Consider the following 57,671-nt stretch of genomic DNA (forward strand, 5'->3'; position numbering starts at 1 on the left):
CGCCCCTGCTGCCCCCGGTCGCGCGCGACGACACCGTGCCCGTGGAGGACATCCTGGGCAAGACCGAGGTCACCGTCCCCGTCCTGGACAACGACGAGGACCCCGACGGCGCCGCGAGCGAGCTCACCGTCACCACCGACGCGACCACCGCGAGCGTCACCTCCGACGGCGAGCTCACCGTCACCCTCACCGAGGGCCGCCAGGTCATCACCTACACCGCGACCGACATCGACGGCCTCACCGCCAAGGCCTTCGTCAAGGTCCCCGGCCTCACCGACCAGGCCCCGACCCTCCGTCCCGGCATCACGCCCCTGGAGGTCGTGAGCGGCGAGCCGCTGCCCATCGACATCACGGACTACGTCCTGGTCGTCGAGGGCAAGACTCCCCGGCTCACCACGGAGGAGAAGGTCACCGCGCTCGAGGGCACGCGCGAGGTCCTCTCGACCACGGAGATCACCTACACGTCCGCGGCGGACTACGTCGGCCCCGCCGCCGTGACCTTCGAGGTCACCGACGGCTCCGGTCCCGACGACCCCGACGGCCACACCGCGCTGCTCACGCTGCCGATCAGCGTCGTGCCGCCGGAGAACCTGCCGCCGGAGCTGTCGACCCCGACGCTCGACGTCGCGGCGGGCGAGGAGGCCTCGATCGACCTCGCGCGCTTCGCGACCGACCCCGACGGCGACCCCCTGACGTTCAAGGCCACCGGCCAGGCGCAGGGCGTGACCGTGTCCGTCGAGGGCACCACGCTGCGCGCCCAGGCGACCCCGGACGTGCCCAAGGGCTCGGTCGTGCAGGTCCCGATCACCGTCACCGACGGCGAGCACCCCCCGGTCGAGGGCACCGCGACCCTGACCGTCGTGGCCTCGACCCGGCCCCTGGCCCGCGCCAACCCCGACACCGTCGACGACGCCCACCAGGGCAAGGCCACCACCGTGCCCGTCCTGGCCAACGACTCCAACCCCTTCCCCGACACCCCGCTGGAGATCGTCGGCGCGAGCGTCGAGACGGGCAGCGGCGACGTCTCGTACAGCGGGGGCGACGTCGTCGTGACGCCCGCCGACTCGTTCGTCGGCGTCATGGTGGTCGTCTACCGGATCCAGGACGCGACGAAGGACCCCGACCGCATGGTCGAGGGCCGCGTCCAGCTCAAGGTGCTGGGCAAGCCCGAGGCGCCCGCGACCCCGCAGGTCGTCGAGGTCCGCTCCAAGACCGTCGTGCTCACCTGGGACCCGCCGAACAACAACGGCGCCGACATCACCGGCTACACCGTGCGCTCCCAGAACGGCTACGAGAAGGCCTGCGGCACCACCACCTGCACCCTCGACGGCCTGACCAACAACGTCGAGTACACCTTCACCGTCTACGCGACCAACGCCGTCGGCGACGGACCCGCCTCCCCGGCCTCCGCCGTCGCCCGACCCGACGAGAAGCCCGACCCGCCCGCCGCACCCACCCTCGAGTTCGGCGACAAGTCGCTCACGGTCACCTGGACCAACAAGACCTACACCGACCGCTCGCCGATCGAGACGGTCGACCTCGAGATCTCCCCGGCGCCGAAGGGCGGCGCCGTCCAGGTCACGGCGCTCTCGGGCACCCAGTACGTGTGGAACGGGCTCGAGAACGGCACCGCGTACAGCGTCCGGGTCCGGGCGAACAACCTCGCCCCCGACCCCTCGGACTGGGGCGAGTACTCGGCCGAGGAGATCCCGGCGGGCCTGCCGGACGTCCCGGAGACGCCGAGCGCGGTCCGCGCCGCGGACTCGCCGCTCAACGGCGGCTCGATCGACGTGTCGTGGAAGGCGCCGTTCGAGAACGGCGACGCGATCAAGGGCTACACCCTGCAGCGGTACAAGAACGGCTCCCGCGACGGCGCCGCGCTCTCCCTCACCGCGACGAGCCACAAGGCGACGGGCCTCGACAACGAGTCGTCGTACACGTTCACGGTGACGGCCGAGAACAAGGCGGGCCGGACGGCGGAGAGCGCGGCGTCCGCGGCCGTGGTCCCCTACGGGCGCCCCGAGGCTCCGCCCCGGCCGAGCGTGCAGAACGTGGGCGGCGGGGGGCAGGACAGCGGCATCCCGCGCGTGTCCTGGGGCGCCGCCGACGCGAACGGCAGCCCGATCACGGGGTACACCGTCACCGCGTCGCCCGGGGGCGCGAAGAGGGACGTCGCCGGCACGTCCGTCGACTTCACGGGCCTCCCCGCCGGGAACTACACGTTCACCGTCACCGCGACGAACAAGGGCGGCACGTCCACGTCGAGCCCGGCGTCGGGGCAGATCAGCGCGTACGGCAAGCCCAGCGAACCGGGCGTGTCCGTGTCCCGACTGAGCGCGACCTCGGGCCGCTTCTCGATCTCCGCGCCCTCGTCGAACGGCGGCAACGGCGTCTCGCGCTACAACTGGCAGATCGAGGGCGGGTCCAGCGGCTCGGGGCAGACGGTCGACGTCGGGAACGACTACGACCAGACGTTCCGCCTCCGGGCGCAGGCGTGCAACGCCGCGGGCTGCGGAGCGTGGAGCGGGTGGGCGACGCACCGCACCGACCCGCGCCCGGTCCCGCCGACCGTCTGGGTGACGCGCGGTCCGCAGCGCAACACGCAGCCCGGCTTCGGCAACTGCACCGGCCACATGTGCACGGTCTTCCGGGTCAACGCGAACTCGACCTTCCCGTCCGGCACCTACACCTTCCGGTGCTACTACGACGGCAACCAGGTCGGGGGCTACTCCTGGACCGAGTACCTCGCGGCCGGCAGCTACGTCGACCTCGGGTGCATCCTCGGCAACCCGTACGGCACGCAGCGCACCGCGACGGTGACGGTGAGCATCTCGCCGGGGAACGGCGTGACCGTCGAACCGAAGCCCTGGCCCATCCTGTGACGCGGTCCTGAGACGGCAGATCTGCCGTCGGCGAATGAGCCGACGGCAGATCGGCCTCCTCGCGAGGCCCGGGCGGGCGCAGGGTGGTCGCATGACCACGCACCTGACCGGCCGACCCGCCGTCGGCGACCACCACCGGACCCCGCGCGCGGAGGCCGCCGCCCCGGCGGCCTCGTCGTTCGACGACCAGCTCACGACGCGCCTGCTCCACCAGCGCATCGTCGTCCTCGGCACGGCCGTGGACGACGCCGTCGCGAACCGCCTGTGCGCCCAGCTCCTCCTGCTCTCGGCAGAGGACCCGCGCGCGGACGTCGCGCTCTACGTCAACTCCCCCGGCGGCTCGGTGAGCGCCGGCCTCGCGATCTACGACACGATGCGGCTCATCCCCAACGACGTGTCGACCGTCGCGATGGGCTTCGCCGCGAGCATGGGCCAGTTCCTCCTGTGCGCGGGGACGCCGGGCAAGCGGTTCGCGCTGCCGCACGCGCGGATCATGATGCACCAGCCGTCGGCCGGGATCGGGGGCACCGCCGTCGACATCGCGATCCAGGCGGAGAACCTCGTGTACACCAAGGGGCTCATGCACCGGCTCCTCGCGGAGAGCACCGGGCAGTCCGTCGAGACCATCGCCGACGACTCCGACCGCGACCGCTGGTTCACCGCGCAGCAGGCGCTCGAGTACGGGATGGTCGACCGGATCGTCGAGAGCGTCGACGACGTCCGCCCCGCCCGCGCGGCCCGGAAGGTGGGTCTGTGATGGCGAGCTACACGATCCCGACCGTGGTCGAGCGCACGCCGCTGGGCGAGCGCGCGTTCGACGTCTTCTCCCGCCTGCTGTCCGAGCGCATCGTGTTCCTCGGCACCGAGATCGACGACGGCGTCGCGAACGTCGTCATGGCGCAGCTCCTGCACCTGGAGTCGGACGCCCCGGACCAGGAGATCGGGCTGTACATCAACTCCCCGGGCGGCTCCGCGACCGCGCTCATGGCGATCTACGACACGATGCAGTTCGTCCGCTGCGACGTCTCGACCATCTGCATGGGTCAGGCGGCCTCGGCCGCGGCCGTCCTGCTCGCGGCGGGCACGCCCGGCAAGCGGTTCGTGCTGGAGCACTCGCGCGTCCTGCTGCACCAGCCGTCGGGCGGCGGGGAGGGCACGATCTCGGACCTGTCGATCCAGGCCGAGGAGATCCTGCGGATCCGGTCCGAGACGGAGGAGGTGCTGGCGCGGCACACGGGCCAGACCGTGGAGCGCCTGCGCGCCGACACCGACCGCGACCTGGTGCTCACCGCGCGCCAGGCCGTGGAGTACGGCGTCGCGGACGCCGTCGTCACCTCGCGCAAGCTCGCCGCGGCGGCGTGACGCCCGACCGCGGGGGTGACCCGGGCGTCGTCAGCCGCGTCGTCGGAACCACGACCGGCGGCGCGGCTCGGGGGTCGTCTCCGCGGGCGACGGCTCGGGCACGGCCGGGTCCGGCGCCGCGGCCGCAGGCTCGGGCGCGGTCGGCTCCTCCGCCGGCGGCTCCGGGACGGTGAGCGCGGGCGCCGTCGGCGCCGAGGCGGCAGGGTCTGCCGAGGCCGGCTCCGACGCCGCGGCCTCGGGCTCCGCCGCTGCGGCCTCGGGCTCGGCGGCCAGGGGCGCGGCGGCCTCGGGCGCAGCGGCCTCGGGCGCGGCGGTCCGTCGGGACGACGCGGAGATGCCCGCGATCCGTCCGCGCTCGTCGAACCGCACGGTCACGGTGCCGTCGGGCACGTCCAGCACGACGGCGCCGGTCCCGTCCTCGACGGCCGGCAGGCCACGTGCGCTCGCGTAGGACGCGACGGCGCGCCGGTGGTCGACGACCGTGACGGACAGCAGCCCTTCGCTCAGCGTCCGCACGACGCGCGGCACGCTCGGTGCCGGCAGGGCGAGGTCGGCGTCGTCCAGGAGGAACCACGCCCGCGTGCCGCCGCCGACGGGGGCGCTGTAGTGGGCGAACGAGCCGGTCACGGCCTTGGCCGCGAGCGCGAGCCGGTGGGCGAGGTCGTCGGCCAGCGGGAGCTCCGGCTCGGCGGCCTCGCGCAGCCCGGTCCGGCGCGTGCTCTCGGCGGCGGTGAGCACGGCGTCGGGGAAGCCGTTGACGTTCTGCCACGCCCACATCCACGTGCCCGGCCCGGGCGCGGCCGTGCCGAGGAACTGGAGGCGGCACGTCGCGGTCCCGCCGTCGGGCGCGGTGAAGGTGAAGACCCCGGTGGTCAGGTCGGCGGCCCATGCGTCGTCGCCGTGGAGGTCCGTCAGGTGGAGCTGGTGCTCGTGGGAGAGGAACGCGGCGTCGTCGACGAGGTCCTGGAGGGCCGGGACGTCCTGGGCTGCCGTGCCGTGCGCGGTCTGCGGCTCCGTCATGGACCGACGGTAGCGGCGCGCACGGCGCCGGGCCCCCGCACGACACGCGGTGCGACGGGACCGCCGCTCAGGCCGCGAGGAGCAGGACGTCGCCGGCGCGCGCCGTCGGACGTCGGAGCGTCTCGGCGACGGGGAGGTCCCGCACGGGCTCGCCCACCGGGGCGACGTGCCGTGGCGCGGAGAGAGCACCGCGCTCTCGCGCGGAGGACAGCACGCGGACGGGCGCGAGCGGCCGGAGCTCCTCGCCCGTGCGGGCGACGAGGTCGACGAGCCGCAGGCCGAGGGCGCCGCACACGGCGGCGAGGACCTCGGACGACGCCTCCTTGCGCCCGCGCTCCACCTCGGACAGGTAGGCGGTGGAGACGCGCGCGGCGGCCGCGACGTCGACGAGCGTGCGCCCCTGCGCGAGCCGCGCCCGCCGCAGGATCCCCCCGATGACGTGGCGCAGGAGGGGCTCCGCCCGTCCGCCCGCCCGGGAGCGGGGGCTGGGCGTCACCCCGTCCGGCACCACGTCCGGCAGCGTGCCCGGCACCGCGCTCGTCGCGTCCATGCGTTCACGCTACCCGCGGCCCACCCGGGTGCCGAGGCACCCGGGTGGGTATCTGCTGCTGGCGTAAGGCCGGGCGCACGACGCGACGCCGGCCGCGCGCGCGGCCGGACGGGTCACCAGCGCTCGAGCGACCAGGCCATCTGCCAGAAGCGGATCTCGTGGCGGCAGCTCAGCTCGAACGCGCGCTCCATGCGCGCGCGCTCCGCCTCGCCCGCGTCCGCGGCGAGCGCGTCGAGGCGTGCGCGCAGGTCCGTGAGGACGTCCTCGGTACGCTCGGCCGCGTAGAACTGCCACCAGCCCGCGAGCGGGTGGTCGTCGCCGAGGGCGCCGGGCATCGTCTCGCGCTCGCCGAGCCAGAAGCGCCGCGCGGACCAGATGTAGGTCCACGGGCACGGCAGCAGCGCGGCGAGCAGCACGCCGAGCGAGTCGCGGCCGGCCGCCGTCATGTGGTCCACGTAGGCCTGCGCGCTCGGCGCGAGGCGGTGCGTCTGCGCCTCCTCGTACGTCACGCCGAGGAAGTCGCACATCGCGTGGTGCGCGTGCGACTCGTCGTCGAGGAGGAAGCCGGCCTTGTCGTGGAAGTAGGCCGCCCACGACCGGTCGGGCGCGAGGGCCATGCCGAGGCCGTAGCAGCGCAGGTAGGCCGTGAGGTACTGGTGGTCCTGGCCCACGTAGTGGCGGACCGCGGCGGGCTCGACGGAGCCGTCGCGCAGCCCGGCCAGGAAGGGGTGGTCGTAGAACGTCTCGAAGAGGTCCGCGTACCGGCGGGCGAGATCGGCGGTGAAGCCGGTCTCCTCCTGCCGGACGAGCGCGGTCGGGTCGTCCGCGAGGACAGGGTTCAGGGTGATGGCAGCAGGCGTCGTCATGCCCACGTTCCTCCGCTCGTGCTAGCGAGATCAGGTTCGACGGGTCCGGGCGGCCGTACCGCTCGTCTCAGTCCCTCGGCCCGGGCCGTGGCCCGGGCGGGACGCCCCGCGTGGTTCGCGCCGACCCTAGCAAGGACGGCGCCGGTGCGGGAGCCCTCGCCACGGTGTGGGAATATAGTTGTAGCGACAACAAGTTGGAGGAGACATGACCACGAGCACGCCGGGCGCGCCGACCGACCGCCTCCTGTCCCCGTCCACGAGCATGGACGCCGTCACGCTGCGCGTGGGCGACCTCGAGCTCATGACCTCGTACTACACGGGCGCGTTCGCCCTCGCCCCGCTCGAGGAGCGGTCGCGCGGCGCGGAGGTGCACCGTGTGCTGGGCCGCGGCCGCACACCCATGCTGCGCCTCGTGCACACGCCCGGGCTGCCGCCCGTCGACCCGCGCCAGGCCGGCCTGTTCCACACGGCCTTCCTGTTCGACGACGGCCCGAGCCTCGCCGCGACCGTCTACCGCGCCGCGCAGGACCGCCGCGGCACCTTCGTCGGGTCGAGCGACCACCTCGTCAGCGAGGCGTTCTACTTCACCGACCCCGAGGGCAACGGCGTCGAGCTCTACACCGACCGCCCCCGCGAGACGTGGGTGCGCGAGCACGGCCAGATCCTCATGACGACGACGTTCCTCGACCCGAACGCCTACCTGCGCACGCACCTCGACCAGGAGACGTTCGACGCCGGCCCCTCGCTCGCGGGCCGCGTCGGCCACGTGCACCTCCAGGTGGGCGACGTCGCGACCGCCCACGCCTTCTACGTCGACGCCGTCGGCTTCGAGGCGACGCTCACCGGGTACAGCGGGGCGCTCTTCGCGTCCGCGGGCGGGTACCACCACCACGTCGCGATGAACGTGTGGAACAGCGCGGGCGCCGGGCCCCGCGCCGCGAGCCTCGGGCTCGGCGACGTCGCCGTCACGGTGCCGGGCCGCGAGGACCTCGACGCGCTCGTCGCGCGCCTCCGCGCCCGCGGGCTGGAGCACGCGGACGACGGCCGCTCCGTCGTCGTGCACGACCCGTGGGGCACGCGCGTGACGCTGTCCGTCCCGGGTACCACGACCGAGGAGCTGCTCGCGCGCTGAGGCGCGGCGCCCCGGGCACGGAGCGCGCGCCCGGGGCACGAGGCGCACGATGGGAGGACCCGCCGAGCGCACCGAGGAGCGACCGTGTTCCGCAGCCTCTTCCCCGTCCTCACCGTGGCCGACCTCGACCGGTCCCTCGGCTTCTACCGCGACCTGCTGCGCGGGACGGTCGAGTACGCGTTCCCCGACGACGGCCCGCCCGTCTACGTGAGCGTGCGCGTGGGCCGGTCGCCGCTCGGGCTCGGGCAGGGCGACCCGCCTCCGGCGGACACCCGCGTCGTGCTGTGGGTGTACGTCGACGACTGCGACCGCGCCGTCGAGCACCTCGCGGCCGCGGGCGTGCCCGTCCTGGAGCCGCCCGCGGACCAGCCGTGGGGCGAGCGCGTCGCGCGCGTACAGGACCCGGACGGCACCGTCGTGATCCTCGGCCAGGAGGCCGCTCCCCCGGCCGAGCCGGAGGGCCCGACGGGGCTGTCCTAGCCCGGGGAGGCCTGGCGCCTCGGAGCCGACCGCCCGTCGGCATGGTGCCCCCACCGGGACTCGAACCCGGAACACGCCGGGTTTAAGCCGGCCGCCTCTGCCAGTTGGGCCATGGGGGCGCGGGCCGAATCTACCGCGCGCGCGGGGCTCCCCGGGCCCGTCGGCACGACGGCCGCCCGCTCGGGACCCGGACGCGACGAGGGGCGAGCCGCACGCGCGGCTCGCCCCTCGTCGTCGGGCACGACGGCCGGGCCGGGGCCCGGCCGCGACCTCAGGAGGCCTTCGCCGCCGGCGTCCGGTCGTCGGCGTCGACGGTGCCCGCACCGGACTCCGCCGCGGCCGCCGAGCCCTGCGCGGTCTGCTTGACCGGGTCGCCGTCCTTCTTGGGCGGGACGGACGCGGCGCGGAACTCCGCGCGCGGGTCGTGCAGCGAGCCGAGCGACACGAGCTCGCGGCCCATGAGGAACTGGCCGATCCAGCCGATGAAGATGCGGATCTTGCGGTTCCCCGTCGGCATCGCCATGACGTGGTAGCTGCGGTGCATGAGCCACGCGAGCGTCCCGCGGAGCTTGAACACGCCGAACAGCTCCGCGACGCCCTTGTACAGGCCGAGCGACGCGACCGTACCGACGCTCTTGTGGCGGTACTCGACCGGCGGCTCGCTGTGCAGCTCGAGCGCGAGGTTGTCGGCGAGGCGCGTGGCCTCGCGGATGGCGTGCTGCGCGTTCGGCGGGCAGAACTTGCCCGGGTTCAGCACGTCCGGGACGGCGGCGCAGTCGCCCGCGGCCCACGCGTTCGGCACGACGTTGCCGTCGGCGTCCGCGACCTGGAGCGTCGGCAGCACCGTGATGCGGCCCAGCTTGTCGACCGGGAGGTCGGACGACTCCTTGAGGACCGGGTTCGCCTTGACGCCCGCGGTCCACACGATCGTGTCGGAGTCGAACTCGACCCCGGTCGACGTGACGACGTGGCCGTCCACGCACGACGACAGGAACGTGCTGAGGTGGAACTCGATGCCGCGCTTCTTCAGCTCGTCGAGCGCGTACTGCGCCATGGGCTCGCTGAGCTCGGGCAGGATGCGGCCCGCGCCCTCGATCATGACGAAGCGGAGGTCCTTCTCCTCGATCGTCGCGTAGTTGCGCGTCGCGTAGCGGGCCATGTCCTCGATCTCGGCCAGCGCCTCGATGCCCGCGAACCCGCCGCCGACGAACGTGAACGTCAGCATGCGGCGACGCAGCTTCTCGTCCCACGTGGACGACGCGACGTCCATGCGGTTGAGCACGTGGTTGCGGACCGCGATGGCCTCCTCCACGTTCTTGAAGCCGATCGCGTTCTCCGCCAGGCCCGGGATGGGCAGCGTGCGCGACACCGAGCCGAGGCCGACGATCAGGTGGTCGTACGTGACCGAGTAGTCGTCGCCCTCCTCCGGGTGGATCGTCACGCGGCGGTCCGTGTGGTCGATCGCGACGACCTTGCCCTGGAGCACGTCGACGCCCTTGAGCGCACGGCGGTGCGGCGCGACGACGTCGCGGCCGTCGATCGAGCCCGCGGCCGCCTCGGGGAGGAACGGCGCGTACGTCATGTACGGGCGCGGGTCGACGACGACGATCGCCGCCTCGCGGCGACCGAGCTTCTTGCGCAGCCGGCGGGCGGCGTACAGACCCACGGAGCCGCCGCCGAGGACGACGACGCGGGGCACCTTGCGGGGCCGCGGCGAAGCGGTCTGGGCACGGCTGACCGAGGTCAGGTCATTCTGAGGCATGGTTCCAGAGTATTACCGGTTGCGGCACAGGCGAGCCGGAGCGTCCGCCTGACGGGCGTGACGCGCCCCACGCCGCGCGGACGGACGGGGGCAGAGGCGGGCACACGCGGGCAGAGGCGACATTCCGCAGGGCCCGGGACCGGGGTGGTGCGCCGCCGTCCGCCGTCGGCGCACCACCCCGGGCCTGCCGGTCAGCCGATCGCGCCGACGACGGGCGTCGGGCCGGTCGGTGCGGGCGGCACCCCGCCCGCGGGCGGGGTCGCGGGGGCCTCCTGCGACGGCGCCGGGTCACCCTCGGCCGGCGCGTCGCTCGCCCCGCCCGTGCCCGACGACGTCTCCCCCGTCCCCACGCTCGACGGCACCGCGGTCGGTGCCTGGAGGAACGGCCACGGCATGTCGCGCGTGCGCGTCCCCGTCGCCGGGACGGGGCGGCCGTCGCCCTCGGGGTACTCGACGTCCTCCTCGGCGACCGCGCGCAGCGGGTAGACGTTCCATCGCTCGCGCCCGTCCGTCGCCAGGGCGGGCTGGAAGTACCACGTGCCCTCGACGTCGGGCACCGCCCACGCCCCGGAGGCACCCTCCTCGGTGATCGTGCGGACCTGGCGGCCGCGGTCGTCGAAGACCTGGACGTCGCGGAGCGGCTCGCCCGCCGCGTCGTAGACGAAGAGGTTGGACACCTGCGCGCCGTCGACCCACACGCCCGCCGTGCCCGGGGAGTCCCCGCTCCCGAACGACACGCTGCTCACGAGGCCGCTGCTCGCGTCGCTGCGGCCCTGCTCGTAGCCGCGGTCCCACGCGTACGGGCTCGACGCGCTCGCCGAGGCGGCGACGAGGACGGCGGGCACGGCCGCGACGGCCGCGGCGACCGACAGCGGACGGCCGACCTTCCGCAGCCCGCGGGTGGGCAGCCACCGGCCCCGGCCCCACTGCACGCTCACGACGACCGCGATCAGCACGACGACGCGCGCGGACAGGTCCGGCGGGAGCACGGCCACCTGGTATCCCGCGACCAGGGCGAGCAGGAGCGTCGCCACGACCCAGCCGCGCAGGACCCACCACGCGGGCGTGAGGGCGCGCAGGAACTCGGCCGTCGAGGCCCACTGCGGCGACGAGGTGACGGGCTGCCACCCCGCGCGCCAGTCCGCCGCGAGCATCTCGCCGAGCCCGGCCAGCCGACGGCGCAGCCCGGGGCGCGGGCCCCGCGCGGCGCCCGGGGCGACGGGAGGCAGGCCGGCCGCGGTGCGCAGCTCGGCGGCGTACTCGGCGGGCGGACCGAAGAACGCGACGAGGTCGAGGCCGGTGTCGTCGAGCGCCCCCGCGCCATCCGTGCCGTCCGTGCCGGCCGGAGCGCCGTCGGACGACGCCGAAGCGGGGGCTCGGCGCGGGAGCGCGCCGGGCGCGTCGACGACCGCCTCGGCGAGGTCGGCCTCGAGCCCGTCGGCGAGCTCCTCGACCTGGTCGGGGCGCAGGTCGGCGAGGTGCGCGCGCACCTGCTGGGCGTAGGCGTGGACGTGCCCGTAGAAGGCCCGTCCGACGGGCGCGCCGGCGGGCGGCTGCGCGGGGGTCGTCGTGCTCATCAGGCGGCCACCTCTCCGGTCCGCAGCAGCGCGGACACGGTGCCCGCGAACGTCTGCCACTCCTTGCGGTGCAGGTCGAGCATGGCCCGGCCCTGCGGGTTGATCCCGTAGTACTTGCGGTGCGGCCCGGCGTCGGACGGCACGACGTAGGTGGTCAGCGCCCCGCCCGCGTACAGGCGCCGCAGCGTCCCGTACACGGACGCGTCCCCCACGTCCTCGAGCCCCGCCGCGCGCAGGCGCCGCACGACGTCGTACCCGTACCCGTCCTCGGCCTCGACCGCGGCGAGCACCGCCGCGTCGAGCACCCCCTTGAGCAGCTGCGTGGTGTCCATCCGTCCCTCCGTCGGGCGTGGCCCCGGTCCGTCCCGGTGCTCGGCCACCGGGATCACGGGATGCACACTACCGCGCGATGCGCAGTACCGTGCACACGACACGCCCCTCGCGCGGACACGCCGGAGCCCGGGCCGCGGGCACCGGCGTGTCCGGTGCCGCGACGCCGGGCTCGGCGGTCGGGCAGGAAGGGCCGTCGGGGCGGCCCCGGGTCAGGCGAGCGACCAGGCGATGCCGTCGAGGATGTCGTGCTCACTCGTCACGACCTCGGTGAGCGACCCGCCCGCGGCGGCGACGTCGTCGCGCACGCGGCGCACGACCTCCGACCACACGAGCGCGCCCGCGCCGATGACGTCGACCCGCCCGGGGTGCATGAACCCCAGGGCGGTGCGCTCGGCGCGCGTGCGGTGCAGCAGGTCGTCGCAGGCCGCGAGCACGGTGTCGACCGGCAGCACGGACCCGTTGATCCGGTCGCGGTCGTACCGGGCGAGGCCGAGCGCGTGGGCCGTGACCGTCGTGACGGACCCGGCGAGCCCGACGAGCGTCGCCGCCTGCCCGAGCGGCACCACGCGGGCCGCGTCGTCGAGCGCGGCCCGCGCGTCCGCACGGGCCGCCTCCTCCTCCGCGGGGGTCGGCGGGTCGGAGCGCAGGTGCCGCTCCGTCATGCGCACGCACCCCACGTCCATCGAGTACGCGGCGTCGGGCGTCGTCGTGCCGAGCACGAGCTCCGTCGAGCCGCCGCCGAGGTCCACCACGACGTAGGGGCCGGGGCGCACGGCCGCGACGGTCGACGTCGCCCCGCGGAACGACAGCGCCGCCTCCTCCTCGCCCGAGACGACCTCGGGCTCGACGCCGAGCGCGTCGAGGACGCCCGCGACGAACTCGTCGCGGTTCTCGGCGTCCCGCGTGGCCGACGTCGCGACGAAGCGCGTCCGCGTCGCGCCCAGGTCGGCGATCACCTGCGCGTAGCGACGCGCGGCGTCGAGCGTGCGCGCGAGCGCCTCGGGGGCGAGGCGGCCCGTGCGGTCGACGCCCTGGCCGAGCCGGACGACCTCCATGCGGCGGTCCAGGTCGACGAGCGTCCCGGCCTGCGGGTCGACGTCGGCGACGAGGAGGCGGATCGAGTTGGTGCCGCAGTCGATCGCCGCCACGCGCGAGGCGCCGGGCGGGACGGGGGCGGGCGAGGTGGCCGGCGCGGTGGTCGCGCCCGGGTCCCGGGTGAGCGGAGAGGTGGAGCCAGAGGTCATGCGTCCAAGCGTGCCACGCGGTCAGCAGGTGCAGCGGTCGGGGCGCCACACGTCGCGCACGCGCTCGAGCGCCTCGTCGCCCAGCGGGTTGACGCCCGGGCCGGCCGCGAGCGCGTGGCCCACGAGGACGTGCAGGCACTTCACGCGCGTGGGCATCCCGCCCGCCGAGATGCCGTCGATCTCCTCGACGTGGCCGAGCGCCTCGCGCTGCGCGAGGTAGTGCTCGTGCGCGCGCCGGTAGGCGGCGGCGAGCTCCTCGTCCTCGGTGAGCCGCTCCGACATCTCCTTCATGACGCCGTTCGCCTCGAGCGTCGACGCGGCCGCGACCGCGCCCGGGCTCGTGAGGTAGAAGGTCGTGGGGAACGGCGTGCCGTTCTCGAGCCGCGGCGCCGTGCGGACGACGAGCGGACGCCCGCACACGCACCGCGCGGCGATGCCGACGACACCGCGCGGCGTGCGCCCGAGCTGTTCCGCGAGCGTCTCGAGGTCGCGCTCGGAGACGACGGCGTCCGGGTCGTCGGCAGGGATGGCCAGGCGGGCGTCGGGCACGGGACTTCCTTCGGGTCGGTCGGCGGCGTCGGGACGACGCCTCACCCATTCTCCCCGCTCGGCGGAGCGTCCTCGTCGCCGGCCGGTTCCTCGCCCGCGGGCGCGGTCCCGTCGGGCGTTCCCGCGTCGTCGCCCGCGGACGCGCGCGGACCGCCCGCGACCTGCACCGACTCCCAGATGGCCTCGTACCAGGGCGTGCCCTCCTCGTACCCCCGGACGGGTCCGTGCCTGATCGTCCGCCCGGTCTGCGGGTCGGTGTCGTCGACCACCGTCTCCGGGTCGAGCACGCGCCACGGCCGCTCCCCCGGCATGACGAAGTTGAGCCGGTCCCGCGCCTCGCGCTCGACGTACGCCTGGTCGTCCCAGCGGGCGAGCTCGGCCTCGAGCTCGGTGTGCTCCGCCTGCGCCTGCTCGAGGCCGGCGCGCAGCTCGCGCAGCTCCCCCGTCTGGTTGACGTACGCGCGCAGCGTCGGCAGCAGGAGCACCGCGGCGAGGAGCACGACGACGGACAGGACCAGGGTCCGGACGGTCACCACCTCGGGCAGGAGGAAGCCGTAGCGGCTCCGACGCCGGTCCTCGGGCGCCGGGCCGGCGGCACGTCGCGTCGACGTCGCGCTGCTCGGTCGGGCGGCGGGGCGGCGCGCTCCGGACGACGACGGGGTCCGGGCGGTCGAGCCGCCGCCCGGGGACTTCGCCGAGGAGCCCGACGCCGTCCGCGGGGCGCCCGTGGACGCCGGGCGCGGGCTCGCGGACCCCGACGACGCGGAGCGCTTCGTGGGCTTCGTCCCGGACGTGCCGCGCGCGGGCCCGGAGCCCGGCCGCGCGGGGGCACCGGGGCGCGGGGGACGACGCGAGGACGGCATGCCCCGATTGTGCTGCCGCGAGAGGCGGCGCGCCGGGAGCACGCGCGGTGCGCCCGCGAACGTGAGGCGATCGACACGACTTCTTCACCCGCCCGGACGCGCCGGAGCCCGGCGAGCCGACGAGCGGCCCTCCGGGCTCCGGGTGCCGGGTCACCCCGGCGGGGTCGTGCGCGACCGACGGTCAGCCGCAGGTCAGCCCTGCACCGTCCAGCGCGGGAACGCGCCACGGCCGGCGTAGCGGGCGGCGTCGTCCAGCGCCTCCTCGATGCGCAGGAGCTGGTTGTACTTGTTGATGCGCTCGCCGCGGGCGGGGGCGCCCGTCTTGATCTGGCCGGCGTTCGTCGCGACGGACAGGTCCGCGATCGTCGTGTCCTCGGTCTCGCCCGAGCGGTGCGACACCATCGCGGTGAAGCCGTTGCGCTGCGCGAGCTCGACGGCGTCGAGCGTCTCGGTGAGCGTGCCGATCTGGTTGAGCTTCACGAGGAGCGAGTTCGCCGCCTTGAGCTCGATGCCCTTCGCGAGACGCTCCGGGTTGGTGACGAACAGGTCGTCGCCGACGATCTGCACCCGGTCGCCGACCTCGGCGACGAGCTGCGACCAGCTGTCCCACTCGTCCTCGGACAGCGGGTCCTCGATGGAGACCAGCGGGTAGTCGCGCACGAGCTGCTCGTAGTAGGCGATCATCTCGGCCGGCGTCTTCGCGCCGCCCTCGAACTGGTACGCGCCGTCCTTGAAGAACTCGGTCGACGCGACGTCGAGCGCGAGCGTCACGTCGGTGCCCGGCGCGAAGCCGGCCTTCTCGATCGCGACGAGGATGAGATCGAGCGCCTCGCGGTTGCTCGCGAGGTTCGGCGCGAAGCCGCCCTCGTCGCCGAGGCCGGTGGCCAGGCCCTTCTCCTTGAGCACGGACTTCAGCGCGTGGTAGACCTCGGCGCCGGTGCGCAGCGCCTCGCGGAACGAGGACGCGCCGATCGGGGCGACCATGAACTCCTGGATGTCCACGTTCGAGTCCGCGTGCGACCCGCCGTTGAGGATGTTCATCATCGGCACGGGAAGGACGTGCGCGTTCGGGCCGCCGACGTAGCGGTACAGGTCGAGGCCCGCGCTCTTCGCGGCGGCCTTCGCGACGGCGAGCGAGACGCCGAGGATGGCGTTCGCGCCGAGCTTGCCCTTGTTCGGGGTGCCGTCGAGGTCGATGAGGGCGGCGTCGATGAGGCGCTGGTCCTCGGCCTCGAAGCCGATGAGCTCCGGGGCGATGTCGTCGATCACGGAGTTCACCGCGCCCTCGACACCCTTGCCCAGGTAGCGGGACTTGTCGCCGTCACGACGCTCGACGGCCTCGAACGCACCGGTCGACGCGCCCGAGGGCACTCCGGCGCGGGCGAACGTCCCGTCGTCCAGGACGACCTCGACCTCGACGGTCGGGTTTCCGCGGGAGTCGAGGATCTCGCGCGCTCCAACGGCTTCGATGCTGGCCACAGGTGCTCCTTCGGGGCAGGGCTGCGGGCGCTTCGAACGGTGGTGGCGGACCCGGGCAGGGAAACCCGGGACGCCGCGTGCGCGCCCGCGACGATGGTGGGTTTACGACCACAGCCTAGTGCCCGGTTGTGACCTGCGCCGCTGCGTCCGGTCCGTGGGCCCCGGGTCGGGGACCTGCGCGTCGACGATCGGGACGAACGTCCCGCCTCAGCCCTGCACCGCCGGGCCGGGCTCCGTGGGCGCCCCTGCCGACGTCTCGGCCGCGACGATCCGCGCTTCGACACGCCGCAGCTCGCCCCGCAGCGCGGCCTCCGCGTCGAGCCCGTCGGCCTCCGCGCGGGCCACGAGCGCGAGCAGCTCGCGCCCGAGCCGCTCGTCCGACGTCGGGCCGGCGCCGTCCGCGCCGGCCGCACCCGGCTCGGTGCCCGACGGCGCCGCGAGCGCCGCGCCGACGACGTCGCCGAGGCCGCCGCGCCCGGCCCGGGACAGGACCTTCTGCGCGCGGGCGAGCGCCCCCTGCGTGTGCGAGATGCCCTCGAGCACCGACGAGCGCTGCTTCTCCGCCTTCTTGATCGCGTCCCACTGCCCGTGCAGGTCGGTCGCGTCGGCGTCCGCGAACACGTGCGGGTGGCGCCGCACGAGCTTCGCCGCGAGGTCGGCGGCGACGTCGTCGACGGTGAACGGGTCCGGCTCCTCGCTCGCGATGCGCGCGTGGAACAGCACCTGCAGGAGCAGGTCGCCGAGCTCCTCGCGCATCCCGGCGCGGTCGTCGGTCTCGATGGCGTCCGCGAGCTCGTGCGCCTCCTCGAGGAGGTACCGCACGAGCGAGACGTGCGTCTGCTCGCGGTCCCACGGGCACCCGCCCGGGGAGTAGAGGCGGTCCATGACGGCGACGACGTCGCGCAGCGGGTCGGTCGCGGTGCCGGGCGCGCGGTCGTGCGTCGGCTCGTGCGGGTCCGGGGCTGCCGAGGGCTCGGGGGCGGTCACCGCCTCATCGTAGGTTCGCCGGGCACGCGGTCGCCGTCGGTCGAGCGTGCCGTCGCTGCCTGGCCCCAGCACGCGGTCGTGGCCCGGGCTGGGCCACGACCGCGTGGTGGGGATGGCGGCAGCGCTACGACCGCCAGGTGTCCGACAGCGTCACGGAGCCGTCGGCGCCGACCGTCGCCGTGCGGTTGCTTCCGCTCTCCCAGACGACGTTCCCGCCGCCGTCGCGCTTGACGTACTTGTACTGGAAGGTCGTGCCGGCCGGGAGGTCGACGCGCGCGGTCCACACCGGGTAGGCCGACGACGACAGCGGGACGCCGTTCGCGGGCGCCCAGGAGCCGAGCGCCGGGATGCTGCCGACGACGTGGACCGTCTGGCCCCACGTGGTGGTGGCGGTGACGGAGAACGACGCGTCGCCCTGCCCCTCGACCGGCCCGCCCGGCGACCCGCCGCCGTCGCACGGGTCGCCCGCCGTGACCGTCCCGCCGGAGACGGCGACCGCGGCGCCGGACAGGGAGTAGTCCTTGCCGCCGTTGCTGTCCCAGGCGCCCGAGCCGTTCGTGAAGGCGGCGGTGACGGTCGCGGCCGCGCCCGTCGCCCCGCTGGGCAGGCTGATCTGCCGCGAGACCCAGCCCGTGCAGGCCGCCGTCATCGGGACCCCGGGGACGGCGGTCCAGGCGCCCGTGCCGACCTTGTAGTGGACGTTGTACGCGTTCCAGCCCTTGTCGGTCGCGTAGTAGACGGTCGTGGTGCCGGCCGGGTCGACGGGCCCGGGGCCCCCGGTGCCGCCGTCGCCGCGCGCCCCGACGTGGAGCGCGAGCGCCCCGTACGCGGGCACCGTCGCCGTGAAGGTGCCCGAGCCGGAGACGGAGACGGTCTTCGAGCAGTCCTTCGACGACACGACGTCGCAGTACGTCCCGGCGGGGAGCGAGGTCTGGTAGGTGCGCGTCACGGCGTTCGCGGAGTTGTTGATCGTCACGTAGCCCTTGGCGCCTCGCCCGTAGGCGATGTGGTTGTTCCCGTCGTCCCACCAGCCCGTCACCGGGGTCCCGGCGACCGCGTTGTGGAAGCCGACCATGCCCGCGATCTCGGTCCAGCGCTGCGTGCAGACCCAGGCGCTGTCGGCACAGCTCGCGTCGGGCACGGAGGTGGCCGAGGCGCCGGGCGCACCCGCGTCCTTGTCGCTCCACGTGTAGCCCGAGTAGACGCTCGGTGCGCCGTAGGGCCACGAGAGCATGAACGCGTTGGCGAGCCGGTACTTGGCGCCCCACTTGTAGTTCATCGTCTCGCCGTTGCGCTCGGTGTCGTGGTTGTCGACGAAGACGCCCGCGCGGTCGGAGGGGAGCTTGTTGTCGCCGATGGTGCGCAGGTCCTTGATCTGGCCGTCGAACCGGGACTTGAGCTCGCGCGCGTAGAAGAACTCGTGCGAGTCGCCGGAACCGAGGTACTCCGAGGGCTGGATCGGCTCGCCGCTCGCGCCGATGACCTCGTGCACCCAGAAGACGTTCGGGTTCGTGAGCCGCGCCTTGATCGCCGCGAGGTCAGCGGCCGGGATGTGCTTCGCGGCGTCGATGCGGAAGCCCGAGACGCCGAGCGACAGGAGGTCGTTGAGGTAGCCCGCGATCTTGCCGCGCACGTAGTCGGAGCCCGTCCGCAGGTCCTGGAGCGAGACGAGGCGGCAGTTCTGGACGTTGTACCGGTCGCCGTAGTTGCTGATGTTCGACCGGCAGTCGTTGAAGTCGTTCGGCCCGTACGGGACGCCGGGGAAGCTGTCCACGGAGTAGCTCGTCCCGCCGGTCCCGGTGCCGGACCCGGTGTCGGCGCCCGCCGTGTGGTTGACGACCGCGTCGACGATCACGCCCACGCCCGCCGCCTTGCAGGCGCTCACCATGCGCTGGAACTCGGCGCGGGTGCCGAGCTTGGACTCGAGCTTGTAGCTGACGGGCTGGTAGGAGGTCCACCAGGCCGTGCCCTGGATGTGCTCCTGCGGCGGCGAGACCTGGACGTAGCCGAACCCGGCCGGGCCGATGGTGCTGGTGCACTCGGCCGCCACGGAGTCCCACGTCCACTGGAAGAGGTTGAGGATCACGTCGCCCCGTCCGTTCGGGGAGTCGACGACGGGCGTCGGCACGGGCGGCGCGGCCGCGGCGGGTGCGGCGACCGGGACCGCGGCCAGCGCCGCGGTCAGCGCGAGGGCCGCCGAGGCGCCCGCCGCGAGGACGCGGCGCAGGCGGCCGCCGCGCGGGCGGGCGGGGCGTCCTGCGGGGACGGGGATGGGCGCCGGGGGTCCGGCGAGGTCGGTGGTGCGCGTCATTGCAGCTCCTTCGAGGATGCGGCCGCCCCTCGCTCGGCGTCGAGCACGGACGGGCCACGCGGTGATGACGAGCGCCCCGGGGTGGCGGGCGCGACCGGCACCTGCGGCTTTGCAGGATGTTTCCGGATGTTGCTGCAACCTTACAGAGGCAGGCGCGGGCTGTCACGACCTGTGTCGACGGGTCGTGCGGACGGGTCGTGCCGGTGCGGCGGCGGCCCGGACGGCATAGCGTCGGAGGACGAACCGAGAGGAGACGCCATGGGAACCAAGCGCCGGTGGAAGGACCTGACGAAGGGTCAGCGGATCGCCGTCGGGGTCGTGGGAGCCGCCCAGGTCACGCTCACCGCCGCGGCGTACCGGGACCTCGTGCGTCGGCCGGCGGAGCAGGTGAACGGGACCAAGCTCGCGTGGGGCCTCGCGCTCCTCGTCAACTGGGTCGGGCCCATCGCCTACTTCCTCGACGGCCGCAAGAGCTGACCGCGGGAGGGCTCAGCCCTCGACCGTGAGCCCGGCCGTCGGCTCCAGCAGCGTCAGCGCGCGCCGCAGCGCCGTGCTCGACGTGTGCACCGTGTAGGGGAAGTAGACGACCTCGACGCCCACCTCGGCGAAGCGACGCTCCAGCTCCGCGCCCTTCGGGGTGCCGCGCCAGTCGTCGCCCTTGAAGAAGACGTCGAACGGGCGCTGGCGCCAGGTCTCGAGCTTGTCGGGCTGGGTCTCGACGAACACCTCGTCGACGAACCGGACGTGGCGGACGATCTCCGCGCGCTCCGTGACGGGGACGACCGGGCGCCGGCCCTTGGCGAGCTCGAGCATGTCGTCGTCCACGACACCCGCGACGAGGTAGTCGCACTCGCTGCGGGCGTGCCGGAGGACGTTGAGGTGCCCGACGTGGAACAGGTCCCACGCACCGGGGGCGTACCCGACCTTCATGCCCGTCCTCCCGTCCTCGGCCGCGCGCCCCGCACGGCGAGGGGGCCGCGTCCAGGCTAGGACCGGGAGGAGGCCCGCAACCACGCCCTGCGAGGGTGAAGAAGGCGGCCCACCGGGTGAATTGTGGGCACGACGAGCGCGTGGGAGCGCACCCGCCCGCCCGCCCGGCAGGGGCCCGATCGCTGCGTGCTACCTTCGGTCGGTCGCCTTTCCGGACGACGTCCCCGCGCACCGGAGGGAGTGCCGACCTCAGTCATGCCGTCCCAGGTCCTCACCGTGTGCACCGGGAACGTCTGCCGCTCCCCCACCGCCGAGAGGCTGCTGAGCATCCGCAGCGACACGAGCGTCACGGTGTCGAGCGCCGGGACGCACGCGCTCGAGGGGGCACCGCTCGACGAGCCGATGGCGCGGCTGCTCGCGGCACGCGGCCTGGAGGCGGCGACGCACACCGGGCGGCAGCTCACGGCGGCGATGATCGAGCAGGCGGACCTCGTCCTCACGATGTCCCGGGCCCAGCGGGCCGCCGTCGTCACCCTCGTCCCGCAGGCCGTCCGACGCACCTACACGCTCCTGGAGCTCGCCGCGCTGCTCTCGGCGATCGACCTGCCCGTCGACCCGGACGAGAGCGACGCCGACCGCATCGCCCGCCTCCCGGAGATCGCGAGCGCCCAGCGCGTCCGGACGATCACCCCCCGCACGCCACTCGACATCCCGGACCCGCACGGCCGCTCCGAGCGGGCCTACCGGCAGGCGTTCACGACGATCGACACCGCGGTCGCGGCGGTCGCCCGCGTCGTGCACCCGCCCGCCGCCCGGCGCCTCGAGTGGTCCCCCACCCTCACCGAGCGGGGCGCGCACACGCCGCCGTTCCCCGGCGGCGGCGACGGCACCGACCCCACCGGACGCGGCGGCAGCAGCTCCCCCCGGCACGGCGGCCGGCGGAGCTGGCGCCTGCGCTGACCGCGCGTCAGCGGGCCGACAACGTCCCCACCGTCGCGGCCGCGCTCACCTCGCCGAGCACCACGGCGTCGATGAGCTGGCGCGCCCACCCGAGGACCTCCGCACCACGCAGCGGGCGGCCGCCGATGCGGGCCGTCGTCGGGTACGGCACGAGGATCGCCCGGATCGCGGGCTTGAGCAGCGTGCCCGGGTAGAGGCGCTTGAGCCGCAGCTGCGCCGACTCGGGGAGGTCGACCGGCGCGAACCGGATGAACTTGCCCTGCGCGGTGACGTCCGTGAGCCCCGCCCGGCGGGCGTGGTTGCGGAAGTCGGCGACGTCGAACAGCGCGGACGCGACGTCCGGGAGGGCGCCGTAGCGGTCGACGAGCTCGGCCCGCACCTCGGCGAGCTCCGGCGCGTCGGCCGCGGCGGCGATCTTCTTGTACGCCTCGAGCCGCAGGCGCTCGGTCGCGATGTAGGACTCCGGCAGGTGCGCGTCGACCGGGAGCTCGATCGAGACCTCCGGCTGCTCCTCGGGCCCGTCGCCGCGGTAGTTGGCGACGGCCTCCCCCACCATGCGCACGTACAGGTCGAACCCGACGCCCGCGATGTGGCCGGACTGCTCCCCGCCGAGCAGGTTGCCCGCGCCGCGGATCTCGAGGTCCTTCATCGCGACCTGCATGCCCGCGCCGAGGTCGGTGTGGGCCGCGATCGTGGCCAGGCGGTCGTGCGCGGTCTCGGTGAGGGGTCGCTCGGGCGGGTACAGGAAGTACGCGTACGCGCGCTCGCGCCCGCGGCCCACGCGGCCGCGGAGCTGGTGGAGCTGGGACAGGCCGAGCATGTCCGCGCGCTCGAGGATGAGCGTGTTGGCGTTGGAGATGTCGAGGCCCGTCTCGATGATCGTCGTGCAGACGAGGACGTCGAGCTCCTTCTCCCAGAACGCCCGGATCACCTGGTCGAGCTGGTGCTCGTTCATCTTGCCGTGCGCGACGCCCACGCGGGCCTCGGGGACGAGCTCGCGCAGCCGCGACGCGGTGCGCTCGATCGTCTCGACCTTGTTGTGCACGTAGAACACCTGGCCCTCGCGCAGCAGCTCGCGGCGCAGCGCCGCGGCGATCTGCTTCTCCTCGTACGCCCCGACGTACGTGAGGACGGGGTGGCGCTCCTCCGGCGGGGTCGCGAGCGTCGACATCTCGCGGATGCCCGTGACGGCCATCTCGAGCGTGCGCGGGATCGGGGTCGCGGACATGGCGAGCACGTCCACGTTGGTCCGCAGCTGCTTGAGCGTCTCCTTGTGCTCGACGCCGAACCGCTGCTCCTCGTCGATGATGACGAGGCCCAGGTCCTTGAACCGCACGCTGCCCGTGATGAGGCGGTGGGTGCCGATGACGACGTCCACCGTCCCCTGGGCCAGCCCGTCCACGACCTCCTCGGACTCCTTGGGGGTCTGGAAGCGCGACAGCGCCTTGACCGTCACGGGGAAGCCCGCGTACCGCTCGGAGAACGTCTCGAGGTGCTGCTGCACGAGCAGCGTCGTGGGCACCAGCACCGCGACCTGCTTGCCGTCCTGGACCGCCTTGAACGCCGCGCGGATCGCGATCTCCGTCTTGCCGTAGCCGACGTCGCCGCACACGAGCCGGTCCATCGGGACCGTCTTCTCCATGTCGGCCTTGACCTCGTCGATCGTCGCAAGCTGGTCGGGCGTCTCGACGTACGCGAACGCGTCCTCCAGCTCGCGCTGCCACGGCGTGTCCGGGCCGAACGCGTGGCCCTGCGTGGCCATGCGCGCCGAGTACAGGCGGATGAGCTCGCCCGCGATCTCCTTGACGTGCTTGCGCGCGCGGGACTTCGTCTTGGCCCAGTCCGACCCGCCCATCTTGTTGAGGCTCGGCGCCTCGCCGCCCGTGTACTTCGTGACCTGGTCGAGCTGGTCCATGGGCACGAAGAGGCGGTCGCCCGGCTGGCCGCGCTTGCTCGACGCGTACTCGATCACGAGGTACTCGCGCGTCGCGGCGTTGCCGCCCGTGCCGAGCGTCCGCTGGACGAGCTCGACGAAGCGGCCCACGCCGTGCTGCTCGTGCACCACGAAGTCGCCCGCCTTGAGCTGGAGCGGGTCGACGACGTTGCGCCGCCGGCTGGGCATCTTGCGCATGTCGCGCGTGCTCGTCCCCGCCCGGCCCGTGAGGTCGGCCTCGGAGAAGACGGCGAGCCGCAGCCCCGGCGCGACGAAGCCCTTGCCGACCATCGCCGGCGTGACGAGGACGATGCCGCCCTCGGGCTCGTCGTCGAGCCGCGGCACGAGCCGCGCGGGCGTGTCGGCCGCGCCGAGCTGCTCGACCATGCGCTTGGCCGGCCCGTGGCCCTCCGTCGTGAGCACGAGCCGCCAGCCCGCGTGCTGCAGCCCGCGCACGTCGTCGAGCGCGCGCGCCACGTCGCCGCGGTAGGACTCGACGTCGCGCGCGCCGAGCGTGAAGGTCGGCACGCCGTCGGCGCTCTCGCCGACGTGGGCGGCCGTCGTGCCCGCGCCGCCGCTCGACGTGGCGGCGTCCGCAGCGGCGCTCCCGCCGGCGTCCGGCGGGACGTCGAGGTCGGGGTTGTCGAGCGCGAACGACGACAGGGTCCACCAGCCCAGGCCGCGGCGCTGCGCGACCGCGCGCACCTCGGAGAACGTCTCGAACGACGCCGCGGACAGGTCGACCGGCGCCTTGCCGCCCGCCACCGCGCCCGTCCAGGCCGCGGCGAGGAACTCCTCCGTGGTCGCCACCAGGTCGTGCGCGCGACGGCGCACGCGCTCGGCGTCGTCGACGACGAGGAGCGCGTCGTCGGGCACGAGCTCGAGCACCGGGACCATGCGGTCCACGAGCACCGGCGCGAGGGACTCCATGCCCTCGACCGCGACGCCCGCCGCGAGCCGGTCGAGCATCTCGGTCGCGCCCGGCAGGTCCTCCACCAGCGCGGCGGCGCGCGCCCGCACCGAGTCCGTGAGCAGGATCTCGCGGCACGGCGGCGCCCACAGCCCGTGCTCGGCGATCTCCAGGCTGCGCTGGTCGGCGACCGCGAACCAGCGGATCTCCGACACCTCGTCGCCCCAGAACTCCACGCGCAGCGGGTGGTCCTCCGTGGGCGGGAAGATGTCGAGGATGCCGCCGCGGACCGCGAACTCGCCGCGCCGCTCGACCATGTCCACGCGCGTGTACGCCGCCGCGACGAGCCGCTCCGCGACGTCCGTGAGGTCCGCCGTCGTGCCCGCGTGCAGCTCGACCGGCTCGAGGTCCCCCAGCCCGTCCACGACGGGCTGCAGGAGCGCCCGGACCGGCATGACGAGCACCCGGACGGGACCGGACGGGCCGACCTCCGGGTCCGGGTGCGCGAGGCGCCGGAACACCGCGATGCGCTTGGCGACCGTGTCCGCGCGCGGGCTCAGGCGCTCGTGCGGCAGCGTCTCCCAGCTCGGCAGCACCGCGACGACGTCGCCGAGCTCGTCCGGCAGGTAGGCGCGCACGCTCGCGGCCAGCTCGTCCGCGTCGCGCCCCGTCGCGGTGACCACGACGAGCGGGCGCGAGCCCGCGGCCCACGCCGGGCCACCCCCGCCGCCCGACGCCGGGGCGTCGCCGTCCGGCACCGGCCCCGTCGCGCGCGCCCCCGCCATCGCCGCGAGGAGCGGCGGGCGGACGCCGGCCGGGCCGACGACGTCGGCCTCGCCGCGGGCGCGCACGTGCTCGACCGCGGCCGCCGCGGCCTGGTCGGCGAGCAGCGCGGGCAGGATGCCGGTGAGGTTCATGGAGGTCCTTCGAGGAGAGGGCACGACGACGGTCCCGACCGGGGCGGGCGATCGGGTCCGGCGTCCACACTACGCGCGTGGACCCACATCGTTCCGCGCGCGGGCGTGCGTCAGGCCCCCGCCACCGGGGCTTCCTCCGAGCGCCCCGCCGCCGCGGCCCGCCGTCGGGCGCGCAGGTCCCGGGCGACCCAGATCGAGTTCGGCACCACCTGGAAGACGAGGATCGCGACCGCCGACCCGACGACCGGCCCGGCCGCGCCCAGCGGCTCGATGAGCACCCAGGAGAGCGCCACGTTGCTCACGGTCATGAGCAGGACGGGGACGACCTGGAACCGCAGGCCGCGCTCGTCGGTCATGTACATGCCGGGCGGGTAGTTGAGCGCCTGGACCGCGACGAGCGCGCAGTAGCCCAGGACCAGCGCGAGCGGCACGGTGATCTTGCCGTCGGCGACCACGTCCTGGAGGAGCGGCAGGCACAGCGCGAGCACCGTCGACAGCAGCACGCCCCCGGCGAGGAACGCGAGGGAGATCCGGAACGGGCTCATCACCTCGTCGCGCGCCCGCGCCTGCGCGAAGTAGGGCCACATGCTGACGCCCGCCGCGATGATCGCCTGCATGACGAGCCCGAAGAGCTGGGTCGCGAACGTGTACTGCGCGAGCGCCTGCGTCGTGGACAGGTGGGACAGGAGCAGCCGGTCGCTCTGCATCGCGACCGGCATCGCGACGGACTGCACGAGCATCGGCACCGCGACCGCGGCCACCGGCACCCCGGGCACCGCCCGGCGCCGCGGGACGTCGCGGAACGCCCGGCCGACCTGGGGCGCGAGCAGGCGCGCCGCGACGCTCACCGTGATCGCCGACGCGAGCCCGGCCGCGACGTAGGAGACGAGGGCGACGTAGTCGCCGCCCTGCCCCTTGCCGACGAGGACGAGCACGACGACGCCGACGAAGAAGAGCGGCGACACGATGCCCTGGAGGAACGTCTGGAGCACGTTCTGCTTGAGCCCGATGAGGACCCGGATGCCGATCCCCAGCGGGAGCGACAGCCCGAACACGACGAGGCACAGCGTCGCGACGACGTCCCCGCCCGCGACGAGGCCGTCGCCCAGCAGGAGGGGCCACCACCCGAGGAGCTGGATCGCCACGCACACGGCGGCGATGGTCAGGCCCGAGACGGTGAGGACGCGCAGCGCCGTCGTCAGCGTCCGGTGGACCCGCTCCGACTCGCGCGGGGACGACGCCTCCGCGATGGCGTTGATGACGACCGCGCCGATGCCCAGGTCGGCGAACGGCAGGAGGTTGCGCAGCCCGTTGAGCAGCCCGTACTGGGCGTAGGACGCGACGCCGAAGTGCTCGATGATCAGGCGGCTGGTGACGATCCCGAGGAGCCCCGCCAGGCCCATCACGGCGACCTTGGCGCCGGCCGTCCCGGTCACCGAACGCCAGAGGCCCACTCGTCCTCCTCGTGCTCCCGGTGCGTCGCCCGCAGGCCCGAGCGCCGGTCCGCTGCCCGGAATTCACGATCTTAGGACCTTCTCCACGAGATCCGACCGTCGCGGGAGGGTGAATCCCGCCCGACCTGCGGCGACCGTCCGGTGCGCCCGACTACGGTGGACGGCAGGGCCCGTCGCCGACGGTGCCGACCGGCCGCGGAGGGCGAGAGATGACGCTGCGCGAGTACGTGACCGCGGTGCTGCGCCACTGGGTCGTGGTCGCCGTGTGCGCCGTCCTGGGGGCGGTCGCCGGGTTCGGCTACGCGCGCTCGGAACCGAAGGTGTACCAGTCGTCGGCGTCCGTGATGGTCGTCCCCGAGCAGGGCGAGAACGCCGCCGAGCTCGTGCAGGGCTCGAACTACGTGCAGAACCTCGTCGCGTCGTACGCGGTGCTCGCGCAGTCGCCGTACGTGCTCGAGCCCGTGATCGAGGACCTGGGCCTCGACACCACGCCCGCCCGCCTGGCCCGCAGCGTCAGCGTGAACACGCCGCTCAACACCGTCGTCATCGAGATCGCGGTGAGCGACACCTCGCCGGACCGCGCGCGCGAGATCGCCGACGGGATCAGCGACCAGCTCGCGCTGGCCGTCCCCGAGCTGTCGCCGCAGCTGGCCGACCGCTCGTCGGCCGTGCGGATCACGACGATCGCCCCCGCGCGCCAGCCCGTGAACCCCATCGCGCCCAACACGCGCATGCTCATGATGGTCGGCCTCGCCGCGGGGCTCGCCGTCGGCGTGACGTACGCCGTCCTGCGCGAGCTGCTCGCGCGCCGCGTCGTCAGCTCGTCGTCGATCCAGTCGATGCTCGGGGTGCCGTTCCTCGGCGAGGTGGTCAAGGTGCCGTCGCGCACGTCGCTGCCCGCCGTCGTCGCCGCCGGTCCGGGGAGCCGCCCGTCCGAGAGCGTGCGCACGCTCGTCGCCAACGTGCGCTTCGCCGACGTCGACCACGGCCGCCGCGTGCTCATGGTCTCCTCCGGCGACGCGGGCGAGGGGAAGAGCTCGATCGCGATCAGCCTCGCGCTCTCGCTCGCCGAGGACGGGAGCAGCGTGCTCCTCGTCGACGCCGACCTGCGCCGGCCCTCGATCGCGCGCGTCACCGGGCTGGAGGGGTCGGTCGGCCTGACGAACCTGCTCGTCGGCGACGTGGCCCAGGAGGACATCGTGCTCCCCTGGACGCGCCCCAACCTCTTCGTGCTGCCGAGCGGCGTCCTGCCCGCGAACCCCGGCGTGCTGCTGTCCTCCGAGCGGCTCGTCGCCGTGATCGGCGACCTGCGGACGCACTACGACTACGTCGTGATCGACACCGCGCCGATCCTCCCGCTGAGCGACCCGCTCTGGCTCTCACGCGCCGTGGACGGCGTGCTCGTCGTCGCCCGGGCCCGCAAGACCCGCATCTCGCGGCTGCGCCAGACGGTCGACAAGTTCGAGCGGGGCGAGGCGGACGTCATCGGCATCGTGCTCAACGACGTCAAGCCGCGCGGGCGCAGCGCCTACTACGTCAACGACTCCCGGGTCGGCGTCCCCGGCGCGTTCTCGCGCGAGGCCGGGTCCCCCGACGTCAGCCCCGCCGCGACGGCCGACGACGCGGCGGCGCCGCGCGCCGTCGAGGACGCGGACCGCCGCACGACGCCGTGACGACCGGGTGACGACGCGATGACGGCGCGCGCCGGGGCCGAGCCCGGGACCGGGCCTTCGACGACCGTCCCGACGGCGGAGCCCCTCCCGGGGGTGTCCGACGTCGCGACGCGCATCGCGGCCGGCGCGGCCGCCCTCGCGTGCGGCGCCTGGATCCCGATCGTCGCGGGGATCACCCCGGCGATCGTCGTCGGGCTCGTGCTGCTCCCCGTGTGGCTCCCCGTCGTGCGCCGGTCCCGGCCCGGCCGGTGGTTCGTGGGGCTCGGCGTCCTCGCCCTGCTGAGCGGCGTCCTGCTCACCGAGCTCTCCGCCCCGGACCGCGTGCTGTCGTCGCTGGCCCTGCGCGACGGTCTCACCACGCTCTCAGCGCTCGTCCTCGGCGCCGGGGTGCTCCTGTGGTGCCGCGCCGTCCTCGAGACGTCCACCGTCGCCGTCCTCTTCGGGGTCGGCGCGCTCGTCGCGGCCGCCCTGCGCACCGGCGGCGCCGACAACCCCTGGAAGTACACGTACGGCATGCCCGTGACCGTGCTCGTGCTCGCGCTGTGCCTCAGCACGCGGTCCCGCGGGCTGCAGGTCGTCGCCGCCCTCGCGCTCGCCGGGGTCTCCGCGGTCAACGACTCGCGCTCGGCCGCGACGACGATGCTCATGGTCGCTCTCCTCGTCGCCTGGCAGGCGATGCGCACCGGCCTGCGCGTGCGGTCCGGCGGGGTGCGCGTCGCGACGCAGCTCGGCGTGCTCGCGCTCGTCGTCTTCCTCGGGATGCAGACGCTCGTGCTCGACGGCTACCTCGGCGCGGACGCGCAGCAGCGCACGGAGATGCAGATCCAGACGTCGGGCTCCGTCTTCACGGGTGGACGGCCCGAGATGGGCGCTGCGACCGCGCTCGTCGCGGCCCGGCCCTGGGGGTACGGCGCGGGGGCCGTGCCCAACCTCCAGGACCTGCTCACCGCGAAGACCGGGATGGCACGTCTCAACTACGACCCCAACAACGGCTACGTGGAGAAGTACCTCTTCGGGTCGGGCTTCGAGGTGCACTCCGTGCTCGGCGACCAGTGGATCCGGTTCGGGCTCGTCGGCATGCTGTTCGCCGTCGCGTGCGTCGTCGTCGTCTGGCGCGGCACGCTGGCCGACCTCGGCCGCAACGCGGCGTCGGCGCTCCTGCTCTACCTCGCGCTCTCGTGCGCGTGGGACCTGCTCTTCAGCCCGTTCTACTCGGTGTCCGCCACCGTCCTCATGCTCGGCGTGGCGATCGCGACGCCGTACACGCTGCCCGACCGCGGCAGCACCACCCCGCTCGGTCGGCCCTGAACACCCCCTGAAGACTCCCCTGGACGCGCCGGTGCCCCCGGGTCGAGGACCCGGGGGCACCGGCGGACGTGCGGGGCGGCGGGCCTACGGCTCGCGCACCACCTTGACGTCGTCGAACGACACGCGCGTGGTCGGGTTGGTGGACGCCGAGCTCACCGCCACCTTGATGCTCACCGTGCCGGGCGCCTGGAGCGCCGCCGTCGTGTCGGTCGCCTCGAGGTGCCACGCCTGCGCCGGTCCGGCCGCCGTGGGCCAGACCTTGGCGGAGAGCGTCGTCGGGGACGTCCCGACCGCCGAGATCGACACCGTGTACCGCGCGCCGGGTGCGTACGTCGCGGGGAGCAGCTGGTTCCCGAGGAGCGTCTCGTCCCGGAGCAGGTACAGCCGCATGAGGCCGTTGGGCTCGAGACGGACGCGCGCGGAGTACGTGCTCGTCCCGACCTGCCGGCCGATGAGCGTGACCGACGTCGTCCCGCCCACCGACGCGACGTCCGACCAGAACGTCGTCTCGGTGCGGGCCCGCGACTCCGAGACCCCCGCCAGGCGCGCCTCGCGCGTCCAGGAGGGCGACATCGCCAGCGTGCCGGCCGAGTCCGCGACCGAGAAGGCCGCGGCCCCGCCGAGCGCGGACCACGCCGCGCCCGACGTCGTCGTGCCCCAGCCGGAGGTCACCGCGCGGTCGAACGTGTCGCGCACGACGACGTTCTCCGCCGGCGCGGTCGCCACGACGTCGTGCGACACGGAGGACGTGCCCCCGCGGTCGTCCGTCACCGTGAGCGTCACCGTGTACGTCCCGGCCTGCGCGTAGGTGTGCGAGGCCGTGGCGCCCTCCGCGGTCGCGTCGTCCCCGAAGCTCCACGCGTACGACGCGATCGTGCCGTCCGGGTCGCTCGACGACGAGCCGTCCACCGCGACGGTGAGGTCCGTCGCGGAGGCCGTGAACGCCGCCTGCGGCGTCACGTTCGGCGCGAGCACCTGCACCGAGGTCGTCGCCGTGGCCGTCGCCCCGCGGTCGTCGGTCACGTCGAGCGTGATCGTGTACGTCCCCGGCGCGTCGTAGGTGTGGGTCGCCGTCGCCCCGGTGCCGGTCTCGCCGTCACCGAAGTCCCACGCGTACCCGGTCAGGGTGCCGTCCGGGTCGCTCGAGCCCGACCCGTCGACCGACACCGTGAGGCCGTCGGCCTGCGCCGTCACGACAGCCTGCGGCGGGACGTTCGGCGTGGTGCCGGAGCCCAGCTGGAAGTGCTGCTTCACCTGGGCCGGCGTGAGCGCGACCGGGTAGACGGCCGCCTCGTCGAGGTAGCCCTTCCAGTAGGTGTCGCCCTCCCAGCCGTTGTCGCCGCCGAGCCGCCAGTAGCCGGTGTTGTTCTCCGGCACCGCCTTGTCGTTCGACCCGACGAGCTCGCCGTCGAGGTAGAGCCGCATGCCCGCGCTCGACTGCGTCGCCACGACGTGGTGCCAGGCGTTGTCCCGGTACGACCCGGTGGTGCTGAGCACCTGCTGCGCGCCGTCGTACGTGCCGAACTTCACCTTGCCGTCCGGCGACATGTACACGTGGCGGTCGTAGTTGGAACTCGTGCCCGTCCGGCTGCTGCCGAACCCGATGAGCTTCCCGCCGGTCGTGGTGTCGGTCTTGAACCACGTCTCGACCGAGTACACCGTCGGGTTGGCGTAGCTGCGCTGGCTCGCGACGAGCCCGCCGTTCCAGGTGCCGAAGATGTTCTTCGTCGGCTGGAAGCGCACCGCCTTGTCCGTCACGCCCGTGAGCGCGCCGGTCTGCGACTTCGTCACGGGGCCGGAGTACGAGCCGTCGGACGCGTCGGGGCCGGAGTCCTTCGCGACCGAGCCCGAGGACTCGCCGAGCCGCCAGTAGAGCGTCGGCTCGAGCGAGTAGACCGCCTGGCCGTACGCGTCCTGCGGTGCGGCAGCCCCGGCCGCGGGACGGCCGCTCGCCGTCCAGTGGTCGGAGACCTCGCCGCGGGTGAGCGCACGGTCGTACACGGCGACGTCGGAGATGGTGCCGTTGAAGAAGTTCGAGCTCCCGCTGTTCGGCCAGCCCGACTGGCTGTCCCCACCGACGCGCCAGTAGCCCGAGTAGGACTGCGCCGACGTCGTGTCGCTGCGCTGACCCGCCTTGACGCCGTCGACCCAGAAGGTCATGCCGGAGCCGTCGAGCGTGCCGACCACGTGGTGCCACGCGCCGTCGTTGTACGAGCCGGCGGTCGTGATCTCGCGGACCATCCCCGGGTGGACGCCGAACGTCAGGCGACCCGAGTTGTTCATGTAGATGTGCCGGTCGTAGCTCGACGACGTGCCGGTCTTGGCGTTGCCGAAGCCGACGATCTTGCCGCCCGACGTCGAGGTCGTGCGGAACCAGGCCTCGACGGAGAACCGCTGCGGTCCGGTGGTCGCGGTCGGGGTGCTCCCGGAGACGCCGTTGGCGCCCGAGAAGCGCGTCGCCTTCGCCGTCGGCGGGACGTCCTTGCCGTCGACGCCGCGGGTCGTGCCGTTCGTGAGCGCGAGGTCGGACAGCGAGGCCCAGTCGGTCGCGCTGCTCCCGCTCGCCTCGTTCATCGGCCAGTAGCTCACCGGCGAGTCGCCGAGCACCGAGTCGTTGTAGGCCGTGCTCGACCCCTGCGCCGCGATCGTGACCGGCGTCCAGTTCGAGACCGTGGAGTTGCCGTCGCCGTCGATCACCTTGACGCGGTACTCGACCGTGCTGCCCGGCGCGAGGCCCGAGTCGGTGTAGCCCATGGTCGGGCGCACCCAGAACGTGGACGACGCCTTCTGCGTGGAGATCGGGGCGGTCGTGCCGCGGCGGTACAGCTCGTACGTCAGCTCGGCGTTGTCCTGGTCGATGTTCGCCGGCCAGGAGACGCGGGCGCTCCCGCTGACGAGCGACCGGGTCGAGATGGTGTACTGCCCGCCCTGGATCGTCGGGCCGATCTTCGTCGGGGCGACGTCGCGCCGCGCGAACCGCACCAGCCCTTGCTGCCGGGCCCCGGCGACGCGCGTGAACTCGCCGCCGTACACGACGTACTTGTCGTTGGCCGTGATGTCCCACCCGGCCTGCGAGATCCCGGACGCGCTGCCCGTGCTCCACGTCGGGTACCAGTGCAGCAGCTTGCCCGCCGTCTGGCCCGTGAAGCTGCGGTAGCCCCAGATGTCCGGCGTGATCTTGCGGTCCGACGGCTCCTTGGCGAAGGCCAGCGAGTGGTTCACCGTCCAGGGGTCCGTCTGCGGGAACTCGCCGATGTTGCCGCAGTAGTGCGCGTGGGTCGCGACGTAGACGGAGTCGCCGGCCGGGTACACGGAGTAGGTGTCGCCGTGGCAGTCCTCCATCCAGACGAGCGACCCGTCGGACCAGCTCGCACGGAACGAGCCCTCGAAGTCGTCCTCCGTCTTGCTGCCGCCGTAGTCGTAGCCCGACCCGTAGACGCTGTCGCCGTCGGACGCGAGCGAGTAGATCGCGGCGTTGTCGCCGCCGTTGCGGATCACGGAGTTGACGGCCCACGGGAGCACGGTGCCCGTCGTCGCGTCGAGGGCCGCCATGCCGCGGCCGGGGTTCGTCGACCCGTTGGTGCTCGTGAAGGAGCCCGCGACGACCACCTTGGCGCCGTCGGGCGAGATCTCGATCGCGCGGCCGCCGTACCCGCCGGCGAGCTCCGGCGCGAAGCCGAGCAGCGCGCCCGTGGACGCGTCCAGCGCGGCGATGCGGGCGCGCGCGGTGTTGTTGACGTTGGAGAACTCGCCGGTGATGTAGACCGTGGAGTTCGTCGCCTTGATGTCGTAGACCGTGGAGTTGGTGCCCGGGTTCCAGCTCGAGACGAGCGCGCCGGTCGCGGTGTCGAACGCCGCGAGGCGGTACCGCGTCTGGCCGGCGATCTCGGTGAACGCGCCCGCGACGTAGAGCCGCTTGCCGTCCGGCGACGACGAGATCGCGAGGACGCGACCGTTCGTGCCCGGGTTCCAGGACGCGTCGAGCACGCCGGTCTCGACGTCGTACCGCAGGATGTTCGCGCGCGGGGTCTCCCCCGTCCCGGCCGCCGCACCCGCGGGGCGTGCCGAGGTGAACTGGCCGCCGGCGTACGCGCGGCCGCCGACGATGGTCTGCGCCCAGACGATCCCGTCGATCTGGGTCGTGGGCAGGGGGTCGGCCGTGACCGGGACGGTCGCGTCGGCCGGGGTGGCGGCCGCGGCGACCGGCGCGTCGGGCGCGACGGCGGCAGGGGCCGCGGCGGGCGCCGCGCTCTCGACCGCGCCGGCCGCCGGGGCGACGAGGGCCGTCGCGACGAGGGCGGCGACGGTCAGCCCGGCGACGCGGCCGACGACGCGTCGCCGTCCCGGCGGCGCGCCCCGAAGAGAGCCCTGGACGACCGTCCGACTCACATCATTGTTTTTCATGGGTCACTCTCTTCGTCGCGGACCCGCGGAAATGCCGGTCCATCAGCCGGACGTTGTGACTGTAGCGCCGGCGAACCGGCCGCAGAACGGCGCGAGCGGGCGAAATTTACCGCCCCTTCCCGCGCGGGTCAGGACAGATCGCCGCGAAATACCACGGTCGACGTGCCCGGCGCGTACTCCACCGCGACGGTGACGTCGTCGCGGTCGGCGTCGGGGATGGAGAACAGGACGACGCCCGTCCCGCTCTCGCCCGGGGCGAGCTCGCCCTCGAAGGGCCGGCCGCCGGGCTGCACGAGGCGCCCGGCCGGCGCGCGGTCCTCGCCCGTGTAGGCGTTGACCACGGCGTAGGAGAGGTCGAGCGGGGCGTCGGTCCCGTTCGTGACCTCGACGGTGAGGCGGACGGCCGGACCCGAGGTCTCGCCCGCGGCCACGGCCTCGCCCTCGACGTGCTCGACCTGCGCGAGCCGCACGGTGACGCCGTCGGGCGCCTGGACCGTCTGGTCGGGCGCGGCCGGCTCGAGCTCGGGGGCCACGGGCACGACGGCGGGGTCCGCCCCGTCGGTCTCGCCCGTCCCGGCGGCCGCGTCGCCGTCCGCCGCGGCGGCGCCGTCCCCGTCGCCCGCGTCGTCCGCGGTCGCGTCCGCCGAGGCGTCGCCGCTCTCCTCCGGGGAGGCGACCGGCGCGGGCGTGACCGTCCCGCCCGGGGACTCGTCGCCGTCGGACCGCCACGGCTGCAGCACGACGAGGGTGACGGCGACCGCGAGCGCGACCGCCGCCCCGATCACCGCGACGGCACGGCGGGAGGGCCGCCGCGTCGGGGTGGCGCCCTCGGGGGCGCCGTCGTTCTCCGCGTTCATCGTCCGCCTCCGGTCGTGCTCCGTGCCGGCTCGCGCCGGTCCGCCGTCGCGGCGCCCTGCCGGGCCGCCCGCCGGCCGTCGCGCAGCCCGCGCCAGGCCGCCCGCAGCGGGACGACCGGCCGCAGGAACTGGCGCCGGCCGCCGCGCCGCAGGACCGCGCGGGCGTTGCCCGGCGCGCTGCGCCGCCAGCGCCGCACGGACACCTCGTCGAGGTGCTGCGCGGCGAACAGCATCCGGTTGCGGATGTTGTAGTAGTAGTACGTCTCCGACTTGGCCTCCGGCCGCTGCCGGCCGTCGCGGTGGGTCCCGCCCTCGTCGTGGACCGCGACGGCGTCCTCGACGACGGCGACCCGGCCGCCCGCGCGCTGCAAGCGGTAGGACAGGTCGACGTCCTCCCAGTAGAGGAAGTAGGCGTCGTCGAACCCGCCCGTGCGCTCCCAGACCTCCCGGGTGACGAGCAGGCACGCGCCGCTGAGCCACTCCACGCGCGCGGCGCCCGGGTGCTCGTCGCGGCGCGACGGCGCGCGGAACGTGCCGTCGTCGAGGTAGACGTCGAGGCCCCCGAACCAGCGGCGCCCGGCGGGCGTGAGGACGACCGGGGACACGAGGAGCAGGCGGTCGTCCTGGACGGCCGCCCGCAGGGTCCGGACGTCGGCCGCGGCGATCGTCGCGTCGGGGTTGAGCAGCAGCACCTCGTCCGCTCCGGCGTCGAAAGCCGCGCGCATCCCCAGGTTGGCGCCGCCGCCGAAGCCCAGGTTCTCCGCCGGGGCGAGCAGGTCCCAGCCGCGCTCGTCCGCCAGGCGGGACACCCGCTCGCGCTCCGGCGTCGTCGACCTGTTGTCGACGACGAGCACGCGCGCCTCCCCGACCGCGCCGCGCGCGCCGAGGTTGCGCTCGAGGAGCGCGGCGGAGCCGTAGCTCACGACCACGATCGCGAGGTCGCCGGAGGCGTCCGAGACGTCGTCCACGGTCGTCACCTCCAGGTCCTGGCACGTCGGCCGTCGCGGCGATCCTAAGCCCGCCGTCGGGCCGTGACGCCGGAATTCACCCGGGCGAGATACAACCTCACCCGCTGTTCACCCGCGCCCGCCTGGATACGATTCTCGGCACGGTCGGGGGCGGGCAGACAATCCGTCGCCGCCGCTTCCCAGAAGCTCCCCCCGTCTCTTTCGCGAGGTGCCCATGTCCGAGTTCGGCGCGGCGATGACGCGACTGCACGACGCGCAGAAGTCGTCGAGCGGCGCGGCCGCGTACTCGCGCTTCGTCAACCGCCCCCTCGGCCGCCCGCTCGCCGCGGGCGCGTACGTGCTCGGCCTGACGCCCGACGCGGTGACGCTCGTCAGCGCGGCCACCACGCTCGCCGGGATCGCGACGATCGCGCTCGCCGAGCCGACGCTCGGGTCGTCGCTCGCGGCCGTCGTGCTCCTCGTCCTCGGGTACGCCCTCGACTCCGCGGACGGCCAGCTCGCGCGGCTCTCGCGGTCGGGGAGCGCGGCGGGCGAGTGGCTCGACCACTTCTTCGACGCCTTCAAGACGGTGGCCCTGCACCTCGCGGTGCTCGTCTGCTGGTTCCGGTACTACGACGTCGACGCCGGCTGGCTCGTCGTGCCGCTCGCGTTCTGCGTCGTGAGCAGCACGTTCTTCTTCGGGATCGTCGCGGTCGACCTGGTGCGCCGCGCCAAGGGCTCGCCGGGCGGGGCCGCGCACGGGACCGGGGGCCGGCTCCGCGAGCACCCGCTCTACACGCTCGCGGTGCTCCCGACCGACTACGGCTTCCTGTGCCTCTCGTTCGCGCTGCTGTGGCTCCCCTCCGCGTTCCTCGTCGTGTACACCGCGCTGGCCGTCGTGAACGCGCTCGTCCTGCCCCTCGCGGCCGTGCGGTGGTACCGGTCGCTCCAGGCCCTGGAACGCGGCGCGGCGACGACGGCGGGAGTCCCCTCGTGAGGCCCGTGCGGGTGATGCAGTCGTTCCGCGCACCGCGGTCGACGACGAACCCGTACATCACCCAGCTCGACGCGGCCCTCGCGGCGGAGCCGACCGTGGAGCACCTGCGCTTCGACTGGCGCACGGCGATCGTGGGCCGCTACGACGTCTTCCACTGGCACTGGCCCGAGGGCAAGCTCGAGGGCACCACGTGGTGGAAGGCCGCCGCGAAGCACGCGCTCGTCGCCGCGATCCTCGTGCGGCACCGCCTGAGCCGCGTGGTCGTCGTGCGGACGGTCCACAACGTCGAGCTGCCCGACGTCCCTCGCGTCTCGCGCTGGCTCCTGGTCCGCGTCGACCGCTCGACGGACCACCGCATCGTCCTCAACGAGACGACCGAGCTGCCCCCGGAGCAGCCGCGCACCACGATCCTCCACGGCCACTACCGCGACTGGTTCGCCCGGTACGCCCGGGACGAGCGGGTCCCGGGACGGGCGGGCTACTTCGGCGGCGTGCGGCGCTACAAGAGCGTGGGCGACCTCGTGCGCGCCTACCGCGAGGCGCGCGCCCTGCGCGACGACCTGAGCCTGGAGATCGGTGGGCGCCCGTCGTCGGCCGAGCTCGAGACCTCGCTGCGCGCGGAGACCGCGGACCTGCCCGGCGTCGAGCTGACCCTGCGCTTCCTCCAGGACGACGAGCTCGTCGCCCTCGCCTCGCGCTCCCAGCTCGTGGTGCTGGCCTACCGGTTCATGCACAACTCCGGGAGCGTGCTCGCCGCCCTGTCGCTCGACCGCCCGGTCCTCGTGCCGCGCAACGCGGTGAACGAGGCTCTCGCGAAGGAGGTGGGCGACGAGTGGGTGCTCATGTTCGACGACCGGCTCACGGGCGAGCGCCTCGTCGGGGCGCTCGCCGAGGCGGCCGCGATCCCGGAGGGCGCGCGTCCGGACCTGTCGCGCCGCGAGTGGACGGACGCGGGGGCGGCGCACGCCCGCGCCTACCGCACCGCGCTCGCAGGCCGCCGGTCGCGCCGCCGCGCCGGGCGGGAGGGGGCCGCGTGATCGCCGAGGCGGCGTTCCGCGCCAAGACCGCCGTCGTGGGCCGGGACAGCACGGCCCAGCTCGACGCGTTCGTGCGGCACGACGCCCTCCCGGCGGCGGCGCTGGAGCAGCTCTCGCGCGAGCGCGCCCTGCGGCACGCCCGGTTCGCGTCCGAGCACAGCCCGTTCTACCGGGACCTCTACCGCGACGCCGGGATCACCGCGGCCGACCTCCGGGACGACGCGGTGCTCGACGCGCTCCCGCTGGTCGACAAGCCCGCCCTGCGCGAGCACTTCGACACGATCCGCACGGACGAGGCGACGGACCGCACGTCGGCGACGTCGCGCACGGGCGGCAGCACGGGCCTCCCCCTGCACGTGCTGCGCGACCTGCGCTTCCCGGCGCGCGCGCTCGAGTGGCGGCTGTTCCGGTGGTGGGGCGTCGAGCCGTGGGAGGACCGCGGGATCATCACCCGGCACATGCTGGAGGGCCTCGCGCGCGTCCGCCACGACCTGCAGTGGCTCCCGAGCCGCCGCGTGCAGCTCGACGCGTTCCGCATCACCGACGAGACGGTCACCGAGTTCGCGCGCCGCTGGAACCGGCTCCGGCCGCCCTTCCTGCTGGGCTACGGCGGGGGCGTGCTCGAGCTGGTCCGGCGCACGGGACGGCTCGGCATCGAGCTCGCGCCGCCGCGCGCGGTCGCGGTCACGGCCGCGCCGCTCGCGCCGGGCGTCCGCGCGGAGATCGCGACGGCGCTCCGAGCGCCCGTCTACGACCACTACCGCAGCGCCGAGGTGCCGTGGATCGCCGGCGAGTGCGCCGAGCAGTCCGGGATGCACGTGTTCTGGGACGTGCGCCGCGTCGAGATCCTCGACGACGACGACCGCCCCGTCCCCGACGGGCAGGAGGGCAACGTGGTCGTCACCGACCTGACGAACCGCGTCTTCCCCGTGGTGCGGTACCGCCTTGGCGACGTGAGCAGCATCCACCGCGAGACGTGCGTGTGCGGGCGCTCCCTGCCCCGGCTCGGCGCGGTCTCGGGGCGGGCCTCCGACGCCGTCCGGCTCCCGGACGGGACGACCATCGCCGGGGCGCTCGGCCACATCTTCGACCACGCGCCGCTCTCGGTGCGGCAGTTCGAGATCGTGCAGGGCCGCGACTACGCCGTGACGCTGCGCTGCATCCCGGCGAGCGACGAGCGCGCCGACATCGAGCGGGCCCTCGCGACGCTGCGCCGCGCGACGCGCGGCCTCGTGCCGGTGACGCTCGAGCTCGTCGACCACATCCCGCAGGTGGGCGGGAAGATGAGGTTCATCCGCAGTGACGCCCCCTCCTGAGCTCCGGCTGGTCGTCGCGGTCCCGACGTTCCGGCGCCCCGCGACGCTCGCCGGGCTGCTCGCGCGTCTGCCCGAGCGGCTGGCCGAGGTGGAGGGTGCCCGGGTGGAGGTGCTCGTCCTGGACAACGACCCCGCCGGGTCGGCGCGGCAGGTCGTGCGGGACGCCCCGCTGCCCGTGCGCTACGTCGTCGAGCCGCACCCGGGCATCGCCGCCGTACGCGACCGCGCGCTCGACGAGACGGCCGACGCCGACCTGCTCGCGTTCCTCGACGACGACGAGCGCCCGCGCGAGCGGTGGCTCGCGGCCCTCGTGGACACGTGGCGCGAGACGGGTCGCCCGGCGGCCGTCATGGGCCGCGTGATCTCCGTGTTCGCGCACGAGCCCGACCCGTGGCTGCTCGCGACGGGCGTGTTCCGCCGTCGACCGCGCCCGACCGGGATCGAGATCCCCGTCGCGGCGAGCGGGAACCTCCTGCTGGACCTGCGGCAGGTGCGGTCGCTCGGGACCCGGTTCGACGTCACGCTGGGCCTCGCCGGGGGCGAGGACACGCTCTTCTCGCGCGCGCTCGTCGACGCGGGCGGCCGGATCGTGTGGTGCAACGAGTCCGAGGCGGAGGACCTCGTCCCGGCCGAGCGCATGACCCGGGCGTGGGCCATGCGGCGCGCGTTCAACGGCGGCAACGGCGCCGTGCAGGTCGAGCTCCGCCTCGCCCGGGGCCCCGCGCGCCGGGCGCTCGTACGGGCGCGCGCGCTCGTCGGGGGCACGGGCCGCACCGTCGCGGGCGCGGCCCGGCACGTCTGGGGCCGGTGGACGGGCGACCTGGAGAGCGACGCGCGCGGCCTGCGCACGAGCCACCGGGGCCGGGGCATGGTCGCCGGCGCGTTCGGGCACCTGCACCGGCAGTACGCCCGCGACGGCGCGACGCCTCAGGGAGCCAGGCCCGCCTCCTCGGCGACCGGCTCGAACGACGAGACCGCGGCGGGGATCTCCGCCTGAGCGACGAGCGCCCGCGTGAGCAGCACGTAGCGCGCGACGTAGTCCTCCTGCCGCAGGCCCCGCGCCCGGACGTCCGCGGCGCTCGTCGCCTCCCCCGGGCCGAGCGCGTGCCGCACCGCCTCGGCGAGCGCGGCGGCGTCGTGCGGGGCGACGAGCCGGGCCCGCGTCCCCGCGACGTAGTCGCGCACCCCGCCCGCGTCGGTCACGACGAGCGCGCGGCCCGCCGCCATCGCCTCGACGCACGCCGTCGCGCCGGACGCGTGCCGGTTCTCGCGCAGCGGCACGACGACGACCCGGCAGCCCGCGTAGAGCCGCGCGAGCTCGGCGCGGCCCGTCGCGGGCGCGACGTCGACCCGGCCCGTGACCGCGACCCGGGCCGCGGCCACCGACCGCGACGCGACGCGCGCGGTCACGCCGGGCAGCAGGTCGAGCGCGGCGCGCAGCACGTCCCAGTCCCGGTCCCGGTCGTTGCCCACGGCCAGCACCTCGGGCGTGGTCCCGGGGCCGTCGGTCCCGGCGGCACCCCCCTCCCCCGTTGCGGGCGCCGTCCCGAACGGGACGAGGACGACCCGCCGACCGGGCACCCGGTCCAGCGCCACGCGCCGGTTGACGTCGCTGTGCACCGCCTCGACCGCGTGCCCGCGCAGCACGGCCGCGAAGAGACGGCGGCGGGCGCGACCGAGGTCGTCCCACCGGTCCCAGAGCCACACGGACTGCGCGAGGACGGCGGGCCTGCGGCGTCGGGGCAGCGTCGCGCGCACGAGGCCGACCGCGAGGTGCTCGCGCTCGGTGTGCGTCCACACGACGTCGGCGCTCCCCAGGAGCGCGCGGTTGCGCCACGCGTGCACGACGTCGGTCCCGAGCCGCGCCGCGAGCGCGCGCCGCACGCGCGCCACGGACGGCCGCTCGCGGTGGGACACGCTCCACGCGAGGTCGACCGTGCCCGCGGCGAGGTCGTAGCCGTAGGGCGTGCGGTCCAGGGTCTCCCCCGCCGCGTACCGCGCCCGCCACGCCACCGGGTCCTGCTCGTGCGCGAGGTGCACGACGACGCGCGGCCGCGTCACGGGACGAGCCCGCGCAGCCGCTCCACCACGCGGTCCCACTCGTACCGGGCGAGCAGCCGCTCGCGCAGCGCGGCGTCCGGGGTCGTCCCCCAGGCGGCGTCCAGCGCGGTCGCGACGTCGCGCGACGGCGCGTCGAGCGGGACGAAGCGCGCGAGGCCGTCGGCGAGCTCGCGGAACACGGGGGTGTCGGCCAGCACGAGCGGCGAGCCGAAGTGCGTCGCCTCCAGCACGGGCAGCCCGAAGCCCTCGTCGCGCGACAGGAACGCCGTGACGGCGGCGCGGGAGTAGAGCCACGCGAGCTCGGCGTCGTCGATCGCGCCGAGCAGCCGCACCGCACCGCTCGCGAGGAGCGCGTCCGTGCCGGGCGGGAGGTCCGGGGCGACGCCGGAGTGCTCGGCTCCCCCGACGACCAGGAGGGGCGCCTCGGGCCCCAGCCGCGCGGACAGCGGGACGGCGCGCAGCACGGCCTCGAGGTTCTTGCGGACGTTGAGGCGTCCCACGCACAGCGCGAACGGGAGCCCCGGGTCGATCCCCGCGGGCGGGCGCGGGACGGCGTCGGTCAGGGTGCGCGGCACGCCCAGCCCCACGGGCGTGACCGGGCGGCCGGAGCGGCCCTCGATGCGGTCCGCCTCCGTGCGCGACGACGTCGCGACCGCGTCCGCCGCACGCAGGAGCGGGATCATCGGCGCGAAGTACGCGCGCTCGGTCCGCGAGAACCACTCGGGGTGGTCGCGGAACATCACGTCGTGGACGAACGTCACCGCCGGGACCCGCCCGACCGGCGTGTAGTTGTGGGCGACGACGACGTCGGCGTGGACCGTCCGCGCGAGCCGGCCGAGCTCGACCGCGTTCGACAGCGCGTGCGGGTACAGGCGCGTCCCGATCGTCCGCGCGCCGGGCGGCAGGTCCGACGGCACGGCGACCTCCCCGCCGCGGACGGCGAGCACGAGCTCGTCCTGCGGGAACCGCTCGTGCCAGTGGTGGATGAGCGCGCGCTGGACCGACCGGTTCGAGAACGGCCCCCGGTCCCACCAGTAGGCGTCGAACAGGACCCGGCGGGGCGGGTCACCGAGGGCCGGGTCACCGAGGGCCGGGTCGTCGGCGGCTGCGGCGGGGCGAGGCGCGTCCTGCCGGTCCGCGGCAGCGGCGCGACGGCGCGCGGTCCGCCACGGCCCGGGCGTGCGCCGGGCCGCGAGGTCGCGCGCGAGCTGCTCGTACCCGTCGGCGACGTCGTCCCACGAGTAGTCCTCGGCGCGCTTGCGGTTCGCGCGGCCGCGCTCGAGCGTCCCCAGCTCGTCGCGCTCGGCGTCCTCGAGGACCCCGGCGAGGTCGTGCGGGCCGCGGAAGTAGAGGCCGGTGTCGCGCACGACCTCGCGGTTGAAGTCCACGTCGAACGCGACGACGGGCGCGCCGGCGCCGATCGCGCGCAGGAGCGACGGGTTGGTCCCCCCGACGGAGTGCCCGTGGACGTAGGTGAACGCGGACGCGTAGAGGTCGTCGAGCAGCTCCTGGTCCCACACCGCGCCGAGCAGCCGGACCCGCGCGTCCCCCTGCGCGAGCCGGTCGATCCGGTCGGTGTACTCCGCGGAGTACGGCGCCGAGCCGACGACCACGAGGGGCTTCGTCGCGGCGGACCGCACGTAGCCCTCGACGATCTCCTGCACGTGGTTCTCGGGCTCGAACCGCGCGACGACGAGATGGTAGCCCTCGGGCTCGAGCCCGAGCTCGGCGACGCGCGCGCCGCGGTCGTCGTCGAGCAGCGGGGCGCCGTACGCGATGAGCGACGACGGCACGCCGTACTCGCGCGCGTAGTAGTCCTGGATCCCCCGGGCGTCGGCGATGATCGCGTCGGAGCACCGGACGGCCGTCGTCTCGGCCGCGCGGTAGTAGCGGCGGCCCGTGGGCCCCCACTTCGCGCGCCGCCACTCGAGCCCGTCCACGTGGGTCGCGACCGGGATGCGCGCCGCGCGCAGCAGCGGCAGGAACGGGGCGTTCGCCGCGTTGAAGACGAAGGCCGCGTCGGTGCGGTGCGCGACGAGGTGGGCGACCGACACGGCCGTGTGGCTCAGCGTCTCGAGCGAGCGGCTGCGCAGCGCGCCCGCGGTGACGACCTCCATGCCGAGGTGCTCGCGGACGACGTCCTCGGTGTTCCCCGTGCGCGTGTAGACGCGGACGCGGTGCCCGCGCGCCGCGAGGCGCGAGCCGACCTCCTCGACCGCCGTCTCGAAGCCGCCGTACCGTGCCGGGACGCCGCGCGTGCCCACCATCGCGATGCTCAGCGTCGCCGCCACCGTCACTCCCGCCCTGCCGCCCTGTGCCTTCCTGCGAGGCTAGTGGTGTGCGGGACCCGTGGGGCCGGGTTCCCGGCGCCTCACCCGGGTGATTTCCCCGGCGGGACGGGGTGGAGAGGCCTCGGCGGGCCGGACGGGTCAGGCGCGGGCGTGGTACTTGCCCTGCGCAGCGAGCAGCCCCTCGGTGAGCACCATCTCGACCGCGTCGGCCGCGTCGTCGAGGAGGAAGGGCAGCTCCTTCGCCTCCGTGCCCTTGAAGTCCTTGAGCACGTAGTCGGCGGTGTCCATGCGGCCGGGCGGACGCCCGACGCCGCCCCGGACGCGCACGTAGTCCTTCGTGCCGAGCGCCTTGGTGATGTCGCGCAGCCCGTTGTGGCCGCCCTCGCCACCGCCGATCTTCAGCTTGACCGCGCCGAAGGGGATGTCCACCTCGTCGTGGACCACGACCACGTGCTCGGGGTCGATCCCGTAGTACTTCGCGAGGCCCGCCACGGGCCCGCCCGAGACGTTCATGTACGTCGTGGGCTTCGCGAGCACGACGCGCGGCCCGGGACGCCCGCCGGGCAGCATGCCGAGGCGCGCCTCCGCGACGGCGGCCTGCGCGCGCGGGTGCCGCGCGAACCGGGCGCCCGCCCGGCCCGCGAGGACGTCCAGGACCATGTGGCCGAGGTTGTGGCGGTTGCCGGCGTAGCCGGAGCCCGGGTTCCCGAGCCCGACGACGAGCCACGGCTGGTCGCTCATGTGCACCGTTCCTTCGCTGACGTCCTGCACGGTCCCGGCTCCCGACGCGCACGAGGCGTCCGGCACCAGGGTGCCGGACGCCTCGACGAGAGCATGGCGCGGACGACGTCCGCGCGGGGGGTCACTCGCCCGCGGTCGCCTCGGCGGCGGCCTCGGAGCCGGCGGCCTGCTCGGCGGCCTCGGCCTCGGCGGCCTCGATGTCCGCCGAGTTGTCCTGCGGCACGGAGATCGTCACGACGACGAGCTCGGGGTCCGTCGTGAGCGTCGCGCCGGAGGGGAGCTTCACCTCGCCCGCCGTGACGGTGGTGCCGGCCTCGAGGCCCTCGATGGAGACCTCGACGGACTCGGGCAGGTGCGTCGCCTCGGCCTCGATGGCGAGGGTCTGCAGGTCGACGAGGTGGATGGTGCCGGGGGCGGACTCGCCGGTGACGGCGACCGGGACCTCGACGGCGACCTTCTCGCCCTTCTTCACGATGAGCAGGTCGACGTGCTCGATGACGTTGCGGACCGGGTCGCGCTGGACGTCCTTGGCGATGGCGAGCTGGCCCTTGCCCTCAAGCTCGATGGAGAAGAGCGCGTTCGAGTGCTTGAGCGCCATCATCGTCTGGTGGCCCGGCAGGGTGACGTGCACCGGAGCGCTGCCGTGGCCGTAGAGGACGGCGGGGATCTTGTCGGCGCGGCGGATGCGGCGCGCGGCGCCCTTGCCGAACTCGGTGCGGGCCTCGGCGGCGAGCTTGATCTCGGACACGTGGATCACTCCTGGAAGATGCGTTGCGGGCCGGCCGCCAGTGGGGGACGGTCGGCTGTCCGGACGGTGAGAGGGCCTCCCGGACGGGCGGTTGCGTCGGCGCGGGACGTGTGACGGGCGCGCAGGAGGACGACCGCCCAGTCGATAACGGAGATCCAACAGGTCTGGCTGACACGTGCGGTCCCGCGCCGCCGGTGTGCTCACCGGTCCAGCGCTGCCGGCCGTCAGACGTCCCTCGCCGAGGCAACCTGATAACTGTACCCGGGCGCGGCGCGAGTCGGAAACCCGCTCCCCCGTGGCCGGACCTGGAGCCGCGGCCGCGAGGCCTGCGGCCGTCGACGGGAAGGGTGTCAGGGCGTCGCGTCGGCGCGGGCCGTCTCGGGACGGGGCGCGGGTCGGCCGGCGAGCCGGCGCGCGAGGCTCCGGGGCAGCTCGTACAGCCAGTAGACCGGGGTCCGGGAGACGACGGCGTACACGCCGACCGAGGCCAGGGTCGCGACGAGCGCCAGCACGGGCGGCGCGAGCGCGGCCACCGGGGCGGGCACGGCGTCGAGCGCGTCGCCGCCGACGAGCAGGATCGCGTGGATGACGAGCATGTGCGTGAGGTAGACGGGCAGCGTCCGCGTCCCGAGCGCGCGCAGCGGCCGCAGGCCGCTCGTCGCGACGCCGAGCACGATGCCCGCGGCCACCCCGAGCACGCACACGACCCACAGCAGGACGCCCGACGCCACGTGCGCCGCGAGCACGCAGCCCGCGACCCAGAGCGCGACGACGCCCGCGCCGGTCCACAGCGTCAGGCGCTCGGTCAGCCCGAGGACGCGGTCGCGCAGGAGGAGGCCGCCCAGGAAGAAGACGAAGTACTTCGGCGCGCTGTCCCAGGCGTTGTTCGGCAGCTCGAGCGCGAACGCGAACGCCGCGAGCGACACGGCCGCCGCCCCGACGAGCTGCACGCGCGGGGACAGCCCCGAGAGCAGCTTCGCGACGACGAAGAACACCGCGAGCGCCCAGAGGAACCAGCGGATCCCTGACGGCCACACCCACGCCGAGAGCGCGGCCGTGCCGACCTGCAGGGCGGGTCCGCCGTCGTCGGCCAGGCCGGGCGGGAGCTCGAGCCCGACGAGCGCCTCGTGCACCGGGTCGGGGTCGCCCGCGACGACGGCCCCGAGGAGGTAGCCGAGCGCCCGGACGAACGGCCACAGGAGCAGGAGCCAGGCGAAGAGCGCGACCTTCGAGGCGAGCAGCGCACGCCAGGGCCCGCGGACCCACTTCCCGGCGAACAGGCCCGCGACGGCGAAGAAGAGCGGCATGCGCATCGTGCCGAGCGCCGCGTTCACGCGGTCCCACCCGGCGAGGACCGTGCCCCAGGCGCCGGAGAGGTCGAGGTCGCCGAGCGCGCGCGTCGCGTGCAGCACGACGACGAGCAGGATGGCGAGGCCGCGCGCGGCGTCGGGCCAGCGCAGGCGTACTCGCTCGGCGGTCTGCTGCCGGGGCACGTCGTCACCTCCGGACGCTGCGGGCGGGTCCGCGCGGGCGCTGCCACGACCGGACCGGGAGACCCCCGGCCGTCGGGACCGACGCGGACCGTGCGAACCTACCCTCGCCACGGCGACGGCCACGAGGGCCTCGCCGTCATTTCACCCGGGCGAGATCGCGCGCGCTCAGCCCGTCGCGGTGGTCGTCGCGACGGTCGTGGCCACGGTCGCGCCGACGAGGATCACCGCGGTGACCTCCTCGACGTACGCGCGCACGGCCTCGCTCGCCCAGCTCTCGCGCGCGATCTCGCGCGCCCGGGCATCGACGTCGCGACGCCCCGCGGGGGTGCGTCCGGGCCCGCCGTCGGCGTCGCTGCCGCCGCTCGCGAGCACCCGGCCCGCCTGGCCCGTCGCGGCGAGCAGCGCGACGATCGCCGCCGCGCGCGCGTCCGGCGCCTGCCCCTCGACGAGGACGCGTCGGAGGTCGGCCCGCACCGCGTCCTCGTGGCGGGAGTCCGCCGCGGGGAAGCGCGTCGTCGGGAAGATGCCGAGCACGCGGCCCTCCTCGCGCCGCAGGACGCCGCGCTCCGCGAGCGCCGCGACCGCGCGGGCGGCGGGCCGGAGCCTGGCGATCGGCGCGACGAGCGCCTTCGGCGTGGAGCCCTCGCGCGCCCGCACGACGTCGAGCGCCTCGTCGAGGAGCGCGTTGCCCGTCGGGGACGCGTCCCGGACGACGATGCGGCCCACCCGGCCGCCGTCGCCGTCGCCCGCGAGGTCGGCCCGGCCGAGGAGCGCGAGCTCGACGAGCAGGGCGCCCGCGGCGACCTGCTCGCGGTACGAGGCGTCGACGACGGCCTTCCCGGTCACGTCGTCGAGCGTGAGCAGCAGGTAGTCCTCGAGGATGAGCATGCGTCCACGCTAGGGCCGGGCGACGGGGCCGGGCACCTGCCGTTTGTCACCGGTGCCCGGTGCAGGTCTCACGCCGTCGGCGACGCCGGGCCCCGGTCCGCCGGGTCGGCGAGCTCCCACCGGACGGTGACGGTCGCGCGGACCTCCTGGCTGCCCGGCTCGACGACGAGCGCGTCGCTCGTCGCCTTCGCCGCGAGGACGCGCGCCACCGGGCCGGGCGCGCCGTCGTCCTCCCGGATCTCGACGACCGGGCCGAGCGAGCGTCCAGCGAGGCGGGCGTACTGCTCGGCGCGGGTGCGGGCGTCGGCGAACGCGGCCTCGCGCGCCGCGGCCGCGAGCGGGGCGGGATCCCCCACGGCGAGGCTGGTCGAGTCGAGCCGGCCCACCGGGCCGGCGGCGTCGAGCGCGGCGCGCACGACCTCGCCGCTCGCCCCCACGTCGCGCAGCGTCGCGCGCAGCGTGAGGCGGGCGGTCGTGCGGGGGCCGTCCTCGCGCTGCTCGGTCCACGTGGACGTCTGCGACGTGCGCAGGTCGGACGGCGCGACGCCGTGCGCGACGAGCGCGTCCCGCGCCGCGGCGAGCCCGGCGTTGGCGCGGTCGAGCGCGTCCTGGACGCCGGGCGCGGTCGCCTCGGCGCCGAGCTCGACGACGGCGACGTCCGGCGTGGCCGTCACCGCTCCCTGACCGGTGGTCGTCACCCCAGAGCCGTTCATGGCCGTCATGCTCGCACGGACCGCCCGGGGTCGCCCCCGTTTCACCCGGGTGAGCGCGGCACGGACGGCCCGCGGCCTGCCACTCTCGTGTCAGAGGGGCACGACGTCGTGCCCGTCCCGCACCCGGGAGGTCCGCGTGAGACGTCTCCTCGCGCTCGCGGCGCTGCTCGTCGCGCTCGCCCCCGCCCCGGGGGTGGCCGCCGCGGACGCCGCGGGCACCGACCCGGCCGCCACGACGCCGCGCGCGTGCGCCGACGCGCTCGCGCTGCTCGACGGCTCCCGCCCCCGGGACGCGCTCGCCCTGGTCGACGCCTACCGCGCGACGGCCACGTCCCCCGCGGACCCGGCGGCGCGGGCCACGGCGTGCGCCGACGTGCAGGACGCGGCGGTCGCCGCGCGGGACACCGCCGCGACGCTCGCCGCCGAGGCGGAGGCCCTCGAGCCCGGCGGGGCGCGGCCGACGTCCGGGGAGGCCGAGTCCTGGGCCGCCGCGCAGGCCCGCGCGGAGCAGGCGCTCGCGCTCGACGCGCAGGACGCGCGGGCCGCCGCCGTGGTCCGCGCGGCGCAGGAGGAGGAGACGACGGTCCCGGACCGCGCGGCGTCCGCCTGGGACGGGTTCGTCGAGGCGGTCTCCCCCCTGGGTCCGCTCCTGCTCGCGCTCCTCGTCGGCGTCCTCGTGCTCGCCGTCGTCGCGCGGCTCGTCGTCCCCGTCACGCTGCGCTGGCCCGTCCTGTCCGCGGGAGAGCGCGTGCGCGCGGGCGCCGCCGGGTGGGGCGCCCTCGTCGCCGGCGCGGCGCTCCTCGTGTGGGGTCCCGCCGCGGGCGCGAGCACATGGACGGGCTCCGGCGTCGCGGGCGCGACCCTCGCGGTGGTGGTCCTCGTGCTCGGGTTCGTCGCCGGTGTCGTGGCGGTGGCGCTCGCCCTCGGGCGGCTCGTCGCGCCGGGTGCCGGCCCCGACCGCACCCGCTGGTGGGCGTGGGCGACCGCCGTGGCCGGCGTCGCCGCGGTCGCGGCCGTCGTGCTCTCGGCCCGCGCCCTCGGGGGCCCGGGCACCGTCGCGGCAGGGCCCGTCGCGGCGGGCTCCCTCGCGGCGGGGGCCGTCGTGGCGGCGCTCGGCGTGCTCCTCGTCGCCACCGTCCTCGCGACCCGGCTGCGGCTGACGATCGAGGTGACGTCGGGCCGCTCGGGCGACCGGACGACGTCGCACGAGGGGACGGGCGGGGCGCGCCTCGTCGCGCTCCTGGGCGAGCTGGGCGCCGAGCCGCCGCGCGGCCTGGAGGTGCCCCGCGGCACGGACATCAGCGCCCTCAGCGGGTCCGCGCTGTCCGAGCTGCCCCAGGGCGCGTTCGTCAAGGCGGTCGTCAGCCTGGCCCAGGGCGTCGTCGGTTCGGTCCCCTGGCGGGTCACGGTCGAGGAGCGGGACGCCGACCACCTGGCCGTCGTCGTCACGAGGAACGGACGGGCCGCGGGCTCCGCCGCGCTCGACCGGGCGGGGCTCCTGCGGTTCGACCCCGACGACCCGGCGTCGGCCGCCGCCGCGGCGCAGGTCGACCTCTACCGCGCCGCCGCGGCCGTCGTGCTGCTGACGCTGGCACGCCACCACGCGGGCTTCGAGGGGCTGTGCGGGGCGACGTCGTGGCGCAGCCTCGCCCTCCAGTACGTCGCCCAGAGCGACCTCACCGACGCGCCGGACCGGGAGCGGGAGCTCCTCGCGCGCGCCGTCGACGTCGACCCGCGCAACGACCTGGCCCAGGTCGCCCTCGCGCACGCCGAGGGCAGGCACCACACCCTGCGCGAGGACCTCGACGCGTACGGCCGCTGGCTCGACCGGTTCGTCACGCGGAGCGAGGGCCGCAGCGGGTACCGCTCGCTGCGGCTGCGGGCCCAGTACTCGCGCGCCGCGACGACGGTGAACGCGTGCTTCGCCCCGGGCCGCGACGGGGACGACCCGGCGGGCAGGCTCGACGCGACCGCCGTCGACGCGGTCCGCGCGCTGCTGGAGGCGCTCGCGGTGGAGCGTGCCGCGGGGCGGGAGGACGCGCTCGTCGTCCGGCTCCAGGACGCCGTCGACAGCCTCTACCTCCAGGCGGAGGTCGCGGCCCGGGCGCTGGAGCCCGTGGCACCGCAACGGGTGCCGACGGCACCGGGGACGGAGCCGGGCGAGCGGGCCGAGCCGAGCGAGACGGCCGAGACGCCCCGGGAGCGCCTGCGGCGCGCCTACCGGGCCGCCCTGGCCCGCGACCCCGAGGGCGCGGACGCGCCGTCCCCCACGACGCCGACCGGCGAGTACAACCTGGCGTGCACGTACGCCGTCCGCACGACGCCGCTCGGTGCCGCGGACGCGCTCCGCACGACCGACCACCTGCGGCGTGCGGTCGTGCTCGCCGACCTGCGCACGTGGCTCCACGACGACCCGATGCTGGCCGCGTACCGCGAGCGGCCGGAGTACGCCGCGGAGTTCGGCCAGGACCCGCTCGACCTGCTCGCCGTCGCGCCGTTCGCCCGGTACGCGCCGGCCCTGCGCGCGTGGGGCCTGACGACGGAGCAGCGGATCGTGGCGGTCTCCCCGCCCGACCTCGCGGCACTCCTCGGGACGACGCCCGAGGAGGCCGCGAGGGTGCGCGCCGCCGCGCACCTCGCGGCGGACCTCCCGGCGCTCCCGGGCCGCTGCGACGTGCTCGACGTGCTGCTCGCGCACGACGTGGGCGCCCTGCCTCAGGAGGGGCTTCCCGACGACGTCGCCCGCGCCGTGCGGTCGCGCGTCGTGCGCCTGCGGCTCACCCCGTCGGAGCGCGACCGGCTGCGCACCGCGCTGGCCGGGTGGCTGGGCTGAGCCTCAGCTGTTGCCGTCGAACAGCGAGGTGACCGAGCCGTCGTCGAACACCTCGCGGATCGCGCGCGCGATGAGCGGCGCGATGGAGAGCACCGTGAGCTGCGGGAACTGCTTCTCGGCCGCGATGGGCAGCGTGTCCGTGATGACGACCTCGCTCGCCCCGCACTCGGACAGGCGCTGGGCCGCCGGGTCGGACAGCACGCCGTGCGTCGCGGCCACGATGACCGACCGCGCGCCCGCGGCGAGGATGACGCGCACGGCCTCGGCGATCGTGCCGCCGGTGTCGATGAGGTCGTCGACGAGCACGCAGTCGCGGCCCTCGACGTCACCCACGACGCGGTTCGCGACGGCCTGGTTCGGGCGCGTGACGTCGCGCGTCTTGTGGACGAACGCGAGCGGCCCGCCCCCGAGCTTCGCGGCCCACTGCTCGGCGACGCGGATGCGGCCCGCATCGGGCGAGACGACCGTGACGTTCGACGTGTCGACGCGCGAGCGCACGTAGTCCGTGAGGATCGGCATCGCCCACAGGTGGTCGACCGGCCCGTCGAAGAAGCCCTGCGTCTGCGCGGCGTGCAGGTCGACGCTCATGAGGCGGTCGGCGCCCGCGGCGGTGAACAGGTCGGACATGAGGCGCGCCGAGATCGGCTCGCGACCACGGTGCTTCTTGTCCTGGCGGGCGTACCCGTAGAACGGCTGCACCACCGTGATCGTGCGGGCCGAGGCGCGCTTCGCGGCGTCGACCATGAGCAGCTGCTCCATGATCCACTGGTTGATCGGCGCGGTGTGGCTCTGGAGGATGAAGACGTCCGAGCCGCGCACCGACTCGCCGAACCGGACGTAGATCTCGCCGTTCGCGAAGTCGTACGCGGTCGTGGGCAGCAGGTCGATGCCCAGCTCCCGCGCGACGTCGTTGGCCAGCTCGGGGTGCGCGCGCCCCGAGGCGAGGACGAGGGACTTCTCCCCGTTGCCGGCGATCGTGCTGCTCATACCAGTGGGTTCCTTCGGTGGGGTTTCCGGGTGCGGGGTAGGTCTGAGGTCGGCTGGCCGGTCGCGGTCAGTCTGTCGTGGTGGCGGGACGACCGCCACGCAGCGCCTCGAGCGTGTGCTCGAGCTCGGGCGCGGGCGGCGGCGGGGTGGGGCGGTCGGCCGTCGCGGCGGCGCTCTGGTCCGCGAGCTGGGCCTGCGCCTGTGCGCCGAGCGGGGGCGCCTCCGGGTCCGCGGCGCGCGCGGCGGCCGCGGCCTCGGCGGCGGGCGTGCCGGCGCGACGCCGCTCGACCCAGCCCTCGATGTTGCGCTGCTGGCCCCCGCTCACGCCGAGCGCGCCCGCGGGCACGTCGCGGCGGATGACGGACCCGGCGGCGGTGTACGCGCCGTCGCCGACGCTCACGGGCGCGACGAACATGTTGTCCGCGCCGGTGCGGGCGTGCGAGCCGATGACGGTGCGGTGCTTGTGCACGCCGTCGTAGTTGACCGTGACCGACGCGGCGCCGATGTTCGTGTGGTCGCCGATGGTCGCGTCGCCGACGTAGGACAGGTGCGGGATCTTCGACCCCTCGCCGATCTCCGCGTTCTTCGTCTCGACGAACGTGCCGATCTTGCCCTGCGCACCGAGCACGGTGCCGGGCCGCAGGTACGCGAACGGTCCGACGGACGTCCCCGCGCCCAGGACCGCGAGCGAGCCGTGCGTGCGGGTCACGGTCGCGCCGGCGCCGACCTCGGTGTCGGTGAGCGTGGTGTCCGGGCCGACCGTCGCGCCCTCGGCGACGACCGTCGCGCCGTGGAGCTGCGTCCCCGGGAGCAGCGTCACGTCGCGCGCGAGCTCGACGTCGACGTCGACCCACGTCGTGGCCGGGTCGACGACCGTCACGCCCGCGCGCATCCAGTCCTCGAGGATCCGGCGGTTGAGCTCGGCGCGCAGCGTCGCGAGCTGCACGCGGTCGTTGACGCCCTCGACGACCGTCGGGTCGTCCGAGACGAGCGCCCGTACGACGCCGCCCTCGGCGCGCGCCGCGGCGACGACGTCCGTCAGGTAGACCTCGCCCTGCGCGTTGTCGCGGCCGAGCGTGCCGAGCCCGCGTCGCAGGACGGCGGCGTCGAAGACGTAGATCGACGCGTTGATCTCGCGGATCGCGAGCTCGTCGGCCGACGCGTCCTTGTGCTCGACGATGCGCAGGACGTCGCCGGTCGCGTCGTCGCGCACGACGCGGCCGTAGCCCGTCGCGTCGTCGAGCTGCGTCGTCAGCATCGTCACGGCGTTGCCGTCGGCGACGTGCGCCGCGAGGAGCTGGGCGAGGGTGCCGCCGTCGAGCAGCGGGGTGTCGCCCGCGGTGACGACCACGGGGCCCTCGAGGCCGTCGCCGACGCCGCGCCCCTCCTCGCCGTCGGGCACGCCGTGGACGAGCGCCTGCGCGTGCGCCTTCGCGTCGAGCGCGGCGAGCGCGCACTGCACGGCGCGGCCCGTCCCCGGGATCTCGTCCTGGTCCACGACGACCGCGTCCGGGTCGACCGACACGGCGTGCTCGGCGACGCGGTCGCGCTCGTGCCGCACGACGACGGCGAGCAGCGCCGGGTCGAGCGAGCGCGCGGCGACGAGCACGTGCCCGAGCAGGCTGCGACCCGCGAGCGTGTGCAGCATCTTGGGGGTGGACGACTTCATCCGCGTGCCCTCGCCTGCGGCGAGGACGATCACGGCAGCGGGGGCGACGGTGGTGTCGGTGCCCTGCTGAGCTTCCATGGGTGTTCCCCTCGGGATCGGTGGCACGAGCTCCGCCCCCAGGACTCGAACCTGGACCAAGGGCACCAAAAACCCTTGTGCTGCCGATTACACCAAGGCGGACCGGACCCGGCGACGCCGTGCTCTCACGTGCTCGGCACGTGCACGTCACCTGCCCGTCGCCGCGCCCCCGGTTCGACCCGGGCCGCGGCGGGCGGGCCGGGTCCGGGAACAGTCTGCCAGGTCGGTCCCCGTGCCCGACGCCGCGCGTGCCCGTCTCGCCCCATCCGCACCGGACGCGGGGCGTGGCCCGCACCACACCCGCGCGCGCCCGCCCGACGACGCCCGCGCCGGCGGGCGCGGACCCTCCGGCTGCGGCGACCGCCCGCACGGCATGATGGACCCGTGGCAGACTCCAGGCGCACCCCCCGATCCCGCATGACCGCGAGCCAGCGGCGCGAGCAGCTGCTCGCCGTCAGCCGCAAGCTGTTCGCCGAGAAGGGGTTCGAGGGGACGAGCGTCGAGGAGATCGCCGCGCGCGCCGAGGTGTCCAAGCCCGTCGTGTACGAGCACTTCGGCGGCAAGGAGGGCATCTACGCGGTCGTCGTGGACCGCGAGGTGCAGGCGCTCACCGCGGCGCTGTCGGGCGCGCTCGACGAGGGCGGTCACCCGAAGGTGCTGCTGGAGCGCACCGCGCTCGCCCTCCTGTCCTACATCGAGGCGTCGGAGGACGGCTTCCGGATCCTCGTGCGCGACTCCCCCGTCGCGCAGGCCACGGGCACCTTCTCGAGCCTCATCGGCGACGTCGCGACGCAGGTCGAGCACCTCCTGGCGCACCAGTTCCGCACGCGCGGCCTCGACCCGAAGGTCGCGCCCATCTACGCGCAGATGCTCGTCGGCATGGTCGCCCTCACCGGTCAGTACTGGCTCGACGCGCGCTCCCCCAAGAAGACGGAGGTCGCGGCGCACCTCGTCAACCTCGCCTGGAACGGCCTCGCGGACATGGAGAAGCGGCCGCACCTCATCACCACGAGGTCCTGACGCAGATCCGCTCCCCGAACCCGCGTCATGACAGCGGGGTCAGCCCGTCTCTCTGGCGGCAGAGCAGAACGACGAAGCGGGGCAGCGGATGCACGGGCACGACCGGTCGGCCGACCAGGAGTACGGCGACCCACGGGACGAGATCCGTCCCACGGTCTGGGGGTACGTGACCTGGACGACCGCACGGTGTCTGCAGGGCGACGTCCCGGGCGCGCCCGCGCGCGTCGTCCAGCGCACCGACGTGCTCGTCCCGGGCCTCACCCCCCACGAGCTGGACCGGGTGCGTCGGCACGCCGAGTGGCGCGCGTCGGTCGACGTGGTGCGGGTCGGTCTCGTCGCGGGCGTGACGACCGCGCTCGCCGCCCTGGTCGCCGGGCGGCACCTGGCGGCGCCCGAGACCCTGCTCCTCGCCGCCGTCCTCGGGCTCGTGGCCGCGCTCCTCACCGTCGTGCTCCTGCACGTGACGGGCCCGCGCCTCACGCGGGTCGAGCGTCGCGCGCTGCGCCGGGCCGTGGAGATCCGGCGCGTGCGCGTCGCGCCCCCGACGTCGGCCGTGATGCGCGTGCTCGTCGCGATGAGCGCCGTCGAGTCGGTGTCCGGTCGGCTCGACGAGCAGGACGCCGCGCTCGCCCGCGAGCTGCTCTGGGTCTCGCTCGACGCCGTCCGGCGCGACGACGCCGCAGCCGTCGACGAGGCGACCGGGACGATGCTGCGCCTCGCCGTGCGGGCCGCGCGGACGCTGCCCACGGTGCGCGACGAGCACCTCGGCTGACCGGCGGGCCCGACGTCGGCAGGGGCGCACCCCCTGCTTCCGCACGGCCAGGACGTGACATCTGTCCCGTGCCGCGCGCGTTCGCGCGTGGTTGTGTGGAACGCATGGCGACACTCGAGATCGACTCGCTGACCAAGTCCTACGGCGACGTGCGCGCCCTGCGCGGCACGTCGTTCGACGTCCGCGCCGGGGAGATCTTCGGCTTCGTCGGCTCCAACGGCGCCGGCAAGACGACGACGATGCGCATCGTCCTCGGCGTCCTCGCCGCCGACGGCGGCGAGGTCCGGTGGGAGGGCCGGCCCCTCGACCTGGCCGCCCGCCGCCGCATCGGCTACATGCCGGAGGAGCGCGGCCTCTACCCGCGCATGAAGGTCGGCGAGCAGCTCGTCTACCTCGCCCGGCTGCACGGGCTGTCCGCCGCGGCGGCGAAGGACGCGATGGAGCGCTGGACCACGACGCTCGGCGTCGAGGCGCGCCGCGGCGACGAGGTGCAGAAGCTCTCGCTCGGCAACCAGCAGCGCGTCCAGCTCGCCGCCGCGCTCACCCACGACCCCGAGCTGCTCGTGCTCGACGAGCCGTTCAGCGGGCTCGACCCCGTCGCCGTCGACGTCATGAGCGGAGTCCTGCGCGACCGCGCCCAGGCAGGCGTGCCCGTCGTGTTCTCGTCGCACCAGCTCGACCTCGTGGAACGGCTGTGCGACCGCGTCGGCATCATCAAGGACGGCGCGATGGTGGAGGTCGGCACGATCGACGAGCTCCGTCGCACCGAGCAGGAGCGCTGGGTCGTGGACGGCCCGCCCGGCGCCACGTGGATCGGCGCCGTGCCCGACGCGCGGGCCGTCAGCCTGGAGGGGTCGCGCACCGTCGTCGAGCTCGTGCCCGGTGGGTCGACCGGCGACGGGACCGGGGGGCGCGAGCAGGCCGTGCTGCGCGCGGCGCTCGCCGCCGGGCCCGTGCACGAGTTCGCGCTCGTCCGGCCGTCGCTCACCGAGCTGTACCGCGACGTCGTGAGCGCCGAGGAGAAGCCGGCCGCGACGGCCGCCGAGACCGTGGAGGTGGGGGCATGAGCACGGGGACCTCGTTGACGTCCTGGGGCGCGATCCGCCTCGTCGCGGGTCGCGAGATCATGACGCGGCTGCGCTCCAAGTCGTTCGTGTGGCTGACCGTGATCCTCGTCGGCGCCGTCGTGCTCGGCGGGGTCGTGCTCAACCTCGCGAACGGGTCGGGACCGAGCGCCGAGCGTGTGGGGGTCACGCCGCAGACCGCGGCGCTCGCCGAGACGATCGAGACCACGGGGAGCACGCTCGGGACCGACGTCGAGACCGTCGACGTCGCGGACGACGCCGCGGGCGAGGCCCAGGTGCGCGACGGCGACCTCGACGCGCTCGTCACCGGGAGCGTCGGCTCCCCCACGGTCGTCGTCGACACCGAGCTGTCGTCGAGCCTCACGGCCGTCTTCACGACGCTCGCCCAGCAGACCGCGCTGTCCGACGCCGTCGCGAGCCTCGGGGGGGACCCCGCCCAGGTCGCGGGCGACGTCGCGACCGCCGCGCCGGACGTGCGCACCATCGGCGAGCCGAGCGAGTTCGACCCGGCGCGCTACGTCACCGGCCTGGTCACCGGCATCCTGCTCTTCATGGCCATCATGATCAGCGGCCAGCTCATCGCGCAGGGCGTCGTCGAGGAGAAGACGAGCCGCGTCGTCGAGCTCCTGCTCTCGACCGTGCGCCCGTGGCAGCTCATGGCCGGCAAGGTCCTCGGCATCGGCCTCGTCGGGCTGGGGCAGGTCGCGCTCGTCGTGCTCGCGGGCGTCGGGACCGCGCTCGGCCTCGGCCTCGTCGACACCTCGACGATCGACCTCGGGACCGCCGCGGCCTGGGCGCTCGTGTGGTTCGTCGTCGGCTTCGTCAGCTACGCGCTGCTCATGGCCGGCCTCGGCGCGCTGGTGTCGCGCCAGGAGGACGTCGGCGCGGTCACCACGCCCGTCACGTTCCTCATGATCGTGCCGTACATCGTGGGCGTCTCCGTCGCGCCGTGGGCGCCGGACAACCCGCTCGTCGTCTGGCTGTCGTACGTGCCGCTGTGCTCGCCGCTGCTCATGCCGGTCCGCATCGCGCTCGGCAGCGCCGAGACGTGGGAGGCCCTCGTCGCGCTCGGCCTCTCCGTCGCCGTCATCCCCCTCCTCGTGTGGCTCGCGGCGAAGATCTACTCCAACGCCGTCCTGCGCACCGGCGCCCGCGTCAAGCTCACGGACGCCCTGCGCACGTCCTGACGGCGGGGCTCGGCCCCGCCCCGCCGAGGTAGAGGCGCGGTTCGTCGAGGTAGAGGCCAGGTCCG

General features: G+C 74.9%; 45 protein-coding genes, 2 tRNA genes and 1 riboswitch. Of the genes, 18 read left to right on the top strand and 29 right to left on the bottom strand.

Annotation, left to right across the window (positions count from 1 at the left end):
- The 3 genes from MT994_RS15215 to MT994_RS15225 all read left to right on the top strand — a co-directional run.
- The coding region (locus MT994_RS15215; protein WP_354806937.1) for a fibronectin type III domain-containing protein at positions 1-2,882 on the top strand (2,882 nt) is incomplete at its 5' end.
- A 91-nt stretch (positions 2,883-2,973) separates the two neighbouring features.
- Entirely contained in the window at positions 2,974-3,639 is a 666-nt protein-coding gene (locus MT994_RS15220; RefSeq protein WP_043659111.1) for an ATP-dependent Clp protease proteolytic subunit, read from the top strand.
- A complete protein-coding gene (locus tag MT994_RS15225; protein ID WP_009866251.1) occupies positions 3,639-4,244 on the top strand; it encodes an ATP-dependent Clp protease proteolytic subunit in 606 nt (201 codons plus the stop codon). Before MT994_RS15220 ends, MT994_RS15225 begins: the two co-directional genes overlap by 1 nt.
- Before the next feature lie 30 nt (positions 4,245-4,274).
- Here MT994_RS15225 and MT994_RS15230 read toward each other — a convergent pair whose 3' ends face one another.
- The 3 genes from MT994_RS15230 to MT994_RS15240 form a co-directional block, all read right to left on the bottom strand.
- Entirely contained in the window at positions 4,275-5,264 is a 990-nt protein-coding gene (locus tag MT994_RS15230; protein ID WP_354806938.1) for a DUF6882 domain-containing protein, read from the bottom strand.
- Between the two features lie 67 nt (positions 5,265-5,331).
- A complete protein-coding gene (locus MT994_RS15235) occupies positions 5,332-5,760 on the bottom strand; it encodes a helix-turn-helix transcriptional regulator (RefSeq protein WP_269467729.1) in 429 nt (142 codons plus the stop codon).
- Positions 5,761-5,927: 167 nt separating this feature from the next.
- Positions 5,928-6,680 (bottom strand): TenA family protein, encoded by a 753-nt coding sequence (locus MT994_RS15240; protein WP_354806939.1) that lies wholly within the window; start codon positions 6,678-6,680, stop codon positions 5,928-5,930.
- Positions 6,671-6,799: riboswitch (TPP riboswitch) on the bottom strand. It overlaps the preceding gene by 10 nt.
- A gap of 86 nt (positions 6,800-6,885) precedes the next feature.
- On the opposite strand from MT994_RS15240, the gene MT994_RS15245 reads away from it, so the two are divergent.
- Together MT994_RS15245 and MT994_RS15250 are read left to right on the top strand one after the other, a co-directional pair.
- Positions 6,886-7,812, top strand: coding sequence for a VOC family protein (locus tag MT994_RS15245; protein ID WP_061268676.1), 927 nt, complete (start codon positions 6,886-6,888; stop codon positions 7,810-7,812).
- A gap of 84 nt (positions 7,813-7,896) precedes the next feature.
- Positions 7,897-8,292: a VOC family protein gene (locus MT994_RS15250; protein ID WP_354806941.1), complete on the top strand. Its 396-nt coding sequence runs from the start codon at positions 7,897-7,899 to the stop codon at positions 8,290-8,292.
- Positions 8,293-8,334: 42 nt separating this feature from the next.
- Here the strand turns inward: MT994_RS15250 and MT994_RS15255 are convergent.
- The 10 genes from MT994_RS15255 to MT994_RS15300 form a co-directional block, all read right to left on the bottom strand.
- A tRNA-Leu gene (locus tag MT994_RS15255) sits at positions 8,335-8,411 on the bottom strand.
- A 152-nt stretch (positions 8,412-8,563) separates the two neighbouring features.
- On the bottom strand, positions 8,564-10,054 hold the full coding sequence (locus MT994_RS15260) for an NAD(P)/FAD-dependent oxidoreductase (RefSeq protein WP_034651900.1): 1,491 nt from the start codon (positions 10,052-10,054) through the stop codon (positions 8,564-8,566).
- A gap of 191 nt (positions 10,055-10,245) precedes the next feature.
- Positions 10,246-11,631, bottom strand: coding sequence for a hypothetical protein (locus tag MT994_RS15265; RefSeq protein ID WP_354806943.1), 1,386 nt, complete (start codon positions 11,629-11,631; stop codon positions 10,246-10,248).
- Positions 11,631-11,963 (bottom strand): PadR family transcriptional regulator, encoded by a 333-nt coding sequence (locus MT994_RS15270; RefSeq protein ID WP_034651541.1) that lies wholly within the window; start codon positions 11,961-11,963, stop codon positions 11,631-11,633. The genes MT994_RS15265 and MT994_RS15270 overlap by 1 nt, the downstream gene beginning before the upstream one ends.
- 210 nt (positions 11,964-12,173) lie before the next feature.
- Entirely contained in the window at positions 12,174-13,208 is a 1,035-nt protein-coding gene (locus tag MT994_RS15275; RefSeq protein ID WP_354806944.1) for a Ppx/GppA phosphatase family protein, read from the bottom strand.
- A 21-nt stretch (positions 13,209-13,229) separates the two neighbouring features.
- Positions 13,230-13,757: a DUF501 domain-containing protein gene (locus MT994_RS15280; RefSeq protein WP_232322731.1), complete on the bottom strand. Its 528-nt coding sequence runs from the start codon at positions 13,755-13,757 to the stop codon at positions 13,230-13,232.
- 41 nt (positions 13,758-13,798) lie between these two features.
- A complete protein-coding gene (locus MT994_RS15285) occupies positions 13,799-14,620 on the bottom strand; it encodes a septum formation initiator family protein (protein ID WP_354806945.1) in 822 nt (273 codons plus the stop codon).
- Positions 14,621-14,812: 192 nt separating this feature from the next.
- The gene (gene eno / locus MT994_RS15290) at positions 14,813-16,099 is read right to left on the bottom strand and encodes a phosphopyruvate hydratase (RefSeq protein ID WP_021483383.1); all 1,287 of its coding nucleotides are present in this window, start codon (positions 16,097-16,099) and stop codon (positions 14,813-14,815) included.
- A gap of 207 nt (positions 16,100-16,306) precedes the next feature.
- A complete protein-coding gene (locus MT994_RS15295; protein WP_354806946.1) occupies positions 16,307-17,086 on the bottom strand; it encodes a MazG family protein in 780 nt (259 codons plus the stop codon).
- A 124-nt stretch (positions 17,087-17,210) separates the two neighbouring features.
- Positions 17,211-19,397, bottom strand: a complete 2,187-nt coding sequence (locus MT994_RS15300; protein WP_354806947.1) for a carbohydrate-binding module family 20 domain-containing protein — start codon at positions 19,395-19,397, stop codon at positions 17,211-17,213.
- Positions 19,398-19,655: 258 nt separating this feature from the next.
- Here MT994_RS15300 and MT994_RS15305 point away from each other — a divergent pair, with 258 nt between their 5' ends.
- Entirely contained in the window at positions 19,656-19,874 is a 219-nt protein-coding gene (locus tag MT994_RS15305) for a PLD nuclease N-terminal domain-containing protein (protein ID WP_021483198.1), read from the top strand.
- A 12-nt stretch (positions 19,875-19,886) separates the two neighbouring features.
- Here MT994_RS15305 and MT994_RS15310 read toward each other — a convergent pair whose 3' ends face one another.
- Positions 19,887-20,327 carry an adenylyltransferase/cytidyltransferase family protein gene (locus MT994_RS15310; RefSeq protein ID WP_021483197.1) on the bottom strand — a complete coding sequence of 147 codons (441 nt, stop codon included), beginning with the start codon at positions 20,325-20,327 and terminating at the stop codon, positions 19,887-19,889.
- Between the two features lie 255 nt (positions 20,328-20,582).
- On the opposite strand from MT994_RS15310, the gene MT994_RS15315 reads away from it, so the two are divergent.
- On the top strand, positions 20,583-21,287 hold the full coding sequence (locus tag MT994_RS15315; RefSeq protein WP_354806949.1) for a low molecular weight phosphatase family protein: 705 nt from the start codon (positions 20,583-20,585) through the stop codon (positions 21,285-21,287).
- Between the two features lie 7 nt (positions 21,288-21,294).
- On the opposite strand, the gene mfd is transcribed toward MT994_RS15315, so the two are convergent.
- Both mfd and MT994_RS15325 read right to left on the bottom strand, forming a co-directional pair.
- Positions 21,295-25,047 (bottom strand): transcription-repair coupling factor, encoded by a 3,753-nt coding sequence (gene mfd, locus MT994_RS15320; RefSeq protein WP_354806950.1) that lies wholly within the window; start codon positions 25,045-25,047, stop codon positions 21,295-21,297.
- A 110-nt stretch (positions 25,048-25,157) separates the two neighbouring features.
- Positions 25,158-26,501: an oligosaccharide flippase family protein gene (locus MT994_RS15325; protein WP_228485053.1), complete on the bottom strand. Its 1,344-nt coding sequence runs from the start codon at positions 26,499-26,501 to the stop codon at positions 25,158-25,160.
- 209 nt (positions 26,502-26,710) lie between these two features.
- Between MT994_RS15325 and MT994_RS15330 the strand changes: the two genes are divergently transcribed.
- Both MT994_RS15330 and MT994_RS15335 read left to right on the top strand, forming a co-directional pair.
- On the top strand, positions 26,711-28,174 hold the full coding sequence (locus MT994_RS15330) for a polysaccharide biosynthesis tyrosine autokinase (protein ID WP_085387461.1): 1,464 nt from the start codon (positions 26,711-26,713) through the stop codon (positions 28,172-28,174).
- Positions 28,175-28,267: 93 nt separating this feature from the next.
- On the top strand, positions 28,268-29,482 hold the full coding sequence (locus MT994_RS15335) for a hypothetical protein (protein ID WP_354806952.1): 1,215 nt from the start codon (positions 28,268-28,270) through the stop codon (positions 29,480-29,482).
- 84 nt (positions 29,483-29,566) lie between these two features.
- On the opposite strand, the gene MT994_RS15340 is transcribed toward MT994_RS15335, so the two are convergent.
- The 3 genes from MT994_RS15340 to MT994_RS15350 form a co-directional block, all read right to left on the bottom strand.
- A complete protein-coding gene (locus MT994_RS15340) occupies positions 29,567-33,886 on the bottom strand; it encodes a LamG-like jellyroll fold domain-containing protein (protein WP_354806953.1) in 4,320 nt (1,439 codons plus the stop codon).
- A 128-nt stretch (positions 33,887-34,014) separates the two neighbouring features.
- The gene (locus tag MT994_RS15345; RefSeq protein WP_061268687.1) at positions 34,015-34,743 is read right to left on the bottom strand and encodes a hypothetical protein; all 729 of its coding nucleotides are present in this window, start codon (positions 34,741-34,743) and stop codon (positions 34,015-34,017) included.
- Positions 34,740-35,720, bottom strand: coding sequence for a glycosyltransferase family 2 protein (locus MT994_RS15350; RefSeq protein WP_354806955.1), 981 nt, complete (start codon positions 35,718-35,720; stop codon positions 34,740-34,742). Before MT994_RS15350 ends, MT994_RS15345 begins: the two co-directional genes overlap by 4 nt.
- 205 nt (positions 35,721-35,925) lie before the next feature.
- Here MT994_RS15350 and MT994_RS15355 point away from each other — a divergent pair, with 205 nt between their 5' ends.
- Genes MT994_RS15355 through MT994_RS15370 form a run of 4 tightly spaced genes read left to right on the top strand, consistent with a single transcriptional unit; the run spans position 35,926 to position 40,037 of the window.
- Positions 35,926-36,687: a CDP-alcohol phosphatidyltransferase family protein gene (locus MT994_RS15355; RefSeq protein ID WP_194521131.1), complete on the top strand. Its 762-nt coding sequence runs from the start codon at positions 35,926-35,928 to the stop codon at positions 36,685-36,687.
- Complete coding sequence (locus MT994_RS15360) at positions 36,684-37,724, top strand: glycosyl transferase (protein WP_354806956.1); 1,041 nt, start codon at positions 36,684-36,686, stop codon at positions 37,722-37,724. Before MT994_RS15355 ends, MT994_RS15360 begins: the two co-directional genes overlap by 4 nt.
- Positions 37,721-39,040, top strand: coding sequence for a hypothetical protein (locus MT994_RS15365; RefSeq protein WP_354806957.1), 1,320 nt, complete (start codon positions 37,721-37,723; stop codon positions 39,038-39,040). Before MT994_RS15360 ends, MT994_RS15365 begins: the two co-directional genes overlap by 4 nt.
- Positions 39,024-40,037, top strand: a complete 1,014-nt coding sequence (locus tag MT994_RS15370) for a glycosyltransferase (protein WP_354806958.1) — start codon at positions 39,024-39,026, stop codon at positions 40,035-40,037. Before MT994_RS15365 ends, MT994_RS15370 begins: the two co-directional genes overlap by 17 nt.
- Here the strand turns inward: MT994_RS15370 and MT994_RS15375 are convergent.
- The 7 genes from MT994_RS15375 to MT994_RS15405 all read right to left on the bottom strand — a co-directional run bounded on the left by MT994_RS15375 (position 39,968) and on the right by MT994_RS15405 (position 47,975).
- The gene (locus tag MT994_RS15375; protein WP_354806959.1) at positions 39,968-41,101 is read right to left on the bottom strand and encodes a glycosyltransferase family 4 protein; all 1,134 of its coding nucleotides are present in this window, start codon (positions 41,099-41,101) and stop codon (positions 39,968-39,970) included. The two genes, MT994_RS15370 and MT994_RS15375, sit on opposite strands and share 70 nt — an antisense overlap.
- A complete protein-coding gene (locus MT994_RS15380; RefSeq protein ID WP_354806961.1) occupies positions 41,098-43,392 on the bottom strand; it encodes a glycosyltransferase in 2,295 nt (764 codons plus the stop codon). The genes MT994_RS15375 and MT994_RS15380 overlap by 4 nt, the downstream gene beginning before the upstream one ends.
- A gap of 138 nt (positions 43,393-43,530) precedes the next feature.
- On the bottom strand, positions 43,531-44,133 hold the full coding sequence (gene pth / locus MT994_RS15385) for an aminoacyl-tRNA hydrolase (RefSeq protein WP_086150902.1): 603 nt from the start codon (positions 44,131-44,133) through the stop codon (positions 43,531-43,533).
- 121 nt (positions 44,134-44,254) lie between these two features.
- Positions 44,255-44,881, bottom strand: coding sequence for a 50S ribosomal protein L25/general stress protein Ctc (locus MT994_RS15390; protein ID WP_021482199.1), 627 nt, complete (start codon positions 44,879-44,881; stop codon positions 44,255-44,257).
- 350 nt (positions 44,882-45,231) lie between these two features.
- Positions 45,232-46,374: an acyltransferase gene (locus MT994_RS15395; protein WP_194521134.1), complete on the bottom strand. Its 1,143-nt coding sequence runs from the start codon at positions 46,372-46,374 to the stop codon at positions 45,232-45,234.
- 165 nt (positions 46,375-46,539) lie between these two features.
- Positions 46,540-47,262 carry a GPP34 family phosphoprotein gene (locus MT994_RS15400; RefSeq protein WP_085387449.1) on the bottom strand — a complete coding sequence of 241 codons (723 nt, stop codon included), beginning with the start codon at positions 47,260-47,262 and terminating at the stop codon, positions 46,540-46,542.
- 68 nt (positions 47,263-47,330) lie between these two features.
- Positions 47,331-47,975 carry an SIMPL domain-containing protein gene (locus MT994_RS15405; RefSeq protein WP_354806964.1) on the bottom strand — a complete coding sequence of 215 codons (645 nt, stop codon included), beginning with the start codon at positions 47,973-47,975 and terminating at the stop codon, positions 47,331-47,333.
- A 136-nt stretch (positions 47,976-48,111) separates the two neighbouring features.
- On the opposite strand from MT994_RS15405, the gene MT994_RS15410 reads away from it, so the two are divergent.
- A complete protein-coding gene (locus MT994_RS15410) occupies positions 48,112-50,808 on the top strand; it encodes a hypothetical protein (RefSeq protein ID WP_354806965.1) in 2,697 nt (898 codons plus the stop codon).
- A gap of 3 nt (positions 50,809-50,811) precedes the next feature.
- Here MT994_RS15410 and MT994_RS15415 read toward each other — a convergent pair whose 3' ends face one another.
- The 3 genes from MT994_RS15415 to MT994_RS15425 all read right to left on the bottom strand — a co-directional run bounded on the left by MT994_RS15415 (position 50,812) and on the right by MT994_RS15425 (position 53,644).
- Complete coding sequence (locus MT994_RS15415; protein WP_024841193.1) at positions 50,812-51,795, bottom strand: ribose-phosphate diphosphokinase; 984 nt, start codon at positions 51,793-51,795, stop codon at positions 50,812-50,814.
- A gap of 67 nt (positions 51,796-51,862) precedes the next feature.
- On the bottom strand, positions 51,863-53,542 hold the full coding sequence (glmU, locus tag MT994_RS15420; protein WP_086150907.1) for a bifunctional UDP-N-acetylglucosamine diphosphorylase/glucosamine-1-phosphate N-acetyltransferase GlmU: 1,680 nt from the start codon (positions 53,540-53,542) through the stop codon (positions 51,863-51,865).
- 30 nt (positions 53,543-53,572) lie between these two features.
- Positions 53,573-53,644 (bottom strand) — tRNA-Gln (locus MT994_RS15425).
- 315 nt (positions 53,645-53,959) lie between these two features.
- Here MT994_RS15425 and MT994_RS15430 point away from each other — a divergent pair.
- The 4 genes from MT994_RS15430 (at position 53,960) to MT994_RS15445 (ending at position 57,606) form a co-directional block, all read left to right on the top strand.
- Complete coding sequence (locus MT994_RS15430; protein ID WP_031317332.1) at positions 53,960-54,562, top strand: TetR/AcrR family transcriptional regulator; 603 nt, start codon at positions 53,960-53,962, stop codon at positions 54,560-54,562.
- 88 nt (positions 54,563-54,650) lie between these two features.
- Positions 54,651-55,334: a hypothetical protein gene (locus MT994_RS15435; protein ID WP_354806968.1), complete on the top strand. Its 684-nt coding sequence runs from the start codon at positions 54,651-54,653 to the stop codon at positions 55,332-55,334.
- Positions 55,335-55,438: 104 nt separating this feature from the next.
- Positions 55,439-56,401: an ATP-binding cassette domain-containing protein gene (locus MT994_RS15440; protein WP_076406284.1), complete on the top strand. Its 963-nt coding sequence runs from the start codon at positions 55,439-55,441 to the stop codon at positions 56,399-56,401.
- The gene (locus MT994_RS15445; RefSeq protein WP_354806970.1) at positions 56,398-57,606 is read left to right on the top strand and encodes an ABC transporter permease; all 1,209 of its coding nucleotides are present in this window, start codon (positions 56,398-56,400) and stop codon (positions 57,604-57,606) included. Before MT994_RS15440 ends, MT994_RS15445 begins: the two co-directional genes overlap by 4 nt.
- Positions 57,607-57,671: the final 65 nt, after the last annotated feature.

It is taken from the genome of Cellulosimicrobium sp. MI9406 (assembly GCF_040595865.1).
Taxonomy (GTDB): Bacteria; Actinomycetota; Actinomycetes; order Actinomycetales; family Cellulomonadaceae; genus Cellulosimicrobium; species Cellulosimicrobium funkei.

Coding starts and splice junctions, on each gene's coding strand:
- MT994_RS15220 (WP_043659111.1), top strand. CDS start 2,974: ATGACCACGCACCTGACCGGCCGACCCGCCGTCGGCGACCACCACCGG.
- MT994_RS15225 (WP_009866251.1), top strand. CDS start 3,639: ATGGCGAGCTACACGATCCCGACCGTGGTCGAGCGCACGCCGCTGGGC.
- MT994_RS15230 (WP_354806938.1), bottom strand. CDS start 5,264: ATGACGGAGCCGCAGACCGCGCACGGCACGGCAGCCCAGGACGTCCCG.
- MT994_RS15240 (WP_354806939.1), bottom strand. CDS start 6,680: ATGACGACGCCTGCTGCCATCACCCTGAACCCTGTCCTCGCGGACGAC.
- MT994_RS15245 (WP_061268676.1), top strand. CDS start 6,886: ATGACCACGAGCACGCCGGGCGCGCCGACCGACCGCCTCCTGTCCCCG.
- MT994_RS15260 (WP_034651900.1), bottom strand. CDS start 10,054: ATGCCTCAGAATGACCTGACCTCGGTCAGCCGTGCCCAGACCGCTTCG.
- MT994_RS15265 (WP_354806943.1), bottom strand. CDS start 11,631: ATGAGCACGACGACCCCCGCGCAGCCGCCCGCCGGCGCGCCCGTCGGA.
- MT994_RS15270 (WP_034651541.1), bottom strand. CDS start 11,963: ATGGACACCACGCAGCTGCTCAAGGGGGTGCTCGACGCGGCGGTGCTC.
- MT994_RS15275 (WP_354806944.1), bottom strand. CDS start 13,208: ATGACCTCTGGCTCCACCTCTCCGCTCACCCGGGACCCGGGCGCGACC.
- MT994_RS15285 (WP_354806945.1), bottom strand. CDS start 14,620: ATGCCGTCCTCGCGTCGTCCCCCGCGCCCCGGTGCCCCCGCGCGGCCG.
- MT994_RS15300 (WP_354806947.1), bottom strand. CDS start 19,397: ATGACGCGCACCACCGACCTCGCCGGACCCCCGGCGCCCATCCCCGTC.
- MT994_RS15305 (WP_021483198.1), top strand. CDS start 19,656: ATGGGAACCAAGCGCCGGTGGAAGGACCTGACGAAGGGTCAGCGGATC.
- MT994_RS15310 (WP_021483197.1), bottom strand. CDS start 20,327: ATGAAGGTCGGGTACGCCCCCGGTGCGTGGGACCTGTTCCACGTCGGG.
- MT994_RS15315 (WP_354806949.1), top strand. CDS start 20,583: ATGCCGTCCCAGGTCCTCACCGTGTGCACCGGGAACGTCTGCCGCTCC.
- mfd (WP_354806950.1), bottom strand. CDS start 25,047: ATGAACCTCACCGGCATCCTGCCCGCGCTGCTCGCCGACCAGGCCGCG.
- MT994_RS15330 (WP_085387461.1), top strand. CDS start 26,711: ATGACGCTGCGCGAGTACGTGACCGCGGTGCTGCGCCACTGGGTCGTG.
- MT994_RS15340 (WP_354806953.1), bottom strand. CDS start 33,886: ATGAAAAACAATGATGTGAGTCGGACGGTCGTCCAGGGCTCTCTTCGG.
- MT994_RS15345 (WP_061268687.1), bottom strand. CDS start 34,743: ATGAACGCGGAGAACGACGGCGCCCCCGAGGGCGCCACCCCGACGCGG.
- MT994_RS15355 (WP_194521131.1), top strand. CDS start 35,926: ATGTCCGAGTTCGGCGCGGCGATGACGCGACTGCACGACGCGCAGAAG.
- pth (WP_086150902.1), bottom strand. CDS start 44,133: ATGAGCGACCAGCCGTGGCTCGTCGTCGGGCTCGGGAACCCGGGCTCC.
- MT994_RS15400 (WP_085387449.1), bottom strand. CDS start 47,262: ATGCTCATCCTCGAGGACTACCTGCTGCTCACGCTCGACGACGTGACC.
- MT994_RS15405 (WP_354806964.1), bottom strand. CDS start 47,975: ATGAACGGCTCTGGGGTGACGACCACCGGTCAGGGAGCGGTGACGGCC.
- MT994_RS15415 (WP_024841193.1), bottom strand. CDS start 51,795: ATGAGCAGCACGATCGCCGGCAACGGGGAGAAGTCCCTCGTCCTCGCC.
- glmU (WP_086150907.1), bottom strand. CDS start 53,542: ATGGAAGCTCAGCAGGGCACCGACACCACCGTCGCCCCCGCTGCCGTG.
- MT994_RS15430 (WP_031317332.1), top strand. CDS start 53,960: ATGACCGCGAGCCAGCGGCGCGAGCAGCTGCTCGCCGTCAGCCGCAAG.
- MT994_RS15435 (WP_354806968.1), top strand. CDS start 54,651: ATGCACGGGCACGACCGGTCGGCCGACCAGGAGTACGGCGACCCACGG.
- MT994_RS15440 (WP_076406284.1), top strand. CDS start 55,439: ATGGCGACACTCGAGATCGACTCGCTGACCAAGTCCTACGGCGACGTG.
- MT994_RS15445 (WP_354806970.1), top strand. CDS start 56,398: ATGAGCACGGGGACCTCGTTGACGTCCTGGGGCGCGATCCGCCTCGTC.